54 protein-coding genes and 4 pseudogenes (1 of these 58 cut by a window edge) are annotated in these 55,819 nt (G+C 70.4%); 26 read left to right on the forward strand and 32 right to left on the reverse strand.

Translation table 11 applies throughout. The annotated features are described in order from the left end of the window. Positions 1–124: 124 nt before the first annotated feature. The 7 genes and pseudogenes from AB0M28_RS20110 to AB0M28_RS20140 form a co-directional block, all read right to left on the reverse strand. A complete protein-coding gene (locus AB0M28_RS20110; protein ID WP_365406349.1) occupies positions 125–457 on the reverse strand; it encodes a metalloregulator ArsR/SmtB family transcription factor in 333 nt (110 codons plus the stop codon). Continuing rightward, the gene (locus tag AB0M28_RS20115; protein ID WP_365406350.1) at positions 454–1,392 is read right to left on the reverse strand and encodes a hypothetical protein; all 939 of its coding nucleotides are present in this window, start codon (positions 1,390–1,392) and stop codon (positions 454–456) included. The genes AB0M28_RS20110 and AB0M28_RS20115 overlap by 4 nt, the downstream gene beginning before the upstream one ends. A 400-nt stretch (positions 1,393–1,792) precedes the next feature. Beyond that, the gene (locus AB0M28_RS20120) at positions 1,793–2,086 is read right to left on the reverse strand and encodes a hypothetical protein (RefSeq protein WP_365406352.1); all 294 of its coding nucleotides are present in this window, start codon (positions 2,084–2,086) and stop codon (positions 1,793–1,795) included. Between the two features lie 44 nt (positions 2,087–2,130). Beyond that, positions 2,131–3,564: an MFS transporter gene (locus AB0M28_RS20125; RefSeq protein ID WP_365406354.1), complete on the reverse strand. Its 1,434-nt coding sequence runs from the start codon at positions 3,562–3,564 to the stop codon at positions 2,131–2,133. A 171-nt stretch (positions 3,565–3,735) separates the two neighbouring features. Further along, positions 3,736–4,737, reverse strand: a pseudogene (locus AB0M28_RS20130) (sigma-70 family RNA polymerase sigma factor); the annotation flags it as partial. Between the two features lie 262 nt (positions 4,738–4,999). Beyond that, positions 5,000–5,959, reverse strand: coding sequence for an NAD-dependent epimerase/dehydratase family protein (locus tag AB0M28_RS20135; protein ID WP_365406356.1), 960 nt, complete (start codon positions 5,957–5,959; stop codon positions 5,000–5,002). A gap of 181 nt (positions 5,960–6,140) precedes the next feature. Next, positions 6,141–7,115, reverse strand: coding sequence for an NADP-dependent oxidoreductase (locus AB0M28_RS20140; RefSeq protein WP_365406357.1), 975 nt, complete (start codon positions 7,113–7,115; stop codon positions 6,141–6,143). Between the two features lie 136 nt (positions 7,116–7,251). Here AB0M28_RS20140 and AB0M28_RS20145 point away from each other — a divergent pair, with 136 nt between their 5' ends. Beyond that, positions 7,252–8,337, forward strand: coding sequence for a helix-turn-helix domain-containing protein (locus AB0M28_RS20145; protein WP_365406360.1), 1,086 nt, complete (start codon positions 7,252–7,254; stop codon positions 8,335–8,337). 162 nt (positions 8,338–8,499) lie between these two features. Here AB0M28_RS20145 and AB0M28_RS20150 read toward each other — a convergent pair whose 3' ends face one another. Both AB0M28_RS20150 and AB0M28_RS20155 read right to left on the reverse strand, forming a co-directional pair. After that, the gene (locus tag AB0M28_RS20150; RefSeq protein WP_365406363.1) at positions 8,500–9,189 is read right to left on the reverse strand and encodes a class I SAM-dependent methyltransferase; all 690 of its coding nucleotides are present in this window, start codon (positions 9,187–9,189) and stop codon (positions 8,500–8,502) included. A 265-nt stretch (positions 9,190–9,454) separates the two neighbouring features. Further along, a complete protein-coding gene (locus tag AB0M28_RS20155; protein ID WP_365406366.1) occupies positions 9,455–10,924 on the reverse strand; it encodes an MFS transporter in 1,470 nt (489 codons plus the stop codon). A gap of 148 nt (positions 10,925–11,072) precedes the next feature. On the opposite strand from AB0M28_RS20155, the gene AB0M28_RS20160 reads away from it, so the two are divergent. Together AB0M28_RS20160 and AB0M28_RS20165 are read left to right on the forward strand one after the other, a co-directional pair. Beyond that, positions 11,073–11,639 (forward strand): TetR/AcrR family transcriptional regulator, encoded by a 567-nt coding sequence (locus tag AB0M28_RS20160; protein WP_365406369.1) that lies wholly within the window; start codon positions 11,073–11,075, stop codon positions 11,637–11,639. Positions 11,640–12,082: 443 nt separating this feature from the next. Continuing rightward, complete coding sequence (locus AB0M28_RS20165; protein WP_365406372.1) at positions 12,083–12,373, forward strand: hypothetical protein; 291 nt, start codon at positions 12,083–12,085, stop codon at positions 12,371–12,373. Positions 12,374–12,926: 553 nt separating this feature from the next. Here AB0M28_RS20165 and AB0M28_RS20170 read toward each other — a convergent pair. Continuing rightward, positions 12,927–13,242, reverse strand: a pseudogene (locus AB0M28_RS20170) (FtsX-like permease family protein); the annotation flags it as partial. A gap of 152 nt (positions 13,243–13,394) precedes the next feature. Here AB0M28_RS20170 and AB0M28_RS20175 point away from each other — a divergent pair. The 7 genes from AB0M28_RS20175 to AB0M28_RS20205 all read left to right on the forward strand — a co-directional run bounded on the left by AB0M28_RS20175 (position 13,395) and on the right by AB0M28_RS20205 (position 21,018). Beyond that, complete coding sequence (locus AB0M28_RS20175; RefSeq protein ID WP_365406375.1) at positions 13,395–15,086, forward strand: ABC transporter ATP-binding protein; 1,692 nt, start codon at positions 13,395–13,397, stop codon at positions 15,084–15,086. Further along, complete coding sequence (locus AB0M28_RS20180; RefSeq protein ID WP_365406377.1) at positions 15,083–16,837, forward strand: ABC transporter ATP-binding protein; 1,755 nt, start codon at positions 15,083–15,085, stop codon at positions 16,835–16,837. The genes AB0M28_RS20175 and AB0M28_RS20180 overlap by 4 nt, the downstream gene beginning before the upstream one ends. A gap of 140 nt (positions 16,838–16,977) precedes the next feature. Further along, entirely contained in the window at positions 16,978–18,249 is a 1,272-nt protein-coding gene (locus tag AB0M28_RS20185) for an MFS transporter (RefSeq protein WP_365406380.1), read from the forward strand. A gap of 168 nt (positions 18,250–18,417) precedes the next feature. Then, positions 18,418–18,891, forward strand: a complete 474-nt coding sequence (locus AB0M28_RS20190) for a hypothetical protein (RefSeq protein WP_365406383.1) — start codon at positions 18,418–18,420, stop codon at positions 18,889–18,891. 122 nt (positions 18,892–19,013) lie between these two features. After that, entirely contained in the window at positions 19,014–19,382 is a 369-nt protein-coding gene (locus AB0M28_RS20195; protein WP_365406386.1) for an SH3 domain-containing protein, read from the forward strand. Positions 19,383–19,416: 34 nt separating this feature from the next. Further along, positions 19,417–19,857, forward strand: a complete 441-nt coding sequence (locus tag AB0M28_RS20200; RefSeq protein ID WP_365406388.1) for a peptidoglycan-binding domain-containing protein — start codon at positions 19,417–19,419, stop codon at positions 19,855–19,857. Between the two features lie 147 nt (positions 19,858–20,004). Next, positions 20,005–21,018 (forward strand): winged helix-turn-helix domain-containing protein, encoded by a 1,014-nt coding sequence (locus AB0M28_RS20205; RefSeq protein WP_365406391.1) that lies wholly within the window; start codon positions 20,005–20,007, stop codon positions 21,016–21,018. 253 nt (positions 21,019–21,271) lie between these two features. Here AB0M28_RS20205 and AB0M28_RS20210 read toward each other — a convergent pair whose 3' ends face one another. Next, positions 21,272–21,880: a DUF998 domain-containing protein gene (locus AB0M28_RS20210; RefSeq protein ID WP_365406394.1), complete on the reverse strand. Its 609-nt coding sequence runs from the start codon at positions 21,878–21,880 to the stop codon at positions 21,272–21,274. A 701-nt stretch (positions 21,881–22,581) separates the two neighbouring features. On the opposite strand from AB0M28_RS20210, the gene AB0M28_RS20215 reads away from it, so the two are divergent. After that, the gene (locus AB0M28_RS20215) at positions 22,582–23,178 is read left to right on the forward strand and encodes a hypothetical protein (protein WP_365406397.1); all 597 of its coding nucleotides are present in this window, start codon (positions 22,582–22,584) and stop codon (positions 23,176–23,178) included. Positions 23,179–23,271: 93 nt separating this feature from the next. Here the strand turns inward: AB0M28_RS20215 and AB0M28_RS20220 are convergent, their stop codons facing one another. From AB0M28_RS20220 to AB0M28_RS20230, 3 genes are all read right to left on the reverse strand, one after another. Further along, complete coding sequence (locus tag AB0M28_RS20220) at positions 23,272–23,787, reverse strand: hypothetical protein (RefSeq protein ID WP_365406400.1); 516 nt, start codon at positions 23,785–23,787, stop codon at positions 23,272–23,274. 316 nt (positions 23,788–24,103) lie between these two features. Then, positions 24,104–24,400, reverse strand: coding sequence for a hypothetical protein (locus AB0M28_RS20225; protein ID WP_365406403.1), 297 nt, complete (start codon positions 24,398–24,400; stop codon positions 24,104–24,106). Positions 24,401–24,517: 117 nt separating this feature from the next. Further along, on the reverse strand, positions 24,518–24,706 hold the full coding sequence (locus AB0M28_RS20230) for a hypothetical protein (RefSeq protein ID WP_365406406.1): 189 nt from the start codon (positions 24,704–24,706) through the stop codon (positions 24,518–24,520). Positions 24,707–24,794: 88 nt separating this feature from the next. On the opposite strand from AB0M28_RS20230, the gene AB0M28_RS20235 reads away from it, so the two are divergent. The 3 genes and pseudogenes from AB0M28_RS20235 to AB0M28_RS20245 all read left to right on the forward strand — a co-directional run. Next, positions 24,795–25,265: a hypothetical protein gene (locus AB0M28_RS20235; protein ID WP_365406409.1), complete on the forward strand. Its 471-nt coding sequence runs from the start codon at positions 24,795–24,797 to the stop codon at positions 25,263–25,265. Next, positions 25,187–25,906: an ABC transporter permease gene (locus tag AB0M28_RS20240; protein ID WP_365406412.1), complete on the forward strand. Its 720-nt coding sequence runs from the start codon at positions 25,187–25,189 to the stop codon at positions 25,904–25,906. Before AB0M28_RS20235 ends, AB0M28_RS20240 begins: the two co-directional genes overlap by 79 nt. Before the next feature lie 97 nt (positions 25,907–26,003). Then, positions 26,004–26,276 (forward strand): annotated as a pseudogene (locus AB0M28_RS20245) (ATP-binding cassette domain-containing protein); the annotation flags it as partial. 220 nt (positions 26,277–26,496) lie between these two features. Here the strand turns inward: AB0M28_RS20245 and AB0M28_RS20250 are convergent. Then, positions 26,497–27,219: a winged helix-turn-helix domain-containing protein gene (locus AB0M28_RS20250; protein ID WP_365406415.1), complete on the reverse strand. Its 723-nt coding sequence runs from the start codon at positions 27,217–27,219 to the stop codon at positions 26,497–26,499. A 133-nt stretch (positions 27,220–27,352) separates the two neighbouring features. On the opposite strand from AB0M28_RS20250, the gene AB0M28_RS20255 reads away from it, so the two are divergent. The 3 genes from AB0M28_RS20255 to AB0M28_RS20265 are packed head-to-tail and all read left to right on the forward strand — an operon-like array spanning position 27,353 to position 28,886. Continuing rightward, positions 27,353–27,853, forward strand: coding sequence for a GNAT family N-acetyltransferase (locus tag AB0M28_RS20255; RefSeq protein WP_365406418.1), 501 nt, complete (start codon positions 27,353–27,355; stop codon positions 27,851–27,853). Between the two features lie 7 nt (positions 27,854–27,860). Beyond that, complete coding sequence (locus AB0M28_RS20260; RefSeq protein ID WP_365406420.1) at positions 27,861–28,433, forward strand: transposase family protein; 573 nt, start codon at positions 27,861–27,863, stop codon at positions 28,431–28,433. A 57-nt stretch (positions 28,434–28,490) separates the two neighbouring features. After that, positions 28,491–28,886 (forward strand): Imm7 family immunity protein, encoded by a 396-nt coding sequence (locus tag AB0M28_RS20265; RefSeq protein ID WP_365406423.1) that lies wholly within the window; start codon positions 28,491–28,493, stop codon positions 28,884–28,886. Positions 28,887–28,950: 64 nt separating this feature from the next. Here AB0M28_RS20265 and AB0M28_RS20270 read toward each other — a convergent pair whose 3' ends face one another. From AB0M28_RS20270 to AB0M28_RS20280, 3 genes and pseudogenes are all read right to left on the reverse strand, one after another. After that, positions 28,951–30,162 (reverse strand): NADH:flavin oxidoreductase, encoded by a 1,212-nt coding sequence (locus AB0M28_RS20270; protein WP_365406426.1) that lies wholly within the window; start codon positions 30,160–30,162, stop codon positions 28,951–28,953. A 135-nt stretch (positions 30,163–30,297) separates the two neighbouring features. Next, positions 30,298–30,471, reverse strand: coding sequence for a hypothetical protein (locus tag AB0M28_RS20275; RefSeq protein ID WP_365406429.1), 174 nt, complete (start codon positions 30,469–30,471; stop codon positions 30,298–30,300). A gap of 64 nt (positions 30,472–30,535) precedes the next feature. Beyond that, positions 30,536–30,709 (reverse strand): annotated as a pseudogene (locus AB0M28_RS20280) (transcriptional regulator); the annotation flags it as partial. Between the two features lie 41 nt (positions 30,710–30,750). On the opposite strand from AB0M28_RS20280, the gene AB0M28_RS20285 reads away from it, so the two are divergent. Further along, the gene (locus AB0M28_RS20285) at positions 30,751–31,035 is read left to right on the forward strand and encodes a low temperature requirement protein A (protein ID WP_365406432.1); all 285 of its coding nucleotides are present in this window, start codon (positions 30,751–30,753) and stop codon (positions 31,033–31,035) included. A 183-nt stretch (positions 31,036–31,218) separates the two neighbouring features. Here AB0M28_RS20285 and AB0M28_RS20290 read toward each other — a convergent pair whose 3' ends face one another. Together AB0M28_RS20290 and AB0M28_RS20295 are read right to left on the reverse strand one after the other, a co-directional pair. Next, positions 31,219–32,049: a M55 family metallopeptidase gene (locus AB0M28_RS20290; RefSeq protein WP_365406435.1), complete on the reverse strand. Its 831-nt coding sequence runs from the start codon at positions 32,047–32,049 to the stop codon at positions 31,219–31,221. A gap of 125 nt (positions 32,050–32,174) precedes the next feature. Next, entirely contained in the window at positions 32,175–32,612 is a 438-nt protein-coding gene (locus tag AB0M28_RS20295) for a DoxX family membrane protein (protein WP_365406438.1), read from the reverse strand. A 62-nt stretch (positions 32,613–32,674) separates the two neighbouring features. Between AB0M28_RS20295 and AB0M28_RS20300 the strand changes: the two genes are divergently transcribed. From AB0M28_RS20300 to AB0M28_RS20315, 4 genes are all read left to right on the forward strand, one after another. Then, complete coding sequence (locus AB0M28_RS20300) at positions 32,675–33,391, forward strand: helix-turn-helix domain-containing protein (protein WP_365406441.1); 717 nt, start codon at positions 32,675–32,677, stop codon at positions 33,389–33,391. Between the two features lie 127 nt (positions 33,392–33,518). Next, the gene (locus tag AB0M28_RS20305) at positions 33,519–34,238 is read left to right on the forward strand and encodes a helix-turn-helix domain-containing protein (RefSeq protein ID WP_365406444.1); all 720 of its coding nucleotides are present in this window, start codon (positions 33,519–33,521) and stop codon (positions 34,236–34,238) included. Positions 34,239–34,317: 79 nt separating this feature from the next. After that, on the forward strand, positions 34,318–34,872 hold the full coding sequence (locus AB0M28_RS20310; RefSeq protein WP_365406447.1) for a dihydrofolate reductase family protein: 555 nt from the start codon (positions 34,318–34,320) through the stop codon (positions 34,870–34,872). Positions 34,873–35,361: 489 nt separating this feature from the next. Next, entirely contained in the window at positions 35,362–35,529 is a 168-nt protein-coding gene (locus tag AB0M28_RS20315; RefSeq protein ID WP_365406449.1) for a hypothetical protein, read from the forward strand. Positions 35,530–35,624: 95 nt separating this feature from the next. Here the strand turns inward: AB0M28_RS20315 and AB0M28_RS20320 are convergent, their stop codons facing one another. Continuing rightward, on the reverse strand, positions 35,625–36,629 hold the full coding sequence (locus tag AB0M28_RS20320) for a DUF5996 family protein (RefSeq protein ID WP_365406452.1): 1,005 nt from the start codon (positions 36,627–36,629) through the stop codon (positions 35,625–35,627). A gap of 295 nt (positions 36,630–36,924) precedes the next feature. Here AB0M28_RS20320 and AB0M28_RS20325 point away from each other — a divergent pair, with 295 nt between their 5' ends. Then, positions 36,925–38,343 carry a Na+/H+ antiporter NhaC family protein gene (locus AB0M28_RS20325; RefSeq protein WP_365406455.1) on the forward strand — a complete coding sequence of 473 codons (1,419 nt, stop codon included), beginning with the start codon at positions 36,925–36,927 and terminating at the stop codon, positions 38,341–38,343. Between the two features lie 269 nt (positions 38,344–38,612). On the opposite strand, the gene AB0M28_RS20330 is transcribed toward AB0M28_RS20325, so the two are convergent. The 7 genes from AB0M28_RS20330 to AB0M28_RS20360 all read right to left on the reverse strand — a co-directional run bounded on the left by AB0M28_RS20330 (position 38,613) and on the right by AB0M28_RS20360 (position 46,066). Next, positions 38,613–39,338: an MBL fold metallo-hydrolase gene (locus AB0M28_RS20330; protein ID WP_365406458.1), complete on the reverse strand. Its 726-nt coding sequence runs from the start codon at positions 39,336–39,338 to the stop codon at positions 38,613–38,615. Between the two features lie 434 nt (positions 39,339–39,772). Next, positions 39,773–40,150 (reverse strand): fic family toxin-antitoxin system, toxin component, encoded by a 378-nt coding sequence (locus AB0M28_RS20335; RefSeq protein ID WP_365406461.1) that lies wholly within the window; start codon positions 40,148–40,150, stop codon positions 39,773–39,775. Then, positions 40,150–40,389, reverse strand: coding sequence for a hypothetical protein (locus AB0M28_RS20340; protein WP_365406464.1), 240 nt, complete (start codon positions 40,387–40,389; stop codon positions 40,150–40,152). Before AB0M28_RS20340 ends, AB0M28_RS20335 begins: the two co-directional genes overlap by 1 nt. A gap of 42 nt (positions 40,390–40,431) precedes the next feature. Further along, on the reverse strand, positions 40,432–40,794 hold the full coding sequence (locus AB0M28_RS20345) for a hypothetical protein (protein ID WP_365406467.1): 363 nt from the start codon (positions 40,792–40,794) through the stop codon (positions 40,432–40,434). A gap of 123 nt (positions 40,795–40,917) precedes the next feature. Continuing rightward, positions 40,918–41,850 (reverse strand): hydroxymethylbilane synthase, encoded by a 933-nt coding sequence (hemC, locus tag AB0M28_RS20350; protein ID WP_365406470.1) that lies wholly within the window; start codon positions 41,848–41,850, stop codon positions 40,918–40,920. Between the two features lie 50 nt (positions 41,851–41,900). Beyond that, on the reverse strand, positions 41,901–43,121 hold the full coding sequence (locus AB0M28_RS20355) for a PP2C family protein-serine/threonine phosphatase (RefSeq protein WP_365406473.1): 1,221 nt from the start codon (positions 43,119–43,121) through the stop codon (positions 41,901–41,903). An 836-nt stretch (positions 43,122–43,957) separates the two neighbouring features. After that, on the reverse strand, positions 43,958–46,066 hold the full coding sequence (locus AB0M28_RS20360; RefSeq protein ID WP_365406476.1) for a LuxR C-terminal-related transcriptional regulator: 2,109 nt from the start codon (positions 46,064–46,066) through the stop codon (positions 43,958–43,960). Positions 46,067–46,786: 720 nt separating this feature from the next. Here AB0M28_RS20360 and AB0M28_RS20365 point away from each other — a divergent pair. Next, positions 46,787–48,685, forward strand: a complete 1,899-nt coding sequence (locus AB0M28_RS20365; RefSeq protein WP_365406478.1) for a hypothetical protein — start codon at positions 46,787–46,789, stop codon at positions 48,683–48,685. A 410-nt stretch (positions 48,686–49,095) separates the two neighbouring features. Here the strand turns inward: AB0M28_RS20365 and AB0M28_RS20370 are convergent, their stop codons facing one another. Next, positions 49,096–49,314, reverse strand: coding sequence for a hypothetical protein (locus tag AB0M28_RS20370; protein ID WP_365406481.1), 219 nt, complete (start codon positions 49,312–49,314; stop codon positions 49,096–49,098). A gap of 48 nt (positions 49,315–49,362) precedes the next feature. Between AB0M28_RS20370 and AB0M28_RS20375 the strand changes: the two genes are divergently transcribed. Next, a complete protein-coding gene (locus tag AB0M28_RS20375) occupies positions 49,363–49,554 on the forward strand; it encodes a hypothetical protein (protein ID WP_365406484.1) in 192 nt (63 codons plus the stop codon). Between the two features lie 112 nt (positions 49,555–49,666). On the opposite strand, the gene AB0M28_RS20380 is transcribed toward AB0M28_RS20375, so the two are convergent. Together AB0M28_RS20380 and AB0M28_RS20385 are read right to left on the reverse strand one after the other, a co-directional pair. Next, positions 49,667–51,151, reverse strand: coding sequence for an FGGY-family carbohydrate kinase (locus AB0M28_RS20380; RefSeq protein WP_365406486.1), 1,485 nt, complete (start codon positions 51,149–51,151; stop codon positions 49,667–49,669). A gap of 61 nt (positions 51,152–51,212) precedes the next feature. Further along, entirely contained in the window at positions 51,213–52,316 is a 1,104-nt protein-coding gene (locus AB0M28_RS20385) for a glycoside hydrolase family 172 protein (RefSeq protein WP_365406489.1), read from the reverse strand. A 304-nt stretch (positions 52,317–52,620) separates the two neighbouring features. Here AB0M28_RS20385 and AB0M28_RS20390 point away from each other — a divergent pair, with 304 nt between their 5' ends. Continuing rightward, positions 52,621–53,643, forward strand: coding sequence for a LacI family DNA-binding transcriptional regulator (locus AB0M28_RS20390; RefSeq protein WP_365406492.1), 1,023 nt, complete (start codon positions 52,621–52,623; stop codon positions 53,641–53,643). A 41-nt stretch (positions 53,644–53,684) separates the two neighbouring features. Here the strand turns inward: AB0M28_RS20390 and AB0M28_RS20395 are convergent, their stop codons facing one another. Then, positions 53,685–55,819 carry the 3' portion of a GH116 family glycosyl-hydrolase gene (locus tag AB0M28_RS20395; RefSeq protein WP_365406495.1) on the reverse strand. The gene runs 295 nt beyond the window's last position, so only the last 2,135 of its 2,430 coding nucleotides appear in the window; its start codon lies off the right edge, out of view; it ends in the stop codon at positions 53,685–53,687.

Here is a 55,819-nt window from a genome sequence, read left to right on the forward strand (position 1 = left end):
TCCCAGCCCAGCTGTCCGCGGTCGCGGGTCTGCCAGGACAGCGTGCCCTCGGGCCACATCGGCACGATCGCGCCGCCGCGGACGAAGACAGACCCACCGCCCGACGGTCCTCCGTGCGTCCCTGTCAGCCGTCCTGCGCGGTGCACTCGGTGATCAGCTCGACTAGTTCCTTCATCGGCGTCAGTACGTCCACGATCTTGGGGGCGTTGAACGCGTACAGCCGCAGCGTGCCGCTGCGTTCGACGCTGAGGAGCCCGGCGTCGCGCAGGATCTTCAGGTGATGGGACACCGCCGGCTGGGACAGCTTCAGCTCCCGTGCGATCTCTCCGACGTTGAGGGCTCCACCAGACCTCAGCAGCAGGACGACGATGGTCTGCCTGCGCTCGTCGCCCAGTGCGGTGAACAGCGGCTGGCTCTGGGCGAACAGGTCGAGTACGTCCTGCGCTGCGACCGTCATGTCGAGGCGGCCGCCGACAGGCTCTGCCGCAGTTCCCCCAGCCGGTCCACTTGCAGCCCGCGGGATTTGCCCTCGTTGATCCATCCGTCCAGCATCTGCCGTGTCTGTGCGCCGACCTTGGTGAAGTGCGCCTCAAGGTAGCGTGGCAGGTCGAACGGGGCAAGCCGGGGCAGTAGCCGCAGCAGGGCGCCGACCAGCCAGGGCGGAGCCACCGTCCGGGGCGGCTTACGGCCGTTGAGCGCGGCGACCACGGCGAGCGCCTCGCCGGCGGCCAGGCTCGGCAGCCGCAGTCCGGCGCGCAGGGCCGGCAGGGACCAGCCGACCGCTTCCAGGGCCGCCACATACGGCACTTGCAGGGCGGCCTGGAGTTCACCTGTACCGGCCCGGGTCTCCCGCTTGGCGCGGACACCACCCGCACGGAGCGCCTCGATCACGGGCCGCGCCCGGTCGTCGGTGCCGCCGACCATCGGCGCCGCACCGGGCGGCAGCCAGTACGCGATACCGGCCATCGGCACCTCGTCCGCCAGCGGCGCCTGGTAGGCCAGCACCGAGGGCACCACTTGGACGATCTGTTCGTCCGGCCAGGTCCGCGCGAGTATCGCCCGGTCGTGCAGGTCCTGGCCGACGGTGACGATCGTCGCCGTGCCGACGAGTGCGCGCAGACCGGCCACCCAGGGCTCACGGAGCGCGTCCGACGACACGCACAGCCAGACCGCGTCCCACTTGCCATCGGCCGGATCATCGAGCACCCGGTCGGGGCGCAGCCGTTCGACGACGGGCTTACGCCCCGACCGCAGGCGGAACACGGTCCGCCCCTCCTCGGGCCAGCCGCCCCGCCCCGGTTTCACCAGGTAGCTGACGGTTGCGCCGCCCTTGGCGAGCCACAGGCCGAAGACCTGTCCGAGTGCGCCAGCTCCGACCATCAGGATCTTCATCGCCACCGCTCCTATCCATCGAAATATTTAGATAGATGAATCTAGCAGTGGCGACGGGAGTTCTGCACGGTGTTTACCTGTCCGTAGCGGAACGGACCTGTGCGCCGCGACGGCGGTAACGACCTTGGCCGCCCACCAGCCGAGCAGCCCGCACCTGCTCAGGGGCGCGTCGACCAGAGCAGCGTGCCCGCGGGGCGCTGGGCCAGGGGGACGATGTGAGCGCGCCACCCGCAGCGCCCAGCAGCGAGGGCCGTATACGCACGCCTACCCGTGAACGCCCAGCCCGTCCCGGGAGCTTCGGCGTGCGACGGCCGCCGCGCGATGCTGGTGCCCTGGCGCCGCCAAGGGTGCCGCGCTTGCCCGCAGCACCCCTCGGCGGGCGTCACGCCCAGGAATCACCTCAGGTCAGGATGCGGTACGACCCGATCAGGCTTGCCTCCGCCACCTCCGGGGGCGCGACCAACCGGTCACCGATCCCCGTTTGGAACTCCGCGAAGGCCGCGGACTTCGCCAGCGGGTCGCTGCCGTCCTCGCTGATGACGACGTGCACGAAGCTCACGCCGTCCGCCAGCCGGAACGAGGCATAGCGCAGGCCGCCGGGGTCCTTGGTGTTGAGCTCCGCCAGCACCTGCTCCACGAGACGCTGGTTCTCGTCCGCGGCGTCCTCGCGAGTCCGGTATCGGACGATCTTCATGCTGCTCATATTCGTTCCTCTCCCACCTCACCAGGTGCGTCGGCTCAGCCGACCTTGACTTCCTCACGCCCGAGCCCGACCGGCGCCGGGGCGACCGCCTTGCCAGGCGCCAATACGGCTGGCAGCACGCCGACGGCCGCCACCGCGGCCAGCACCCACGCCGCCGCCGTGAATCCGTCCATGAACTCCACCGGTGAGGCGTAGCTGCCGCTGTTCGCGAACACCAGAGAGGCGATCGCGACGCCGAACACCGAGCCGACTTCGCGCATCGCACTGTTGACACCGGCCGCGACGCCCGCGTCGTCGAAGGGCACGGAGTTGGTAACCAGGTTGGCCACCGGCGGGAAGCACAGGGAGATACCCACACCGGCGACGAGCAGCGGCAGCACCAGGCTTGGGTAGCCGACGCCGAGGTCGGCGACCGCCGCGAGCCAGCCCAGCCCCACCGCCTGCAGCAGCATGCCCAGTGACATGAGCGGGCGGTCGCCGATGCGGTCGGCGAGCGCACCGGCCAGTGGGGCCACCACCATCAGGGTGCCGTTCCAGATCAGGATGCGCAGGCCCGCCCCCAGTGGGGAGTAGCCGAGGCCGGTCTGGAACATCTGCGAGATCATGAACAGCGCGCCGATCAGCGAGACGTTCTGCAGGAAGCCCACCGCGTTGGCGGTGGCGAATCCGCGGCGGCGGAAGTAGTCCATGGGGAGCATGGGATGGGGTGCCCGCAGTTCCCAGGCGACGAAGGCGGCCGTGAAGAGGGCGCCGACCGCCAGGGCGACGATCACCTCGGCGCTGCCCCAACCGGCGGACGGGGCCCGCACGGGGGCCCACACCAGCGCAAGCAGGCCAACCGCGGCCAGGGTCAGTCCGGCCGGGTCCAGCTGTGGGCGCGGGCCGCGGCTCTCCCGGAGCTTCAGGGCGGACAGGGCCGCGACGGCAGCGCCGACGGGAACGTTGACCCAGAAGATCCACTGCCAGGAGACGCCCTCGGTGATCGCGCCGCCGACGACCGGCCCTGCCGCCACTCCCAGGCCGGTCACACCGCCCCAAATCCCGAGGGCCGCGCCGCGCTTCCCCGTGGGAAACGCGTCGATGATCAGGGTCAGCGTCAGCGGCATGACGACGGCCGCACCGGCGCCCTGCACCACACGTGCCACGATCAGGGCCGGCGCGGCATCCGACAGTGCTGCCGCGGCGGAGGCCAAGGTGAACACCGCAATGCCCAGGACGAACATCTTCTTGCGGCCGAAGCGGTCGCCCAGGGCGGCGCCTGTCAGCAGCAGGCAGGCAAGTACGAGGTTGTACGCGTTGATGGTCCACTCGAGGTCACTGAGGCTCGCGTTGAGGTCCTGCTGGATCACCGGCAGCGCCGTCGACACGACCACCACGTCGAGGGCGGTCAGGAAGACGCCGATCGGCGCGAGGATCAGCGTCCACAGCACGTGAGTGGGGCGCGCGTGCGCCTCGGCATCCGCGGTCATCGGCACGCCCCGATCGCTGTCCAGGCGCCGGCTGTCGCGTTGTGCATATCGTTTCTCCCGCTCTGTTCGCCGCAGCCGGATACCGGCCGCCGCAGGAGGGTGGGCTCCCTCCTGCGGGATAAGACCCGGCGGGCCGCTGCGATTCGCCGCGGCGAGAAGAGGAAAACAGCGCTATCCGCCGATCGCGGCCGGCTCCGGCGCCAGCCGTGCGGGCATGCCGAAGGCGGGGAAGAGCCCGGGATCGAGAAAGGTGACGACCCGTGCGATCCTTGTCGGCGTCATCGCGAGCACCTGGACGGACTGCGCCTCGAACCAGCCGTCGGGGGCGCGCAGATACGCCACGACGGCCGACTGCCCGTTGGCGGACGTGGGGATCATCCGGATGCCGCCGGGACCGGTGAAGCACTGGGTGGCGATGAAGCGCAGGAAGGCATCGCGGCCGGAGAACCAGGCCTGCACGGGTGGCATCTCCACGATCACGTCGTGGCGCAGCAGCCGCGCCAGCGCGCCCAAATCGCCGTTCTCGAACGCGGCAATGTACCGATCGAGCAGCACACGCTCCTGACGCCCGCCCGGCTCGCTGAGGTCCTCTTCCTTCGTCGCCGCCGCGTCGAGCTGGGTTCTGGCGCGGCGCAGCATGCTGTGCACGGCGGTGGGCGAGGTGTCGAGCAGCTCCGCCACCTCAGACGCGCGCCAGTCCAGGACGTCGCGGAGAATCAGCACCGCGCGCTGCCTTGCAGACAGGTGCTGCATCGCGGCGATCAGGGCGAGGCGGACGCTGCTCCGGGAGGTGACGACCGCCGCCGGGTCCCCCGGGATGGTGTGGATCAGCGCGTCCGGCACGGGCTCCAGCCAAGCGACCCCCGGATCGGCCGGGGCAAGCGGCCGCTCCGGATCGGCACTGGGCACCCCAAGGCCGGACGGCAGCGCGCGGCGGCTTCTGTGCTCCAGCGCCGTCAGGCAGGCGTTGGTGGCGATCTGATACAGCCATCGGCGCAGCGAGGAGCGGCCTTCGAAGGTGTGGAAGGACCGCCAGGCACGCAGGATCGTCTCCTGCACCAGGTCCTCAGCGTCGTGAACCGAGCCGAGCATGCGATAGCAGTGCGCCAGCAGCGCGGGACGGAACGGGTCGGTCAGACGGATGAAATCGTCGCTGTCCGGCATGGCTGCCCTTCTCCAAGATGCGTCTTCGAGAAAAGACCCCGCGGACCGCGGAAACTCACCGGTGACCTACCTCACCCCCCCACGGGGCGCCGACCGCAGCTCAGCGGCAGCCAGTACCCGAGCGCGGGCCGTACAGCACATCGGTCAGGAGTACGGATACGAGGATGCAGGCCGCCAGACGGCCGCAAAAGCGCAGCCGCGTGCGCCACCCCCGGGTCGGCGCGCCCGAACCCCCCTCTGAACGGCGGGTCGACTGATCTACCTCACTCTGTTAGGCACTGGAAGACGGCGACTGGATGTAAGACCTCATGGTTTCGCGGAGCGAGTCGTCCAGCCCCGTGGGCTTCAGACCGAAGGTCTCGGTTGCGTCGGAAGAGTCCAGCACCCACGGGTGACGGCGCTGGTAGCCCACTTCGCCCAGTGCGCGCAGCATCTTCGCCTCATCGCCCCGAACGGACGCGAACGCCGCCGAAAGGGACAGGACCCGTTCCGAAACCGCGGTCAGGCGGGGCGACCGCACCCCCGCCAGAGTGGCCGCCCGGATCGCGATGTCCCTGACCGAAATGGCTGGCTCGCTGGGGACGTGCCACGCCCGGCCCCAGCCTCGCTCATCATCGGCAACCGCGATCAGGGTGCGTGCGACATCGCCGGTGTAGGTCCATGAATGCGGTGCGTCGAGGGCGGCTGGCACGATCGCGCGCTTCCCGGCGGCCAACGGTTTGAGCACGCTCTCCGTCAGATACGAAACAGCGCCTGCACCGAGGTAGTCGGATGCCCTGGCCTCGGTGACGCGGACGCGTCCGGCCTGGTGGCTGGCCAGCGCGTCAAGCCACATCTGCGCGCGTACGCGTCCCTTCTTCGTGGTCGCCGTGAGAGGAAGCTCCTCTACGAGGGGACCGTTGGGAGGTGCGTAGCCGTACAGGTTGCCCGCGATGGCGAGAACAGCGCCGGTGAATTCGGCGGCCGCGAGCACGGAAGCCGCCAGCGGCGGAAACTCAGCAGGCCAGTTCCAGTAGGGCGGCGCGGCGCAGTTGTAGATCACGGCGGCGCCCGAGGTCGCCTCACGCAATGCGGTCGCGTCCTTGGCATCCACCGCGACGTGTTCGATCCCCGCGGTATCCGGACCGGTGCCGCGGCGCGTGAGCACCCGGACCTGTTCCCCGCGCGCGGCGAGAAGACGGGCGGTCGCGGCACCGACCGGGCCGGATCCGATGACGATGTGCAATGACATGGATTCATTCCTCGAAAGTTGATGAATTCGGGCCGGGCCGGCCGCTCGAACTGCACACCGACGTGTGCCAGCGGTCTCCAGTAACGAAGCCCGGCGGCCTGGCGCTCGGCTTTGGGATTCCGGCTTCAGGCGCGGACGGGCGCGCCGTCGGTCTTGGGCCGTGCCCTCTGCTGACGATCAATCAATCACCAAGAGTGAGAACCATCTTGCCGACGGTGTGTCCCTGCTCACCGATGGCGTGCGCCTTCGGTGCTTCCCACAGGGGCAGCACCGTATCGACCCGCGGGCGGAGCCGGCCGGCCGCTACGAGATCGGCGATGGCGTTCATCGCGAAGTGATCCGGCTCAACGAGCATGAATCCCGCTCGCACACCGAGTTTCGCCGCCTGCGGGACCAACGCCTCTTCCGCGGGCGCGGCGAGGGAGACCAGCGTCCCACCCGAGGTCAGAACCTCCAAGGAGCGCTTCCCGCAGTCGCCGCCCACGAGGTCGAAGACGATGTCGATGTCCCGGACGACGGCGGCGAAGTCCAAGGTGGTGTAGTCGACCACCTCGTCCGCTCCCAGTCCGTACACGAAGGCGTGGTTCGCCTTGCGGGCCGTCCCGATCACGTACGCGCCCAAAGCCTTGGCCACTTGGACCGCGAGATGCCCCACACCACCGGCCGCGGCATGGATCAGCACCCGCTGGCCTGCTTCCACGTGTGCGGTGTCGACGAGCGCCTGCCAAGCGGTGAGCGAGGCCAGAGGCAGTGCCGCAGCTTCGATGTGGTCGATCTCGTGCGGCTTGCGCGCGAAGTGGCGGGCCGGCGCAGCGAGGTACTGCGCGTAGGCACCCGCCTGGTGCGGGAAGCGCGGCATGCCGAAGACCTCGTCGCCCGGCTCGAAGAGCCTCACGCCGATTCCGACGGCCTCGACCACTCCCGACACGTCGTGCCCGAGGATCGCCGGCTCGTCCCACAGCCCCAGGCCGCCGGTGGCCCGTGACTTCCAGTCCGTGGCATTGACCCCGGCCGCCTTCACGCGGACCAGGATCTCTCCGGGTCCCGGTTCCGGCCGGATGACCTCAATCTCACGCAGAAGCTCGGGGCCACCCCACGACGCCGGACTCACCGCCCTCATCACTGCTGTATCCATCGCTGTCTTCACTGCACGCATCCCCATACCGTCCTCGCCTCTCTATCCCCCACCGACGTCATCGCCTCAGCCCGCCGCATATGGCGCAAGGCAAGCCTGCGGTCGCAGGCATCCCCATACCATTGGCCCAAAGGCCAATCTGTGCCAGAATCCGGCCATGCACCAAGTGGCCGTCCTGGCGCTGGAAGGCGTCATCCCGTTCGAGCTCGGCATCCCGCACAGGATCTTCGGTAGCGCTGTGGATGGCGACGGAACGCCGCTTTACGAGGTGACCACCTGCACCCTCGACGGCCGCCCCGTGACAACTGACGCAGGCTTCACCATCGGCGTCGAACACGACGCACAGCTGCTGTCGAAAGCCGACACCGTAGTCATCCCGCCCTCCGCCGCACTGCCGGAACTGCACGAGCGCGGCGGACTACCGGCGCCCGCGGCCGAAGCCCTGGCCGGAATCCCCCAGGGCTGCCGCATCATGTCTATCTGCACCGCCTCCTGGGTACTGGCGGCCGCCGGTCTGCTGAACGGCCGTCGAGCCACGACCCATTGGCGAGAGGCAGACCACCTTCAGCGCGCATTCCCCGAAGTACTCGTCGAACCCGATGTCCTGTTCGTCGACAGCGGCGACGTCCTCACGTCCGCGGGCGCGTCAGCGGGCGTGGACCTGTGCCTGCACCTGGTCCGCAGCGACCACGGCAGCGAGGTGGCCAACCGGGCCGCTCGCTCCTGCGTCGTACCCCCCTGGCGGGACGGCGGCCAGGCACAGTACATCGAGCGGCCCGTGCCCGAAACCTCTCAAACCGGCACGGCCGCAACCCGGGCGTGGGCACTGGAACATCTCGACCAGCCACTGCCATTGCCCGATCTCGCCGCGCACGCGCGGATGAGCGTGCGGAACTTCACCCGCCGGTTTCGTGCCGAGGTCGGCATGAGCCCGGGCCAATGGCTGACCGGCCAACGAGTGGAACGGGCCCGCCACTTGCTGGAGACCAGCGACCTTCCCATCGACACGATCGTCAGCCGTTGCGGCTTCGGCATCCCCTCCTCCTTCCGCCAGCACTTCCGCACCATCGTCGGCGTGTCGCCTTCCGCATACCGCCGCGCATTCGCCCAGTCCGCCGGCAATGAACAGCGCGCTCACCCCGCCGCTGATGCCGCTCAGGCCGTGAACGGAGAACGGGCTCCTTCACTGCCACGGGCCGCCCTGGATGGACCCACCACCACACCTGGAAGCCGTGCAGAGTAACTCGGCGTCGGTCGACCTTGGCAATTCCGACTGAGGGCCAGTCTTGAATTGGCTCGAGAACGGTTCACGAGACCCCGTCCTTCTCCGAACTACCAGAGGTGGGCACTAAAGATCGTCTCTGCAGGTGGCGACCGGGCTCGTTGAAGCTGGCGGCCTGATGCGTCAGCGGCCCCGGAACGCCGAGATCAGCAGCGTCTCAGCAGCCCGCGGACCGCTGCCCGCCGCGAGCACGTCCGTGGTGATGTCCGTGAGCCCCACGGCGTCCAGGAGCCTGCCCCAGACGTGCGGCCGCAGCACCCAGCGGTGCATCGTCGTCGCGGTGCCGTCCGGCGCCTTCGCCGGCACGTGTACGGGCGTCACGTCCTCGCTGGCCGCCGCGCCGCTCAGGTAGTGGCCGAAGGTGGCGAACACCAGCCGTCCGCCCGGGCGCAGCGCCGCGGCCGCGGCCGGCAGGAGCCGCGCCGGGTCGCTGAAACAGGTCGCGCCGAAGACGCTGTACAGGACGTCGTAGCTCTGGTGCGCGGTGTGCAGGTGGGTGACGGCGTCGGCGTGGACCAGGTGCAGCCGCGGCGCCAGGGCGGCGTACAGGCCGGCGGCCATGGTGTGTTGGGCGGGTGAGGATTCGATGGCATCGACGCGGCCGGGACGGTGGTGGGTGGCCAGGTGGGCGGCCTGCCGTGCGGCCCCGGAGCCCAGATCGGCGACGATCTTGCCGGTAAGGATCCCGAGCATCTCCGGGCCGGGTCCGCGGTCCTGGCTCCAGGCCCAGTGGAAGGTGTCCGGGACGCTGTCGTCGGATGCGGCGCGGGCGCGGCCGTAGTGGTGCCATACCTCGGTTGTGGCGGTCGTCACCTGCCACATGATGGCGTCTGCGGCTGTGGTGCCGGTGTATTCGCTCGGATGCCACCCGGATGCGTCGAGGACCTCCGGGCGCGGCGGCCGGAGGCCCTCAGCAGGTGGGTGGGTCAGTGTGAGGGGTTGCCGGGGTGAGCGCCCGCACGGGCCGGGAACGCCGCCCGGCGGCTTCCGTACGGGCGGGCGGCGTCGCGCTGCTTCCGTACGGGTGGCGGCGCCGTCGGGCAGAGGGAACTCGGTCCGGGCTGGGCGGTTGGTGTCGTCAACGGCTGTTCACGGATGCCTCGTTCGGGGCGGCAACCGCATGTGGTGCGGTGGAAGGCCGCGGGGCCGGCGAGGCTTGTGCGGGCTTGGACCGTGCGAGCCACAGGCCGGTGAACACGGCGGTGGCCACGGTGACGGCGCCCGCTGCGAGAAACGCGTCGTTGAGGCCGGTGGCGAAGGAAGCGCCGCTGGATTGCCGGGTGCGGACGACGGCTCCGAGCACCGCCACGCCGAGCACCGCGCCGATCTGGCGGGCGGTGCTGCTGATGCCTGAGGCGAGGCCGCCCTCCTGCGGGCTGACCGCCTGGATCGCGGCGCCTGTCAGTGGGGACAGGGTCAGGGCGAAGCCGATGCCGGCAAGTCCCAGCCGCCACCACACGTTCCCGTAGCCGGTGTCGGCGTGCACCATGCCGAGCGCCAGGAGTCCCAGGCCGGCGAGGGCCAGGCCGGCGGTGACCACGAGGCGCAAGCCGTACCGGGCGGCGAGCCGGCCCGCGTACGGACTGACGATCACCATGGCGAGGGATACCGGCAGGGTCTGCAGGCCGGCGCGCAGGATCGAGCTGCCCTGGACGTACACGAAGAACTGGGAGAAGAAGAACGACGACCCCATGAGCGCAAAGCCCACCACGGTCATGGCGGTGTTGGACACGGTGAACAGCCGCTGCCGGAACAGCCGCAGCGGCAGCATGGGAGCACCACGGCGCGCTTCGACGGCGACGAAGGCGGCGAGGAGGATCACCGCGGCGGTGAAGCAGCCCGGGATCGCCGGTGAGGTCCAGCCGCGGGCACCGCCCTCGATCAGCCCGTACGTCAGCACCCCCACCCCCACGACGGACAGCGCCGTGCCGGGAATGTCGATCGCGGGGGCGCCCGGATTGCGGGACTCGCCCAGGTGGCGCAGGCCGATCAGCAGCAGGACCACGCCGATAGGCAGGTTGACCAGGAAGATGGCGGGCCAGCCGAAGGCTTCGGTCAGCACACCGCCGGCTACGGGGCCCGCGGCCAGACCCATGCCGCTGAGTCCGGCCCACAGCCCGATCGCCTTCATCCGTTCCTGCAGCACGGGATAGGCGGCGGCGAGCAGCGCGAGCGAGGCAGGGCTCAGCGCCGCGGCACCGATGCCCTGCAGGACCCGGCCGGCGATCAGCCAGCCGACCGAGGGTGCGACGCTGCACAGCACCGACGCGGCGGTGAAGACCGCGACGCCGCTCAGATACACCCGCTTGCGGCCGAACCGGTCGGCGAAGATCCCGCCGGACAGCAGCAGCATCGCGACCAGCAGAACGTACGCGTCGACGATCCATTGCAGACCGGTCAACTGGGTGTGCAGGCGGTGCTGCATATCGGGCAGCGCCGCGCCGACGATCGTGTTGTCGAGCAGGACCATGAACTGGCCCAGGCAGGTCGCCGTGAGCAGTACGGCCCGGTTCGATCGACTGCCTGCGGCCGAATGCGATGCACCCAAGGGATCTCCCTCAATCCGTAGTTGCGCCCGGATGCCGACCGGGGTGGCGAGACAGCCGAGCGCTCTAATGCAGCCACTGACTGCGTTAGGTGACTATAGAGAGGTTCGGCTCACAAACGCAAGCAGCGACTGCGTTAAGGTGGGAGGCATGAACGAGCAACAGCGAGCCCGGCGGCCCGGCGGGCGCAGCGCCCGTGTCGGCGCGCAGGTCCACCAAGCCGTCACCGGCCTGATCGGCGAGCGCGGGTACGGCAACTTCACCGTCGGTGACGTCGCAGCCCGCGCGGGCGTGGCCGACAGCAGCATCTACCGCCGATGGGGCAACCTGGAAACCCTGCTCACCGACGTGGCGCTCACCCGCCTCAACGCGCAGTCGCCGATGCCCGACACCGGCAGCCTGGCCGGCGACCTGCGCACGTACGCGGCCCAAGTGGCACGCGAGATCACCGGACCCGACGGGCCGGCGGTGCTGCACCTCGCCGTCGCCCTGTCGGGCACAGGGCAGCAGGGCATGCAGGCCGGCGACGACCTGCGCGCCGAACGGACGCGGCAACTGCAGTCCATGCTCGACCGCGCCCGCGCCCGCGGCGAGCACCCACCCGACGCGCTCGACGTGCTGGACCACATCCTCGCCCCGATGTACATCCGGACCCTCTTCGGCATGACCCCCCTCACCCCCGCCTACATCAACGGGCTGGTCGACCGGATCCTGTAGGCCACCCCACCCCCAGGTAGCGCTGCACGCCCACCCCCCGGCCGCGATGTCACGAACCCGGTCGAAGCCGCCGGCACAGGCGTCGGGTTGGCCGCGGACGGCGGCCACGGGGCGGAAGTCCCGACCGCCCCGGCGCGTCCGGCGTGCGGCTCCCCGTGTTCCGCGCCCCCGCGCGCCCACCGCGTGAGCAGGAAGTTCACACGTACGAACGACCTGGGGCATCCCTTTCGTCATGCCGGGTAACGAGGCCGGGACCGCTCCGCGGGCCCACCAGCGAGGGCCCGCCTGGACATCGGAGACCGACATGCCTGTTTTCCCGTTCGCCAGGCGCGTTGCCGCCGCCCTCGCCGTGATTGCCGCGGCGGCGGGAGGTGCAGCGGCCCCGGCCGCCGCGGGCAGTGCCGCTTCCCTGGGGCAGTGCCGCTTCCCTGGGGCAGTGCGCGGTGAGCGTCAGCAACCCCAACCACGCGGGCGACTACGTCTGGGGCGAGACCCATTGGAACTGCTCCACGCTGCCCGCGGACGGCGGCGCGAAGATCCATCTGCGGATCCTCCGCGACGGCGAGGTGGTGAAGACCTCGGAGTTCTGGCAGAGCGGGCCGTTCAGCAACTCCTTCGGGACGGGCGTCCGGTGCGTCGGCGACAGCCACACCTACCTGATCCACGCCTGGGGCTTCGACAATGACCTGATCCAGTACCACGCGTACAGCCAGGAGGTGACGCTCCCGTGCTGACGGGCCGATCCGCACCCCACCGCGCGGCGCAGCTCACGCGTGGGCGGTGCGGGAGACGGCCCCGGCCCGTGATGGGGCCCGGCACGGGCCGCCCGGCAGGCGAACAGCCCTCTGCCCAGGTGGCCCCCGGTCCCTTGCCGGGTGCCCACGCACCGTAGGCCCGGACACCCAGAAGACGACGCACGGGAGTTGGTGCCGATCGTCGTCCCCGGCGTGGTCTTGTCCTTCGCCCTGCCGGCGGCGCTCAACGCCGTCACCGGCGACTCCCGCCGACACAAACAGGGGGTCGCCGGCGGAGCACCCGCTGACCGCTTGATCCATGGGGGACTCCGGACGGGTATGTCGATCGAGCTGCTTCAGCTGGGCCGGTGAGCCTCATCATCGTTGCCTCGATGACGTGCGTTGGCAGCGAACAAACGCTGCAGGTTCATGTGGCGGAACTGGCAGACCGCCGCGACCTGGCGTGAGGGCATGGAGACTGGTAGGGACCGCGTCGCCCAGCTACCACCAGACCAGGTCGGTACCGCCGTTGCCCTCACCCCGCGCACTCGTCTCAGGGTGTCGCCAGCGCCTCGGTAGGGGAAAGGCGGGAGGCGCGACGGCGGGTAGAGGCCCGCCGGTGCACCGACGGCCAGGGTGGCGGTGATGCCGCCGGCCAGCGCCCAGGGCGGTACGACGGTGGGCCAGTGCTGGCAGAGAGCGAACGCGGTAGTCGCTCCGCTACCGAGGAGGGCGCCGCCGAATCCGCCGAGGGCGGACAGCAGGAGCGATTCGGCGAGGAACTTGGTGCGGATTTGGCCGCGGGTGGCGCCCACCTGGCAGGGCAGCCCGGCGGCGAGTTCCCGGTCGTGCGTGGTGATCACGACGGTGGTGCCGGTGGTGTGCAGGTCGCGCAGCAGCCGCAGCACCGCGGCTCCGGCGGCGATGTCCAGTGCGCCGGTGGGCTCGTCGGCCAGCTCAGCTCCGTTCCTGCCGGGAATCCCGTCGCCGACCGCCCGCGGCACCTCGTAGGGTCCTGTGCATGCCACCTGCACGCATATCATCCGGCGAGCCCCTGTCCCCGGCACCGCTCTCCCCCGCCCGCTACCTGATCTGGCTGGCCACCAGCCAGTGGCCCCGGATCGTGGCCGGGGCCGTGCTCGGTTCGGGATGGATGATCGCGCTGGCCGTGCCGCCGTACCTCATCGCGCGGTCGGTGGACAGCGGGCTGGATACCCGTTGGTGCCTGGCGCTGCTCGTCTCCGGTATCGCGATCGCCTCGCTCGGTGTGCTGCGGCACCGCACCATGACCAAGGTCCGGATGGACGCCAACTTCCGTACCGTACGGACGGTCTCCGCGCACGCCGTCCGGCTTGGCTCCGCGCTGCAGCGGCAGGCCTCCACCAGCGAGGTGGTGACCATCGGCGTCGGTGACGTGCAGACCATCGCGCAGACGCTCACGGTGTGCGGTCCCGGCATCGGCTCGGTCGTGGCGTACCTGGTGGTCGCCGCCGTGCTGTTCTCGATGTCCGTGCTGCTCGGTGCCGTTCTGGTGATCGGCATCCCGGTGATCGGCATGGTCCTCGGCCCGCTCGTACGCCGGCTGACCGGCACCCTGGCCGGCTACCGCGAACGCGAGGGCGCCCTGGTGGCCCGCCTCGTCGACCTGGTCGGCGGTCTGCGCGTGCTGAGCGGCCTGGGCGGCAAGGAGGTCTTCGCCGCCCGCTACCGCACCGATTCCGCCGAACTCCTCGCCGAGGGCTACCGGGTGGCGAAGGTGATGAGCTGGGTGCAGGCGCTCGCCATCGGCGTGCCGTCGCTCTTCGTCGCCGCCGTGACCTGGCTGGCCGCCCGCACCGCCGCCACCGGCGAGATCAGCGCGGGCGAACTGGTCGCCGTCTTCGGCTACGCGGCCGTCCTCGTCGTCCCCACCATCTTCCTGATCGAGGGCGGCTACGACATCAGCCGCGGCCTGGTCGCCGCCCGCAAGGTCACCGCCTTCCTCCGCCTGCGGCCCGACCCGCCGGGCACCCTCCCCTGCCCGCCGCCCGGCGCCGCTCTGCACGACCCCGAATCCGGTACGGAGATAGCCCCCGGCCTGCTCACCGCCGTCGTCTGCGCCCGCCCGGGCGACGCGGCCGCGCTCGCCGACCGGCTCGCCGGGATCGGCCCGACCGCCGCCACCTGGGGCTCGGTGCCGCTCGCCGACCTGGACAGGCCCGCGCTGCGCGCCCGCGTGCTGCTCTCCGACAACGACTCCGCGCTCTTCCCCGGCACCCTCCGCGAGGTCGTCACCGGCGGTCGCACCACCCCGCCGTCCGAGCAGGAACTGGCCGAGGCCCTGTCCGCCGCGATGGCCGTGGACCTCGCGGGCGGCCCGGACGCCCCCGTCCACGCGGACGGCGCCAACCTCTCCGGCGGCCAGCGACAGCGCGTTCGCCTCGCCCGCGCCCTCGCCGCCGACCCGGAGATCCTCTTCGCCGTCGAGCCGACCTCCGCCCTGGACGCCCACACCGAGGCCGCGGTCGCCGCCCGGCTCAAGGCGGCGAGGTCCGGTCGTACGACGGTCGTCACCACCACCTCCCGCCTCCTCCTCGAACAGGCCGACAGGGTCTGCTTCCTCGAGGACGGCAAGCTCGCCGCCACCGGCACCCACCACACCCTGATGCGCGAGGCGCCCGAGTACCGCGCCCTGGTGGGCCGCGCGGCCGACGAGGAGGAAGTCCCCGCATGAGCAGCACCGCCGCCACTTCCCAGAGCACCGCTCTCCCCGTCGCCGACCGCCCCGCCGTCCGCCGCGCACTGGTCCGCCATCTCCGCCGCGACCCGCGCACCTTCCTCGCCCTGCTCGCCGTCACCTCGCTCGCCGCCGCGTCCGGCCTGGTCGCACCCTGGCTCCTCGGCAGCATCGTGGACGAGGTCCAGGCCGGCACCACCGTCTCGGCCGTCGACGAACTCGCCCTCGCCATCGGTGTGTTCGCCGCCGTCGAGATCCTGCTCACCCGCTGGGCCCGGCTGATCGGTTTCCGCTTCGGCGAGCGCGCCCTCGCCCGGATCCGCGAGGAGTTCACCGACCGCGCCCTCGCCCTGCCCACCTCCACCGTGGAGCGGGCCGGCACCGGCGACCTCACCGCCCGCGGCACCACCGACGTCACCGCTGTCGGCAAGACACTGCGCGAAGCCGCCCCCGACCTGTTCATCGCGGGCGTCCAGACGACCTTCCTGATCGCCGCGACGCTCGCCCTGGACCCGCTCCTCGGACTGACCGGCCTGCTCGGCCTGGCCGGTATCGTGCCCGCCGTCCACTGGTACCTGAACCGCGCCCGCGCCGCCTACCTCACCGAGGGCGAGGCCAACTCCCAGGTCGCCGAGGCCCTCGCGGCCACCGCCGCCGGCGCCCGCACCATCGAGCTGTACGGTCTGGCCGGCCACCGCACCACCGCCACCGAGACCGAACTCACCGCCTCGCGCACGGCCCGCCTGCGCACCCTGGCGCTGCGCACCGTCCTGTTCCCCAGCGTCGAACTCTCCTACTGCCTGCCGGCCGTCATCGTCCTGTTCGCCGGCTCCTTCCTGTACGCGGCTGACGCCGTCACGCTCGGCACCGTGGTCGCTGCCACCACCTACTTCCGCCAGCTGATCACCCCGCTCGACACGATCCTCCAGCACCTCGAGCAACTCCAGTCCAGCGGCGCCTCGCTGGCCCGCGTCGAGGGCCTGGCCGCCGTACGCGAGGAGACCCCGGCCGACCACCCCGTCCCCGACGGCGACGTCATCGAACTGCGCACGGCCCGCTTCTCGTACGACACGACCTCACCCGAGGTCCTGCACGGCGTCGACCTCACCGTCCGCCCCGGCGAACGCCTCGCCGTCGTCGGCCCGTCCGGCGCCGGCAAGTCCACCCTGGCCCGCCTGCTGGCCGGCATCGAACCCCCGACCGGCGGCGAGGTCACCGTCGGCGGCGTCCCGGTCGCCCGCCTCGCCCCGGATACCCTCCGCCGCCACATCGCCCTGGTCACCCAGGAACACCACATCTTCCTCGGCACCGTCCGCGACAACCTCCGCATCGCCGCCCCCGACGCCGACGACGGCCGCCTGCGCTCCGCCCTGGCCGTCGTCGGCGCCGACGAGTGGTTCGACGAACTCCCCGACGGCCTGGACACCGACCTCGCCTCCACCCTGAACGGCACCCAGGCCCAGCAACTCGCCCTGGCCCGCGTCGTCCTCGCCGACCCCCACACCCTCATCCTCGACGAGGCCACCGCCCTCCTCGATCCCCGCACCGCCCGCCACACCGAACGCGCCCTCGCCGCCGTCCTCACCGACCGCACCGTCATCGCCATCGCCCACCGCCTCCACACCGCCCACGACGCCGACCGGGTCGCCGTCATGGAGGGCGGCCGGATCACCGAACTGGGCACCCACGACGAACTGGTGGCAGCGGACGGACCGTACGCGGCGCTGTGGCGGTCGTGGAGTTCCTGAGTGCCATCCGAATGCCGGGAACCGGTCGGTCGCTGTTCAGCCTCCCCTCGCCGACCCGCCGGGTGCATTCCCTGGCGGGTTCCGGTCGGCGGCGCAGGCCCCACACTAATGATCACCAGAGTCACCAGGGAGCCCGCAGCATGACCGCCACCACACAGGCCCTCGGCGGGCCGACCGCAGCCGACCACGCGTCGCGAAGTGTCACGCGCCCGTTCTACGTCTACGCCGTGCTCGCCAACACGCTCCTCCAGCGCGGCGTATTCGTCCTCTTCCTTCAGCAGCGAGGCTTCTCCGCCGGGCAAGTAGCCCTCCTGCAGACACTGATCTACCTGGTCAGCGGACTTGCCGAGGTGCCGACGGGAGTCATCGCCGACCGAATCGGCAGGCGTGCCAGCATCGTGATCGGCCAGCTGCTGATCGCTGGTTGCCTGCTCGGCCAGGTGTCGTTCTCCACCTACTGGGTGTTCCTGGCGCTGTTCATCGGGCAGGGCGTGGGCATGGCGTGTGTGTCCGGCTCGGACACCGCCCTGCTGTACGACCTGCTCGTGCGCCGTGGTGCCACGGCCGGCTACGTCAGGATCAAGTCCCGGTTCACCATGCTCGGGACGCTCACCTCGGGAGCCGCCATCGTCCTCGGCGGCCAACTGCAGCAGAAGTCCTGGACGGTCGTCTACGCCGGTTCGGCCGTGTGCCTCGCCCTGGCCGTGGTGGTGCTGGTGGCACGGGTGCCCGAGATCCGCGGCGCGGACGCCGTCGACGAGCAGGACACAGCCCAGGAGCACCACGGCGACGCCACCGCATGGCGGGCGATGCTCCGCCTCGCCACGCCGGCACTGGTGACGCTCGTCGTGGTGTCCGGACTGATGCATGCGACGTTGACGCCGTACATCATCTTCACGCAGAAGACCCTCGCCGATCAGGGAGCGAGCACCGCACTGGTCAGCGTGGTCATAGCGGCGGGATTCCTCGCCGGCGGGCTCACTCCGCTGCTGTCGCACCGCGCCGAGCGGCGCATCGGCTACCGGGTCATCGTCCCGGTGTCCCTCCTGACACTCGCCGCCGCACTCGCCCTCAGCGGCGTCGGCCATGTCTGGGTCACCATCGCCGCGTTCCTGGTCCTGGTCGGCATCCCCGAGATCACCGCCGTGCTCGTGGACAACGTGTTCAACGAGGCCGTACCGTCACGCCACCGGGCCGGCCTGCTGTCGATGATCACGTTCGTGGAGTCGGCGCTCATCGGCACCGGCTATCTCGTCCTCGGCACGCTCATGGACGGGCTGGGCTCCAGTGCGGGCATGGCCACGTACGCCGTCGTCCCTCTGCTGGCGTGCCTCCTGTGGCTCCCGGTGCTCTTCCGAGGGGCACGGGTGACCACCATGACCGACAAACCCGCCGAACAACAGACACCCTGACGTCTCGCACAGCGCCACACGGGATGGGAAATCCGCGCCACTGCGGCAGCTGCTCAGCAGGCCGCGGCGATGACCTGCGGATTCCAAGCCGGATTGGAACGTGTCGCACAGGTGTGCCCCCCAGGGTCAGAATCTGAACCGCGCGCGTCATCCGCAGAGGGGGAAGCCATGTACGCACGTACGTCCCGTAAATCCGTGGCCGGCACGGTGGCGCTGGGCCTGGCCGCCGCGCTCGCTGGTGCCGTCGCCGCGCCGGGCATCGCAGTCGCCGACACCGGCGACCGTACACAGACGACTGCGTGTGAGTCGTTGTGGGTCAACGACAAGTACGGGGTGACCCACGCCCGACTCCGCAACTGCACCGTCACCTGGGGGAAGAACATCTACGACGGTTCCTACTGGCAGACCGTCCGGTTCGAGCTGCTGGACGCCGCCACCGACAAGGTCTGCGCCAAGTCGAACACCATCGCCTCGCCCTCCGGGCGCAGCGCGTCGGCGAGCGAGTGCAACGGCGTATGGACGCCGAAGACCGCGAACTTCTACGGCCGGGCCACGAACTTCTTCATCTGCATCGGCTACGGCACCAACTTCCCGCCGTACGGCAACGAGTACACGAACGAGACTCCGCCGGCCGGCTTCTGAGCCCGGGACGGGCCGGCGCCGGCGTATGCCCGGTGCCCGGTGCTCCCCCGCTCGGTCCGTCTCTCGTGCTGTCTGTTCTCCTGCCCGCGGTCACTCGCCCGGGCCCGATCAAGGGATGTGTCATGCGAGGAAGTCGACAGGCGAAGCTGGCCGCGCTGGCGGCCGGGATGATCATTGCTCCGCTGGGGCTGACCGCGGGAGCCGCTGGCCCGGCATCGGCGAGCGCCTATTGCGGCCGCAGCGGACCCATCCTGGTCGGCGGCAGCGCCCGGATGACCCCGGGGGTCAGCGCCAACATGCGCAGCGGCTCCAGCACCAGCTGCAAGATCGTCGGCTGGGCCGACAACCAGGACTACCTCGTCTACTACTGCTGGACGTCCGGCGAGAACGGCACGTGGACCTTCCTCTACAACCAGCACGACGACCGGTTCGGATGGGTGAAGGACTCCCTGCTGCCCGGGAACGGCGCCGATCCCTGGTGCGGCTTCTGACCCGTCACGTCCCGTCCGACAAACGGAGGCATCCATGAAGCACAAGCTCGTCCCACTCCTCAGCGTCCTCGGGCTCGCCCTGGGCACCGTGCTTATCGCCGCCGGGCCCGCAGCCGCGAGCCCCGTGTGCTCCACGGTCCGCTATCTGACGGCCACGAACGGGCATCTCATCGCGGTGCCCGCCTACACATCCGGAAGCACCTACTGCCACCTGCAGCGCGGCGGGGGCGGCGAGGGAGTGCAGACCCTGCAGACGTCGATCTACCAGTGCTACTACCTGCGCGGACCTCGCCTGGCGGTGTTCAACATCGCCCGCGATGGCAGCTACGGCCTCAAGACCGAAGCCGCCGTCGCGGCCGTCCAGCGGTATCACAAGATCCCCGACGACGGCATCTACGGGCCGCAGACACGCAACTACATGCAGCACTTCGCCAACTGGGAGGGCGAACTCAACTGCAGCTACTTCAAGCCCTGAGCAGGTACGGACCCGGGCTCCGCGGCCGGAGGGGAACCGGGAGCGGGGAAGGAACCTCTCACCCGGGTAGGGGCCGGCCCGACGTGTCCCCGTGCGGGCGCCGCACGGGGACACGTCGGGCGGTCACGACCACCTGGGGGGACGCACGTGGGAGTACTGCGACTGCATTTCACTGCCGCCGACCTCGGCAGAGCCAAAGTGGCCGCCCGGCCCGACCCGCTGTGGGAACTCGTACTCAGCGCCAATCTGCTGGGCAACAGGGACGGCCGGGCGGTCTTCGACACCTGGCGTGCCGACGCCCGCACCCGGTTGCGGACGCTGCCGACGAAGCACCGGCACCTCATCCGGCTGCTGGCCCCTCCGTTCAGCGACTTCCCCGATCTGCTCACCCCGCCGGCCGGGCAGCAGGGTTTCGAGGAGGGTCTCGACGCGGTGCTGTCCACTCCGCGGCAGCGGATCACCCGTGAACTCGCCGCGCTCGGCACGCTGCCCGCCTGGACCACTCCCCTGCTGCGCGGCGAGTCCGGCGCCGTCCGCGCCCTGGGCCATGCGTTGCGCGGCTACTTCGGTCAGGTCCTCGAGCCGTACTGGCCGCGGATCGCAGCGCAGGTGGAGGCCGACCAGGCACGGCGGGCGCGGGCCTTCGTGGCGGGCGGCGTGGACGGTGTGCTGAACAGCTTCCGCCCGCTGCTGCGCTGGCAGTACCCGGTGCTGGAGGCGCCGTATCCGCACACCCGCGACATACACCTCGACGGGCGGGGGCTGCTGCTGATCCCGTCCGTCGTCTGCTGGCGCACCCCCGTCACCTGGATCGACCCGGAGCTGCCGCCCGTGCTGGTCTACCCGGTCGAGCGCACGGCGCAGTGGTGGTCGCGGCTACCGCCACCGAACGTCCGCGACACGCTCACCCCGCTGATCGGCGGCACTCGGTCGGCGATCCTGCGGGCAGCCGCCGAGGGCGGCTCATGCGGCGAACTGGCCCGCCGCGCCGCCCACTCCCCGACCATCACCAGCTACCACCTGAAGGTCCTACGCGACGCGGGCCTGGTGACCTCGCTGCGCGACGGCCCTTACGTGGTCTACGCCGCCACTCCCCTGGGCCACGATCTCCTGCTGGAGAACCAGAGGGGTGGGGGCGCGAACGCGCCTGCGGGCGGATGACGGGGCGGGCGATGGGGACTGAGGGGGGCGGGGCTCGCTGCGTTCGGGGCACTGGTCGCGCGACGGCCCGGCGCCGGACGGCCCGCGTGCGAAGCGGGCGCCTGCACTGGCGCTAACGCCGAGCCCCTCGCCCACGTGTTGTACACCTCCGGGTCCACCCTCCCCAAGGGGGTGATGATCCCCCCGGGGCGGCGGTGCAGCCGACGGTTTGCCATGTACTGCCTCACGGACGCGGGCCGGGTTCACCTCGTCATCACGGTGGCGGACCGTCCTGGGGTGATGGACCGACATGCCGGACGCAGGAAGCGACGACCACAAAGGGCCACAGAGCCTGAACGGATGTCAGCGCACGTTCCGCCACGCCAGGCACACCGTCACCGATCGACTCGATCAGAAACCAGACCGCGCCGACCGCCATCACAGCAGTCACCACGATCGAGGGCGCAGGCCGAAGTCCCCACGGAGCGGCTTTGCTGCGATCGACGGACAACACCGGCCACACCGCCAGCAGAGTGAATCCGACCACCGCTACCGAGCCATGACGCAGCGATCCCCCACTGCTCGGCGCCGGGAACAACGTCACCACCAACGCCGCCACCCCACCTCCGGCCAACGCCACACGTCCCGCGAACGCAGCCGCGCGCAACCCCCACGCCGTCAGCACATGGCAGACACCCAGGGCCAGCAGCGCCCCCGTCATCACCCAGAACCCCGACGCCCCGTAAGCCGCCAAGACACTGATCGTCTGGGTAGCAGGATCGTAAGCGGACCCCTCAAGCACCGCCGCAACCGCCCAACCCCCGATCAAGAAGACCGGCGCACACCCCGACGACACCAACGCCCACCTGGGAACAAGACTCACTAAATCACCGTAAAACGGCCGACCCCGTCCCCACCTCATACACGCAGACCAGAAGCGTCCAAATCAACCCCCCATACCCACCCCCACCGCCCCGGCGAGCTGCTCGGTGAAAACCGCATGTGACGCCACGCCGCGGACGCCGAGCCCCTGCTTCCTAGCCTCGACGACCCGCTTCCCTTCACGTATCGCCGCCACCCAACGTATCGACGACCGCTACCGGGCGGGCCGAGGACATTCGCGCCGCCCTCCACGCCCGCTCAGCTGCCGAGGATGGCGACGATCCGTGGGCGTGACCGCGCCGGCCGGCGGACGTGCGATCAGACGACCAGCGCGGGCACGGCGAGCGAGTAGGTGGCGCTCGTTCAGCTGGAGCCGAGGTCGGCGCGCCGGTTATGGGTTGCGGTCTTCGCGGGGTGAACGGAGCCTGCAGCGGGTGAAGGGGGCGGAGATGTTGATCGGGGCGGTCACCGGTCGCGGAGTCTGTGAGCAGCGGTGGCCCAGGTCACGCAGCGTGTGGCCTGCCGCAGATCTCCGGCTCAAGGTGGGAGGGGGCGGGTGCGGCAGTACCTGGCGCAGTCGGCAGGAGACGTGCACGATGAGCGTGGTGGCGTCGGGGCCGGGTCCCCAAGGTGGGGTGTACCGCCTCACGACAGCCCTACCCACCGCGGACACCAGTCCACGACATGGTCGACAATGACCGCGTGGATGTCACCGAACTACTCGAATCGGCTTCCCTCCTGATCCCGGAAGAGATCGCTACCGAAAACGACATCACGGTGCGAGATGTCTGGGACTACCTCGCCCACGACGAGTGGGAATCGGCGCTGGGACTGCTGGAGGAGCTCGGGGACGGACATCCGCTGTCGTTGACGTTCTGGAAGCAGCTTGCCGACGCAGCTGAGGAACTCCGCCTTGAACGAAGCGCAGCTTGGTGCCACTGGCGATGTTCAGAGATCCGAAACGGAATGATCCGGGCGAATCTGATGCTCCAGCCAGCCACAGAGGCGCGACGCAAGACACCAATCCCCGGTAACGGCGTTCTGCGGCCCATGTGGGACATCGGGAACTTCTCACCCACCGGAGGTGCCTCGGTGAGCATTGCCGGACTCTGGGTCGAGGACACGCCTTTCCTGGAGCCCGGCGGCCGGGCCACTGTCCGCCTCGTTCCCCTCACTCCCGCTCACTGGACGCACGTCAAAGCCGGCCAGCGGATCAACATGCACGAGGACAGGACCGTGGCCGGCACCGCAGTCGTACTGGAGGTTCACCTCCCTGCCACGGCCATTCCCACAAGGTGACATCGGCTGCCTCAGCGTCTCACCGGTGCAGATATCCGGGGACTACGGGGCTGACGTTTGGGAAACCCTGCTCTCCCGCTTCGCTCCAAGTGTTCACCGGGTGGGCAGCCGCCACAGGTCGGTCTTCGCCCGCGCCTGCGGTGGCGGCATCTGGCGCACCAGGTGGTAGAGGTTCTCGAAGTACTCCTGCCAGCGATCCGGATCCGGCAGTCCCATCTGCGACCTCTTGGCCCGCTCCACCCGCACTAGAGGCTCCATCTGCTCCCATACCGAGATGACCGATCCGCCCAGGTAACCGGAGACGGGTCTGATGCCGACCACACCGTGCGCGACCAGGGCGCCCAGATTGTCGTAGAACCAGGCCAAGTCACGTATCAGGTTCCGCTCGGCCTCGGGCAGCCCCTCCATCCCGGCGGAGATGTTCCAGGTGGGCAGGTGCCGGAACACGGTTTCGCGGGCCAAGGCAAGGTGCACACTGCGGTGTTCGCGGAAGAGGTCCACCAGGACTGGCAACGTGTTCGCGTGTTCCGTTAGGCGCAGCTGTCGCGCGGACACGATCCCGGTCGCGCCCAACGCCAACAGCGACACCACCAATGCGGCAATCTCCATCATCCCCCCTTGCAGGCTGCTTGCCGCCCCCGTTCCCCGCCGCGGGGATGAGCAATCTCGATCGTCCGGGCCGGGTTGTCGGCGGCCAGTGGTTACGACTGCCCGTAAGGAGCCCCCGATCACCGGTCCTCAAACAGCCGGTGGAACAGCGGCCACGGGGCACTCGGCATCCGCAGGCGAAAGCACGTCCCCGAAAGGGAGCACAGGCTCTTGCATCCGGGACCCAGGACGTCCCGGCCGCCAGTGCCGCCGGGAAGCGCTTGGAGGTAGGCGGGCACGTGTCGTCGCTACTTGTGTTCCAGGGCGGCTCGCTGGGTCATCTGGGTGGCCGGCCGGGAGTGATGCCGCCGAGCGATGCGACCGCGAGGTGGACCGTGCGTTCGGTCACCGTGGTGTAGTCGTCGCCCGCCTCCAGTGCTCTCGTCGCGGCGTGGACCAGTCCCTGCAGCAGGCGTGCCGTCGTGGTCGGTGCGTCGTCGCCGAGGTCGCGCAGGGCGTCGATGAGGGGGTCGAGCAGTGCGCGGTGGGCTGCGTCGGCGCCCTTGCGCAGGGCTGCGGCGTCCTGTGCTCCGGCGGCTGCCGATGCGATGCGGTGTTCGCCGTCGCGGACCATCTCCCAGTTGCGCGGTGACGTAGGCGGCGACCCGGTCGTGAGGTGCCTCGCCGGCGGCCTCGACGGCGGCGTGGATGCGTGCCGTCCACCGTGGCGCCGCCTGGCGGACCACCTCGGTCAGCAGTTCGTGGCGGTCGGCGAAGTACTTGTAGACGCTGTTTCGGGCCAGGCGGTGCGCCGGGCGACCTCCGCGAACGTCACCGCCGACGCGTCCCCCTCGATGAGCACGTCCCGTGCCGCCTCCAGCAGGGCGGCACGTTGCTGGGCTCGGTGGTCGGAGACCGAGGCGGCGCGGATCTTGGGCACGCGGTCAGTCTAGGACCCCCGCTTAGGGACGGCGCGTCCCCATCACATTTGTTGGCGACGCCATGTCCCCATCTTTGGAGGGAACACCGTGTACCTCGCCCTGCTCGAACTCAAAGCGGCCCGCGGCCGCTTCCTGCTGATGGGCAGCGTCGTCGTCCTCGTCGCCGCCCTCGTCGGGATCGTCTCCGGGTTCACCACCGGACTCGGCGACGACACCGTCTCCGCCCTGCGCAGACTGACCGCCACCCACATCGCCTTCACCACCGGATCCGACTCCGACCAGTTCGCCCGCAGCCTGATCGACGAACCCACCGCCGACGGCTGGCGCCGGGAGCAGGGCGTGCAGGCCACTCCGCTCGGCATCGCCATCACCGCGGCGTCGAGACCGACCTCGCCGCCTTCGGCGTGGGGCCCGGCGCCTTCACCGACCCCGGAGCCGACACCGGCCGGCCGCTGGACGCCGCCGAGCCGCTCGGCATCGTGGTCTCGCGCCAGCTCGTCAACGAAGGGGTCCGCATCGGCGACACCCTCACCGTGGACCGGCTCGGCATCCGCCTGAAGGTCCTCGGCACCACCGGACGCTCGCCCTACGGCCATGTACCCGCCGCCTACCTCACCACCGACGCCTGGCGTGAGATCCGCTTCACCGCACCCGGCTCCCCCACCCCCGCCGGCGCTCTCCCCCGGCAGTACACCGCCATGGCCCTCAAAGCGCCCGCACCAGCGGGGGCAGGCACGCTCGCCGCCGCCGACCGCCGCCACCACACGAGGACCGTCACCCTCCAATCCGCCCTCACCGCCGCCCCCGGCTACGAAGGTGAGCGCCTGACGATGACGTCCATCCAGACCTTCCTCTTCCTCATCGCCCCTCTGGTCGTCGGCGCCTTCTTCGCGGTCTGGACCGTCCAGCGCACCCCGGAACTCGCCCTGCAACGCGCCCTGGGAGCCTCCCGGCGCCGTCTGCTCGGCCACACCCTGGCCCAGGCCGCCCTCGTCGTCAGTGCCGGCACCGCTGCCGGAGCCGCCCTCGCCTCGGCCATCGGCCTGCTCGTCGGCGAACAGGTTCCCTTCAGCCTCCCCGCCCCCACCCTGATGGCCAACATGGTCGCCGTCGCCCTCGCCGGCCTCGCCGGCGCCGCACTCACCCTGCGCCGCGTTACGACCGTCGACCCGATGACCATGCTGGGAGCCGCACGATGACCCTCCACCACGACGACATCACCGTGACTTTCGGCCGCACGGCCTCCCGCACCGCCCGCCACACCGAACGCGCCCTCGCCGCCGTCCTCACCGACCGCACCGTCATCGCCATCGCCCCGACCAGCTCTCCGGCGGCGAACGCCAACGCGTCGCCCTCGCCCGCGCACTGCTCAACCAGCCCGAACTCCTCCTCATCGACGAACCCACCGCCGCCGTCGACAGCAGCCGCGCCCACGAGCTCACGCAACTCCTCATCCGGACCACGCACCCACACGACTGCATCACCGTCGTCGCCACCCACGACCCCGTCGTCACCGACGCGGCCGACACCACCCTCGAGATGCCCGGCCACCACGCCGCCATCCCGTAGACCACGACCACAGCACGGCGGGACGGGCGGACGTGCGGCATCACCGGTAGCGGCACGGCCCCGGCGAGAGTCCCGTTCGCCCGATTTGACCATGGGCATGGGGGCAGCCAGGACTCAGTACGAGCGTGACGCTTGTTGATCACGGGTGGTGGCAAGCACAGGCCGCTTTCGCGCTGCCCGGGCTCCGGCTGCATCTGCGTTGTCGACGACTGCCGCAGGATCAGAGGTCAGCCGGCGGCAGGCCGAGGTGGTCGTGCCATGCCCGACGGCCGGCGGGGGTCACGATGAGAGCGCGGGTGGTGCCGATGCGCGTCATCCATCCAGCGGAGAGCGCGTGGGCGCACAGGGCAGCACCCACTGCGCCTGCCAGGTGGGGACGGCGCTCGGTCCAGTCCAGGCATGCGCGCACCGGCGGTCGGCGTGAGCCGCCAGGCACGGCGATGCCGGTATCGGTCAGCCAGAGGGTGCCCTTGTCGGTCAGGACCGGCTCGGGCCCCCACTCCAGCAGTCCGCGCTCGACCATGGCGTCGGTGATCGCCAGCGCGACGGTTCCAGCCAGGTGGTCGTAGCACAGCCGCGCGCGGGCCAGTGCCTGCTGTCGGCCGGAGGCTGATAGCGAACGTGGTCGGGCGCTGCGCTGCGGTGCCAGCGCGGCAAGGCTCTCGATCAGTTCGACCACCCTGCGGTCGGCCACCCGTACGTAACGGTGGCGTCCGTGTCGCTCCTCGACGAGGAGTCCGCCACTGGCTAGCAGGTTCAGATGAGATGTCGCGGTGGACGGTGCGACTCCGGCGTAACGGGCGAGCTCATTCGCCGTCCACGCCCGGCCGTCGAGCAGTGCCAGGCAGAAGGCGGCCCGGGTCCCGTCGGCCAGCAGCCTGGCCACGCCCGCCAGGTCTACCCCTACGTCCTGACCTGCGCGCTGAATGTCCACGCTGCCCATTGTCGCCGACGTCCCTTCGACGTGCGTCGAAGCGTCCACGTCCTAGCGTCGGCACGTGCGCAGGGCTTACCTGCCCCGCACCCGAATCCGCGCGCGAGGGCCGTACCGCCTCCACTCACGTACCGGAGCAACCATGACCGCGTCCGACACGAATGTCACCGCGTCACCACATCCCGGACCCCGGACGGACCTCGTTGTCACCGATGCTCCCAGCCCGGCGGACATCGCGGTGATCTCCGACGCGCTGGACCGCTTCAACATCGAGCACACGGGAATCACCGACCGCACACCGCTCGCCGTCCTGGTCCGTGATCCCAAGACGCACCAGGCGGTCGGCGGACTCACCGGGCGTACCTCGCTCGGGCTGTTCTTCGTCGACCTCTTCTACCTGCCCCCTCAGCTGCGAGGCAGCGGGCTGGGAAGGGAGATCCTGCGGCGGGCCGAGGACGAGGCCCACGCCCGCGGCTGCCGCACAGCCGTGCTGTACACGATCACCTTCCAGGCCCCCGGCTTCTACCGGAAGCAAGGGTGGAAACTCCTGGGTAAGGTCCCCTGCGATCCGCCGGGCACCAGTCGCGTCTTCATGACCAAAGAACTCACTGCACCGACCGGCCAACCAGTTCGGCCCCGGTAAGGTCGCCGTGCTCGTTGCACCATCATCTGTCCCGTCCGCTCTCGTCCCGCCAGCACCCCTGTCATCGATCGAATCCGGGACGTCACAGTCCGGGGCAGTAGTACCGTCCGGGCTGCTCAACGCCCTGGCCGGGGTGCCCGACCCGCGCAATCCTCGCGGGGTGGGGTTCCGCCTGGCGACCTTGCTCGCGGTCGGCGTGTGCGCTGTGACCAGCGCCCGCCACAACTCCCTGACCGCCATCGCCGAGTGGGTACGACGCTGTGACCAGGATGTCCTGGCCCCAAGTGCCTGCGCGGAGCGGTCCGCGCACCGTGAAGAGGTCCGCGAGGTGAAGGTGGTGAGCGTGGGCGGCCTACTGTTCCCCCACGCCCGCCAGGTTGTTCGCATCCACCGCAGTGGCCGCGAGCCCAGGCAGCGCGGCCTGCGCGTCCGTGTCTGCGCCACCCTCCACCACTCCGGATGGGCCGACATCGCCAGCGGTCGACGAGCCCACACCCACCCCGCAGCCGGCCCTCACCCTCCACGCGATTCCGTGATCAAACTGGGTGAATGCGACTCTCCCCGGGGGCTCTGCCGGTAGCGGTGTCCTCGTAAAGCGGACAAGCCTCGAGGCCCGCTTGCCCTCATTAGAATCGCGGTGTTCGAGTACCACGGCTGGATCACCGTCCGGGAGACCGCAGTTGATGACGACGATGACAGCCGACTGTGGCAGGTCGTGGATGAGCTGCGGCTTCGCATCGCCCAGACGGCCAGTCCCTACCTCCTTGATCTCCGGTGGATGAACGGCGAGCCGTTCATCCACCTGGGAGGTCATTCCAATCACCGCTCGTCGCCTGATCCTGTCGGCCTGTTCGAGGATGTCGCGAAGGTTGCTCCCGGCTCCTACGGCCTTCTGCATATTCGCGATTACGAGGACCCGGTCCACGGGAACGAGGTACGGGTACTGAGACTCGCTCGGGGCACGGTCACACGGCACACGGAGTCGCTGCTGTCCCCGTGCATCCCGACGCTGGAAGACCCCTTTGCTGATTAGCGATCTGCCTGGCGGGTCACGGCCGGAGCCATGGACGGATCACCGCGGAGCAGTGGTGCGCTGGTCACCGCTCCTCTTCGGCGGCCGGGGGGGCAGTGGGTGCCGGTGTAGATGGTGGGCATGCAGCGGTTGCAGTGGATGCAGCGTGAGTGGGTGGCCGGGTTGTCGGCGATGCGCTGCACCAGGTCGGGTTCGCGCAGCAAGGCACGGGCCATGGCGACGAAGTCGAAGCCCTCGGCCATGGCACGGTCCATGCCCTCCTGGTCGGTGACGCCGCCGAGCAGGACCAGGGGCAGGTTGAGCGCCTGGCGAAACGTCCGGGCGCGCTCCAGCAGGTACAAGGGCTCGTACAGATAGGCACGCAGGAATGAGCGGCCGAGTGTGCGCAGGCCCAGGCGTTGCGGCCAGGGGAACTGTGCCGCGAACTCCTTGAGGGGGCGTCGCCGCGGAACAGGTACATGGGGTTGAGCAGGGAGCTGCCGGCGGTGAGGGTCAAGGCGTCCACCGACTGCTGCTCCTGCAGCCACCGCGCCACTTGCAGGCTGTCCTGGACGGTCAGGCCGCCGCGTACGCCGTCGGTCATGTTGAGCTTCGCGGTGATCGCGATCCGGTCGCCGACTTCGTCGCGCACCGCCCGGGCCAGGTCCAGCGCGAGACGCGCCCGGTTGGCCAGCGGACCGCCGTAGGTGTCGGTACGGCGATTGAGTCGAGGGCTGAGGAAGGCGCTGGCCAGGTAGTTGTGGCCAAGGTGCAGCTCGACGGCGTCCGCGCCCGCATCCACCGCGAGCCGGGCGGCCGAGGCGTGCGCGCGTACGACACCCTCGAGGTCTTCGGCAGTGGCGGCGCGGTCACGGCGCAGGCTCACGGGGTTGAAGCCGCCCATCGGGGACAGGGCCGGCAAGCCGTTGGAGCGGGCGTCCGCGACCGGTCCGGCGTGGCCGAGTTGCAGGGCGACGGCGGCTCCGGTGCCGTGGACGGCTTCGGTGAGCCGGCGCAGCCCGGGGAGCGCCTCGGGGCGCATCCACAACTGGGCCCGCTGGGTGCGGCCTTCGGGGGCCACGGCGCAGTAGGCCACCGTCGTCATGGCGACTCCGCCGCGGGCAGGGCGCAGGTGGTACTCGATCAGCTCGTCTGTGACGAGGGCGTCGGGGGTGACGCCCTCGAAGGTGGCCGCCTTCACAACCCTGTTGCGTAGCCGTACCGGGCCCAAGCGGCCAGGAGCGAACACGCCAGGCACCCCTCCGGTGGATCGAGACGGCGTGCGTTCGGTCGTCATGGGCGGAGGATCCCAGAGAACTGACGGCATGTCAGCTCCGGCGTGGGACGCGTCGACGGACACGCCTGGCGCCAGCCGGGCTAACGGGAGGAGCAAGCGGCAGCCCCACGGCCGCGCCGGCTTCCGATTCCCTCGTCACCGCATCTCGGACTGGTGTGCGACGGCGGCCGCCGCCAGGCGCTTCAGTGCCTGCTCCGATGTGCTGCCCGGCTGGGCGGTCCAGATCACGATGTGCTGGTCGGGGACGGTGGAGCTGGTCAGCGTGTCCCAGTCCAGGACCAGGGTGCCGGCGACGGGATGGTGGAACACCTTGTTCCCGGTGCCTTGGAGGGCGACCTCGCGCGCCTGCCACCACTGCTGGAACTCGGGGGTGGGGCGCCATCCGGGCCAGGAGGGCGTCCAGGCGGGGGTCGTCCTGGTGGGTGGCGGTGTGCATACGGAGGTAGGCCACGCGGTCGTGGGCTCCGGCCTGCCAGTCGTCGTGCAGGGCGCGTAGCGCGTGGCCGTTGAAGAGCAGCCAGACGTAGTTCCGGTCCTCCTCGGGGATCTGGCCGAAGTCGGTGAGCCGTACGGCTGGTCCGGCTCGGTGTGAACAGCGCCTACCTCGTCCTGGCCGCCCTGGTCGCCCTGGCCGTCGGCAGCGAACTCGCCATCGCCCACCCCACCGGCCACGGCTCCGCCACCCTCGCCCTCCTCCTCTTCGGCGGCCCCACCCTCTACCTCGCCACCACCGCCTGGTTCTTCCGCACCACAACCGGCGGAGCCTGGAGCGAACGCCTCCTCGCCTGCGCCGCCCTCGCCGCCGCCGGTGTGGCCGCCGTGTGGCTCCCCCACTCGCCTCCGTCGCCCTGCTCGACGCCATCCTCGTGGTGACCGCGACCGTACTCACACGCGCCCACCGGAATCTGACGCGCGCGCTGCGGAGCGCCTCCCGAACCTGAGGACCGCCGACCGAGGGCCGGGCCAGTCGGGTACTGAGGCTCCCTGCCCTACTGGCGGCATCTGGGGGGCGAACCTCCACGACAGCCAGGCTCCGATCCGGCCCGCCCATGGCGGTCAGCAGTAAGGGTGCTGGTTCGTAAGGGACGCCGCCACTCGCATCCACACGCCGAACAGCCGATAGAGGTCGGGCAGTGTGCCGTGCGCCTGGACGGTCCGGCTGTCCGGTGACGTGACGCCTGGAATTCCCAGGAGCGTCACGGCAATTGAAGCCGACTGCCAGCGGACCGTGAGGGTGGAGGGGGCCGCTGCGACGGCTGGAGCCTTTGGCGGTACGGCAAGACCGGCGGCCACCGCTTCCTCGATGGCCGCACGTGCTTCCTCCGACGGCCGCAGATCTGCGGCGAACCGGTCCCGCGCGTACTTCACTGCCACGGTTCTCACCGAGGCGTCCCATTCCGTCATCTCTGTGCAGGCACAGTCGTCACCGGTGAGGACCGTCACCGGCACACCGATGGCGGCCGCGGTGGCATGGGCCAGGCCGATCTCACCCACAGGCCGGCCGTCCAGCCACATGTCCTCGATCTCGTGCCCCATGAAGCTGTGGCTCAGTACGCCGAGGGCGCCGGCCCGTGAGTGGTAGCCGACGAAGACCGCGGCGTCATGCTCGGGAGTGAGTCCTTCGAGCATGAGCATCTGCTTGGGTTTGCCGCGGATGAGGCGCGCTGCCGGGTGCAGTGCCTCGGGCAGGAGGTTGCGCATCGGGCCGTGCGCGTCGTTGACGGTGATGTCGGTCGCGCCGGCCGCGACAGCACCGCGGATCGCAGCGTTGACGTCCTCTGCCATCATCAGCCGTCCACGCTCGTAGTCCCGGCCGCTTGGCTGGACATCGTCGGCATCCACCAGGCCGGTGATGCCCTCCATGTCCACACTGATGTAGATCCGCACTGCGTAGTCTCCTCAATCTTGATCATTTCAGGAGACGTTCGCCGATCTTGCTCTGGTTCCTTCACCAGCTCACGATCATCCGACTTCCGTCTGGGGCAGCGCGCTCGCCGGCTCAGCTGCGGGCGTCAGCTCGGCTGCCGCTTGACGTGGTAGTGCTGGGCCAGCCGGGCCAGGGCGACTGCGCCGAGCAGGAGTCCGAAGTCGCGCAGCGCGATGTCGTAGTAGTCGGGGATGGTCAGCAGGTTGACGATGATGCCGGCGAGCCATCCGGCGACCAGCCAGCCGCCGAAGCGCGGGGCGACCGCGACGACCAGACCGGCCACGATCTCGATGACGCCTACGGCGTACATGGCGGCCTGGGCGCTGCCCGGGACGATGTCGTTGATCCAGGGCGCGAGGTAGGTGGGCCAGTCGACGAGCAGGTTGGTGAATTTGTCCAGCCCGAACAGGATCGGCGCGACGGTGAACCCGATGCGCAGGATCAGGAACGCCTGGTAGCCCGGATCGGCGAGCACGGACTGCCTGGGAGCGGCGGGCGTGGTGGCTGTGGTTTGGGTCGACATGACGCCCTCCTTCTATCGACAACTCTCACTATCTATAGAAGCGCGCCAGTTTTCTTTAGTCAATGGCTATGGGTTTTACACTGGGGTTCGTGGAGCACTCGAAGCACGCACCTCACGCCGACCTCTCGGCCGTAGCCGCTCTCGGCGAGCCGACCCGCCGCCGGCTCTACGACCACGTCGTACGCCAGCCGGGCCCGGTCAGCCGCGACGAAGCGGCCGCCGCCCTCGGCCTGACACGGCAGACCGCGGCCTTCCACCTGGACCGCCTGGCCGAGGAATCGCTGCTCGACGTCGTCTACGAACGGCGCAGCGGACGCACCGGCCCGGGCGCGGGCAGGCCCGCCAAGCTCTACAAACGCTCCCCCAGGCAGATCGCCATCAGCCTGCCCGAGCGCAACTACGAGCTCGCCGGACGACTCCTCGCCCAAGCCCTGGAGGAGTCGGAAACCACCGGCGAGCCGGTGCGCACCGTGCTGCACCGTAAAGCCCACGAACTGGGCGCCCAGCTCGCCGGTGACGACGGCGCAGGAGTGCTCGACCTGCTGGAGCGGTACGGATTCGAGCCCCGCTACGACGGCCAGGCCATCGTCCTGGGCAACTGCCCCTTCCACGCACTGGCCCGCGCACACACGCAGACGGTGTGCGGCATGAACCTCCACCTGCTCGGCGGCCTCCTGAACGGGCTCGACGACGACGGCGGCTTCACAGCCCGCCTGGCGCCCAGCCCCGGCCAGTGCTGCGTCCGCCTGGAACCCGCGGCCCCGGCTGCGGCTCCTTAGAGCGTTCCCGGCCCGGCCGAGACCGTGCTCGTGCACCGGGCGGTCAGCGTCGTCTCGGCCATGGCGTGGTCCGGTAGGGGTGTCAGACTGGCCGTCCGAGGCGGCATTGGCCGGGGAGGGAACCGGGTTGGGATTGCTGATCGAGAGCCGGCCGTCCGAGCTGGCGTACATCGAGCGGGTGTGGCGCAGCCGCAGCGAGAACGTCAGCCAGATGATGTCGGTCGCGACGTCGAACTGGGAGCTGGTGTTCTGGGAGCACCAGGGTCAGGTGGAGGCGGCTGTGCTGGGTCCGGAGGCGAAGGCGACGCCCGCCCCGGTCCCCGAGGACGCGGTCTTCTTCGGGATCAGTTTCGCGCTGGGGACGTCGATGCCGCACATCCCGGTCAGCCGGCTCGTGGGCGGCAACGCGGCCATCCCGGAGGTGACGCGGCGTTCGTTGTGGCTGAAGGGGTCCGCCTGGCACGTTCCCGACTACGACAACGCCGAGATGTTCGTCCGGCGGATGGTGCGCGAGGGCATCGTGGACCTGGACCCGGTCGTGCCCGCGGTGCTCGGCGGCGCCTCCCCGGATGTCTCCGGCCGCACCCTGCAGCGGCACTTCGTCGCGGCGACCGGTCTGACCCAGGGTGCCATCCGGCAGATTCACCGCGCCCGCCAGGCGGCGGTGCTGATCCAGGAGGGGGTGCCGGCCCAGGAGGTCGTGCACCGTGTGGGGTACTTCGACCAGCCGCACCTGGCGCGTTCCCTGAAGCGGTATGTGGGGCGGACGGCCACCCAGCTGAGCGGACCAGGCGTACGAGAGCCTCTGTCGCTTCTGTACAAGCCCCGCCCCCTGGGGCCCGCCTAGTGTTCCTGACGTAGCCGACGGGGTCGGCCCGCCCCTACCGGGGCGGGACGGGAACCCCCGGATTCGTCGTGGAGGAATCATGCGCAAGGTTGTTTCGGGTCTGTTCGTCTCGCTCGACGGCGTCGCCCAGTCGCCGAACGAGTGGCAGTTCGCGTTCGACGAGGAGATGGGTGCGGCGCTGGCCGAGACCCTTGAGACCGCCGACACCATCCTGCTGGGCGGGGTGACGTTCACCGAGTGGGCCGGCTACTGGCCAAAGGTGACCAGCGGTGAGGACGCCGGTTTCGCCAAGTGGATCAACGAGTCGCCCAAGTACGTCGTCTCCTCGACGCTGGACACGGTCGAGGACTGGGCCAACAGCACGCTGATCAAGGGCAACCTGAAGGCCGCGATCGAGGAACTCAAGGCGGGCGAGGGGAAGGACATCACCGTCGCCGGCAGCCCGACACTCGTGCGCTCGCTGCTGGAGCTGGACCTGCTGGACGAGCTGGTGCTGCTGATCCACCCGGTGATCGCCGGTGAGGGACGCAAGAAGCTGTTCGCCGACGACGCCGCGCTGAAGAAGCTTCAGCTGGTCAGCGCCCAGCCGACCAGCAGCGGGGTGATCATCGCGACGTACCGCCCGGCGCGCTGAGCCCGCTCCGGGGCGGGGACTCGGCTGCACCGAGGCGGGGTTGTTCCGTGCGTCGTTGACCGGTCCGGGCAGCGGCCGCGGGAGGCGCCCCGCGGCCTCGCAGACGATGGCTTTGCTTACGGCCAGGTAGGCCGAAGGTCTGCGGCCGCTCCGGTTGCGGAGCCATGGACATCGGGTTTGAGTGTGAGGGACCTTCACGCGCACCTAGGAGCTGTCATGTCCAGCCTCCTGGGGCCGAGGTCTCATTCTTCCAGGCTGCGCGGCGTGGCCGGCCAAACCGCACGCGGCGGGTCCGCCGGGCCGAAGCAGCCCCGCGACCAACCGGGGTGAGTTCGACCGGCGCCACGCGCCGGAGGCAATGGCCGGGAACCCGGTCGCCGACCGGCCGAGGAGATCGAGCTGATCGTCGAGAGCCACCACCGCGCGTCCCCCGCAGAGGAGGACGGCGGTGCTGCGGCAACGGACACCGCTGAAGACAAGGAGCGAACGATGACCCGTCACCACCACAAGTCGAACGAGGAAGTCGAAGGCAACCCCGACACCGGACATGGCCGTGGAATGCCCCGCCGCCCAGATGAGGAGGAACTCGACGAGCGCCTGAAGGAAGACCGCGAAGAAGTCGACCTCCCGCCGGAACCGGAAGAGTCAGCTGACTAGTTGATCCGGCAGCGCGTCCAAGCAGCCCTCCCGCAGGGCGTGCCCCACGACCTTGTCGGAGGCGTTGGACCCAGCGGGCACACGAGGCGGCCGGATCAACGCTGCTGGGCCCGTACGTCCTCCGGCGGGGTCCGGCTCATGTGCCAGCCGTCGACGCGCGGGCCGACGAGGTCGGACGGCCATCCCGCGAGTTCGACGGCTGCGTCGTAGATGGCGTCACCGAACGTCACGATGGCCTGGTGCGGGTCGGCGGTCTCCCCGAGTTTGTCCCATGGCAGAAGCACCAGACCGGCGTCTGCATGCCAGGCCGCACCGTCGACACCCCAGGACCGGCCCTCGAGTCCACTCGGCTGTGGCCAGATGTAGGCGTACATCCCCGCGCTGGGTGCGCTGGCCTTCCCGAACGCGAATCCCACCGACACGTAGGCGTCGAGCTCGCCGTTCTGCTGGAACGGCGGACGATCGGGTGGCGGCTCGGTGGGCTTCGCGCTGTGCCGCGTCGCCGACAGGTCGAGATCCCCCCACATCACGCCGACCCGAGGGTGGTTCCCGAGGAAGGGCGCCTGCCACGCCTCGAGCCCTCTGGATGCGAGGTTCCACGCCTCCCACATCAGCCGCGCCGCCTGAGAGTCCCAGGCGTGTTCGGCGTGATCGTCCTGGAAGGTCGGCGCAGACCCCGGGATCTCGCAGATCAGCGTGGTGCGCGGCCGGTGGATGCCCAGTTCGCCCGCCGCGTCGCAGAACGCCTCGTAGAACGAGGCTACGGACCCCTTGGTCAGCGGAATGGTTCGCGAGCCCCTGTCCGCCTCGATGACCACGTCACCGTCGAGCAGCCGGTAGTGCACGGTGAAGGTCACGTCCGGCTTCCGAAGCGTCGGTGTCCTCAGCCCGCGGGGAGTGACGTCAAGGACGATGTTCCCCCAGCCGGCTTCGAACGGCGCATCGAGTGTGTACTTGCCCGCGACCTGTACGATCCGGTTCACGTAACCGATCATCGGCGCCAGATCGTCGTAGACCAGCGCAGGCCACGCATCGTGACGTTCACTCACAGTGAGCCTCCCAGATGCCACGCGGCGGACGAAACGCCCCGAATAGACCATTCTTGCCTGCATGGCGGCGCGAGGCGAGTCGGTTCAGTCGGAGGGGCAAGACCCGTTGCAGGCCGCCCACACCCTGCTTGCCGGGCCGATCGTGCTCGTGTGGGACAACGACGCACAGGACAGGCGAACACCACGTTCGCCGACCTCGATCACCACCCTTTGAGGGTCAGCAGCCGAGTAGGCCATTCGTGAGAAACGGTTTCCAAGGCGCGCGAGAGTACACATTCTGGAATAGCTTCCAATTCCGGAGAGCCGATGTGCCCATGTGGCTCTGTCGTTACGGAAGTGGGATGCCGTGAAGTCGTCGGACGAGTCGGCGGAGGGTGGGCGGGAGATTCGCGAACCGTCCTTGTGGGACGCGATCCTGCCGATGGTGGTGTTGGCGGTACTCGTCGCGGGGTCGCTGGCGTTGTTCGGGCTGGATGCACTGGACGGTCCGATCCAGGTTGCGCTGGTCTTGTGTGCCATGGCGGCGGCCCTTGTCGCGTTGAAGAACGGCCACAGCTGGGATGCCGTTCAGAAGGCGGGGCAGGGTGCCCTGTCGTCGATCACCAGCGCGATCTTCATTCTCCTCTCGGTGGGTGCGCTCATCGGTGTGTGGAATCTGTCCGGGACGATCCCGACGCTGGTCTACTACGGCATCCAGGTTCTGTCGCCGAGCTGGTACTACGCGGCGACCGCGGTGATCTGCGGTGTGATCGCGATGAGCATCGGCAGTTCCTGGACGACGGCGGGAACGATCGGGGTCGGGCTGGTGGGTGTCGCCGAGATGGTCGGTGTGTCCACCGCCATCACCGCGGGGGCGGTCATCTCGGGCGCGTACCTCGGCGACAAGACCTCACCGCTGTCGGAGACCACGGTGCTCACCGCGCAGATGGTGAAGGTGGACGTGTACCAGCACATCCGGCGGCAGGTGTGGACGTCCGTACCCGCGTTCGCGATCGCCCTCGTGGTCTTCCTGGTGATCGGGTTGGTGAAGGGACCGGACGTGGTCAATCCGGTCGGTGAGGACATCGAGCTCAACAGTCTCAACGGCATTTACAACATCACGCCGCTCAATCTCCTGCCGCTGGTGCTGCTCGCTTACCTGTCGATCCGGAAGGTTCCGCCCTCTCTCGCGCTGATCTCGTCCGCGCTGTTCGCCGGTATTCTGGGAGCCTTCCTGCAGCCGGATGTGATGCGGGCCTTCGTCGAGGGCTCCGGAAACATCGTCGCGGAGTCCGTCAAGGGCATCTGGAGCGCGATGGCGAACGGATTCTCCATCGACACAGGCATCGCCCAGATCGACCAGCTGCTGTCCCGGGGAGGCATGGACAGCATGCTCCTGACGCTCTGGCTCATCATCGGCGCGGTCACCTTCGGTGCGCTGCTGGAGGAGTTCGGACTGATCAGCAGGCTCGTCGACCCCATGGTCCGCTCGGCCAGGAGCACCGGTCGGCTCTTCGTCACGGTGTTCGCCTGCTGTTTCGGCCTGAACATCGTCGCCGGGGACCAGTACATCGCCCTGGTCCTCCCGTCCCGGGTCTTCCGGGTCGAGTTCGAGAAGCGGGGCCTGGCCCCCACGAACCTGTCCCGGCTCGCCGCCGACAGCGGAACCGTCACCTCGGCCCTGGTGCCGTGGAACTCCTGCGGCGCGTTCATGGGTGCCGTCCTCGGGGGGCAACCCTCTCCTACGCGCCGTACGCGATCTTCAACTATGCCAGCCCCGCGCTGAGCGTCCTGTACGGAATCACCGGGTTCAAGATCGAGAAGATCGGCCAGGCCGAGGCATCGTCCGGGTCGTCAGCCGCTCGGTAGCCCGTACCCCGGTGGACCGTGAGCGCGTGCGCGCTCATCGACTGGGCCGTCGCCGACATGCTCATGCTCGCGTACCTTCCAGACGCTCGCCGTGTGCCGGCGTGGACGTCGGTGTGTACGCGTACGCCAAGGCGGGCTTTCGCCGTGGCCGGCAAGCGGGGGCAGGGCGGGGTGGGCCCGTTCCCCTCACGTACCCGCCGTGCCCGGTGCCGACCGGACCGCGGTGCCCACCTCCGCCGGCGAGGTGGCCCATGGGGCGCCGTGGCCCGGGAGGACCCAGGACGCCCGCAGGCCGGCCAGCCGGTCGAGCGAGTCGATCGCCGCCGCCGGGTCGTCGGTGAAGGGGGCAGGCTGTGGGCCTGTACGGCCGGTGAGGACGTGGCGCGTGGTCAGCGCGTCTCCGACGAACACCGCGTCGGCCCCCGGTACATGTACCGCCACGCTCCCCGGTGAGTGTCCGGGCATGCCCACGATGACGGGGCTTCCAGGCAGGTCCAGTACGTCGCCGTCGGTGAACTCGGTGACCTCGCGGACGTACCGCGCACGCAGGCCGTTCTTGCGGATCGAGTACGCCAGGAAGCCCAGCGCCGGGCCGAGGCGCAGGGGGCCGGTCGCCACCTTCGGCTTCTGCCCCGTGCGGGCCCGGTCGGCGTCTGCGGCGTGTACGTACACTGGCACGCCGTGCGCGCTGCGCAGGCGTTCGGCGAAGCCGATGTGGTCCGAGTCGCCGTGGGTCAGGACGACGCCGCGGATGTCGTCGACGGTCTTGCCCAGCGCGACGAGTTCGCGCTGCAGGTCCCGCCAGTGGCCGGGGAGGCCGGCGTCGATGAGGGTGATGCCCGCGGGGGTGTCGATGAGGTAGCACGCCACGATGTCGTTGCCGAGGCGGTGCAGGCCGGGGGCGAGTCTCATGGGTTTCCTTCCCTGTCGGTGCCGGATGGGGTTGTCAGGCCAGCAGGCTGTGCGGGGTGGTGATCACCATGTGGCCGGTGGGCGTGGTGAAGGCGCGGACCATGGCCGTAGGGGTGCTCGCCACCGAAGCCATGGTGACGCCCGCCGCTGCGATCTGGCGAGTGCCGCCTGTTGCGTACGATGCGACATTCCGCCGCACGCGTGGACAGGGACGATCACGTCGTACCCGTCCCGGCCAGGCGTCGAGTGCCGGGTGGGGGGACCACTATCTCCGAGGTCCGCCCAGACGACGAGCGTCTTGCGCGATGTGGAACTCGCCGCCGGCTCGCCGAGCCCTGCCTTGGTGGGGTGACTTCGCCGGTCGTCTCGCCGGCTGGCACTGCGCGAGGGGGCCTGCCCCGTCGCCTGGCAGGAGGTGGCGGGCCTGGAGGGGGTCAGGTGGCGGTGGGCCAGGTGCGCAGCAAGGCGGCGATTCTCCCGGCGGTGCAGGTGGGGTCGAGGAGCAGGTCCTTGAGTGCGACGGCGTCCTCGCGGGCGGGTTTGACGGGAATGCCGGCGGCCTCGAGGTACATGACGCCGCACGCGGCGGCGACGGCCAGGTTGGAGCGTTCCAGCCAGCGGCACCGGCCCAGCGTGTGCACCAGCGCGGCGGCCTTGGCGTAGGGGCCGTCGTACACGGGATGCTCGAACAGCTCGGCCCGGTGGCGGGCCACCGCCGAGAGGGGCACGCCGTAGTCGTCGGGGGCCGGATCGTCCGCTCCGGCGGCCTCGGCGACCTGCAGGATCCAGGGAACGTCGATGTGCAGATCCATCAGGCCGCGCGCGCTCCCCCAGGCGCCTGGTCGGCTTGTTCTGCCTCGTCGAAGATCTCCTGGTGCTCGGCCAGGAAGCGGGCGGCCGCGTCCACGGCGCGGGCGCGCAGGCCGCTGGCGTCGTCCTTGACGAGCCTGGCGAGGTAGTCCCCGATGCTCAACCCCAGGTCCGCGGCGCGCTTCTTCGCGAGTTCCGCAACGTCTTCGTCCACGCGGGCGCCCAGCTGTGTCTTCGCCATAGCCGCATGGTAACAGCTGTTACCGTGCGGTGGGGGCGGTTGTCAGTGTTCTTCGGTCTTCTGGTCCTTGGTGGCCAGGAGGTGCTGGAGGCGTCGGATTTCGGCGATCAGTCGGGGGATGTCGTCGCGGGCGTGGGCGATGAACAGGGCGTTCTCGTCCCAGCGGTCGTCGGCCACATCGACGTAGCGCGGTTGTTGGACGAGGGTGGCTGCCACGATCTGCTGGTGGTCGAAGTCCGGCCATCGTTCGCCGCGCCCGGTGTCCGGGGTGGTGCTGATGGCCACCAGGCTCATGGCGTAGTCGTCGTCGAGCTGGCGCACGTGCCAGGGGCCGGGCGTCGCGGCCTGCGTGCGCTCCTCGATGTCGGCGAGGTCCTCGTGGGTGAGAGGGGTGGGGGTGTCCATCAGGCGGTGAGCTCCTCACGCTCGGGAAGGGCATCATGTACGAAACGGGCTCCGATCTGTGGGTTCGCCGTGCATCCGCTGGGATTCTCGAGGGCTTGGACGACGGCCCCGCCGAGGGGGCCGTCAGTGCGGGATGGAGTCGATGACTTGCCGGGCGCCCTGGCGCAGCAACGCCAACGCCACCGACGTGCCCAGCACCTCGGGCTGGGTGGCATCGCCCCACTCGTGGGCGTCGATGACCTGCTTGCCGTCCGGGGAGAACACCCGGGCACGCAGCGAGAGACGGCCGTCGGGTTCGGTGTAGGCGTAGCCGGCGATCGGGCTGTTGCAGTGTCCCTGCAGGACGTGCAACAGGGTGCGTTCCGCGGTGGTCTGCCGCCAGGCGTCGACGTTCCCGAGGCGCAGGACCAGGTCCAGGGTGGCGGTGTCGTCCTCGCGGATCTGCAGCCCGAGGACGCCGGCGCCGATCGGCGGGCACATCGCTTCCAGGTCGAGGACCTGGGTGATGGCGTCGGTTCGGCCGATGCGCTCCAGGCCGGAGACGGCCAGCAGCAGCGCGTCGCACTCGCCGCGGTCGAGTTTCGCCAGGCGGGTGTTGGCGTTGCCGCGGATCGGCAGGCAGTCCAGTTGCGGGTGGGTGCGGGCGAGCTGGGCGATGCGGCGTACGGAGGAGGTACCGATCCGGGTGCCGGCGGGCAGCTCGTCAATCAGCAGACCGTCGGGGTGGACGAGGGTGTCGTGGATGTCGTCGCGGGCCATGTAGGCGGCGAACTTCGTCCCGGCCGGGGTCGGCCGGTCCCCCGGAACGTCCTTCATGCAGTGCACGGCGAGATCGGCGCGGCCGTCCAGGAGGGCGGCGTCGACTTCCTTGGTGAAGGCGCCCTTGCCACCGAGCTGGGACAGGGGACCTGGGTGCCGGTCGCCGCTGGTGGTGATGGGCACCACCACGGTGTCCAGGTCGGGGAAGTGCGCGGCCAACTCGCCGCGGACCCGCTCCACCTGGGCTAAGGCCATCGGTGAGGAGCGGGTCCCAATCTTCAGCGTACGCGGATTCATGGCGCGAGTTTACGGCGCGGCGGTGCGCGTACCGACCACCACACGGGCAGTCACCCTTCGTCGGTGGGCAGGAATTGACCAGTGGTCCGGCACAGCACGGAACCCCCGGAATCACGCCAGTTGGTGCGTCCGTATCGGGTGCTGTGAATCCCCGGTGTCCTGGGCCAGGCGAGCACCAGGAGTGCCGAGTCGTCGTGGGCATCACGGCCCGCGTAGGCGTGTGCGTCCGCTTCCAGCCAGTCCAGAAGGTCGGCGGGGTCCGCGGCCGGGGAGTGACGACGCGGGTAGTCGGCGAGCCGGCGGGCGATGGGGTAGAACTCGCCGGACGCGTCGCGCGCCTCTGCCAGTCCATCGGTGTACAACAGCACGGTGTCCCCCGGACGCAAGTACGTCCAGGCATCGGGGTTCGTGGCTGTGGATTCGTGGCCAGTTGTGTCCTGGGCCAGCGGGCGCAGGCCCAGGGGCAGCCCTGCAGGGGTGGGCAGGTCGAGTACGGCGTCGCCGCGCAGCAGCAGAGGTGCCGGATGGCCGCACGACAGTGCTTGGGTGCGCCCGTCGGGGGCGATCTCCATCAGGAAGACCGTCACGAATTCCTCGGCGTCGTCCAGGAAGCGCCGCAGGCTCGTATCGAGTGCACCGGCCAGGCGTTCGAGGTTTGGGCGATCGTACGCGGCCTCGTGGAACGAGCCGAGCACCGCCGAGACGGTGGCCACGGCGTCCATGCCCTTCCCGCGCACATCGCCGATGAGGGTGCGGACGCCGAACTCGGTATCGGCGACGGCGTAGAGGTCGCCGCCGATATGTGCGTGCTCGGCGGCCGCCTGGTAGCGGGCGGCTGTGTGGAACTGCCCGACGATGGGGGGCGGTGGGCGCAACACCGCCCGCTGTGCCGCCTCGGCGACGGAGCTGATCTGGAACAGGCGGGACATGGCCTCTTCCCGGCGGTGGACGGTGAAGCAGCCCAGGGCCGCGATGGCGCAGATCATCAGTGTGGTTCCGATCGCGGCACCGATACGGTGGTCGACCTCTACGAACGTCCAGCGGGTGGCGACGGCCAGCCCGGCGGCACCGGTGATCATCCCCGGGCCGAAGGCCAGCGCCAGTACCGCGGGAAGGGCGACCAGGATGGAAGGCATGGAGTAGATCGGGATGCCGAATTGCAGGCCGATCACGACTCCGTACAGCACGATCGCTGTCCCCAGTGCGGCGGCGCGGGTGACTGCTGCCGCGTCTCGCGCTTGGATGCCCCATCCGCCCTGGATCCTTGCCATCCACAATCTCCTGGACCTTGCCTCGCCTGCTCGGGCATGGTCCCTGTCCGGGCCGTGCCCCTGGTGTCCGCCGGTGTCGCCTCCGAGACGGCCGGCCCCCTGCGCGGCGGCAGTGGGGGCTCGTGCGCTCGTGTCAGTTGAGGGGCGAGCAGTAGGCGAACCAGCCGCGGCCTGGAGTGGTACGGATCCAGCGGCCCTCGGCACCTTCGGGTTGCTCGGGGCCGAACCACAGGTCAACGCTGTCGGCATGGTCGGATGTGAGGTCGCCGAAGAGGCAGCACAGCGCTGCCTGGGCCTGCGGCGTGTCCACCTCGGAGCGGGAGCGTGCGTCGTAGCAGGCGAGGACCAGAACAGGGCCGGGCGGGGACGGTGAGGCGGTAGGTGCGGCCGCCGTCGAGGTAGGCGCCGTCGGCGTCGCGGTGGCCCAGCCAGTACAGGGAACGCCGAGCGGTTGTCCACGCCGCCCACCTCGCGCGTACGCACGTGCTCCAACCCCACGACTGCCCTCCAACGGCCGGGACACACTCGACCGTCCCAGGCTCGCGGAGCGCTACCCCTTCCGCACGCGACCAGGGCCGAACCGGTGACGGCGCGCTGCGCCCAGACGGCCCCCCGGGCCACTGGCCCGATGCCGGTGTCAGGGGCGCAGCCGCCCGGTCGGCGGTGGGGTCGGGTCACCGGAGCGGATACGCAGGGCGCAACGTCGGCGGCGTCGCGCTCTGCCCGATCCGCTGGACACGCGTCGCGACGCTGGGCGTGCGGCTGGGTGGGCTCTGCCTCGCCCAGGGCGCGCCGAGATCTGCCAGCCCGAAATCGATGACCGCCTGAGATCGCGGTCAACCCTTCCCCAGGTCGGGAACGCCGTCTGCGGCGGCTGGCTCGATCCCCGCCGTCGGGGACGCGATCTGAGTCCGTGACGTGCATCCCAGCTTGGCCAAGATGCGCTCCACGTGCACGTCCACCGTCCGCTTGGAGATGACCAGTTGCGTGGCGATCTCCCGGTTCGTGAGACCGCCGGCGACCAGCGCGGCGATCTGACGCTCGCGTTGGGTGAGGTTGTCCGTGCTGAGCGGGGTGGGCGGTACGACGAGGCCGGGAACCGTATCGTCGTCCGACAGGGCGAAGGCCACCAGGCGCTCCCGTGACAGGCCCGCACCGTGGCGTCGCCATTGGTCGAGCGCCTCGGCCCCGAGGGCCTCGCTCGCCGTGGTGACGGCCTGCGAGTGGAGCGTGGTCAACAGCGGGTTGCCCAGCGCGCGACGCCGGTCGAGCAGGTGGAACTGGGCGTCCACGGCGCCGAGGATGAGGGCGGCCCGGTGGGGGCGCCCCTGTGCCACGGCCGTCCATGCGATCACGTCCAGCGTGACGCCCAGGCTGGAGACCCCGTCACGGAGGTCGTGCAGTGCGACGGACCGGCGGCCGGCTTCCTGGGCGGCGTCGACGTCGCCCGCGGCCAGCTGGGCTACCGCCATGTAGCCGTAGGCGCAGCCTTGGAGGTAGCTCTCCTGGCTGTCCTCGCCGGCCAGCCGTTTCACCTCCTCGAGGATCGGGATGGCTGCCCCTGGTTGGCCGCCCAAAGGGTGGGCCATGCCCAGGCGCAGGGTCGCCATCGCGATGTCCAGCGCGGTGCCGGTGGTCCGGAGCTCGGCCAGGGTGGGAGTGAGGTCTGCCACCGCCGCCTCGCGCTCCCCGAGGAACGCGGCTGCTTGGCCGGCGCACAGTCGGGCGAGAGCGGCCAGGCGCGGGTCGCCGAGCTGCTCGGCGTGCTGTCGCATCTCGCCGGCCAGTTGCGTCGCCGTGGTGTGGTCGCCCTGCAGGGCGGCGAACGTGGACGCCCACTGCAGCGCCTGCGCGGACTCGCGAGTCGTGGCTGCCTGCTGGGTGAACGCCAGGCCCAGCCAGTGGCTGGCTTCGGCGGGCTGTCCCGAGCACAGCCAGTACGGCCACATGGCAGCGGCTGCCGGCAGTAGGGCGCCGTCGGCGTGGGCGTACTCCAGCACGGCGCGCAGGTTCTCGCGCTCCGGGAGGAGCGCCCGATGGTGCGTGGCCTGTTCGGAGGTGAAGAACTGCTCCGCGAATGCGCCGAGGCGGCTTTGGTAGTAGACGGTCATGCGGGTGGCCACCGTGGCGGTCTCGTCGCTCTTGCCGAGCATCTCGATGCCGAATTCGCGGATGGTGTCCAGGAGTTGATAGCGGTCACCGGTGCGGTACACGACCGACTTGTCGACCAGTCCGAGTACGGCCTTGCGGCCGCTGTCCAGGAGGGCGAAGCTCTCCTGGAGCCGCGCGGCGAGCTGCGCCAGGGGCAGCGCCCTGAGCCGCACAGCGGTCAGCTCGATGGCCAGCGGGATGCCATCCAGGCGGCGGCACAACGCCGCCGCGATCTCGCGTTCACTGTCGGTGAACTGAAGGCCGGGAACGGCCACGGCCGCACGTTGTTCGAACAGCTCGAGTGCATCACCGCTGTCAGCCCCACCTGACAACCCCAGGGGAACGACTGGCAGTACGTACTCGCCAGGTACGTCGAGGGCCTGCCGACTGGTTACCAGGATTCGCAGCCGCAGCGCCTGCGACAGCAGGAGCTCGGCAAACGGTGCACAGGCGCCAACGAGGTGTTCGCACGTGTCGAGAACGATCAGGAGCTCACGCTCGGCCACGTAGGCCATGACCTTGTCGATCGGGGACTGGCCGTCCTGGACGGGCACATCCAACGCGTCAGCCACCACCGTCGGCAGCAGGTCCGGGCTCTTGAGACCGGACAGCTCGGCGAGCCGTACACCATCGGCGATGTCGGGGCTGGCTTCAGCCGCAGCCCGGAGCCCGAGTCGACTCTTGCCGACCCCTCCTGGGCCGACGAGGGTCAGCAGCCGTGCGTGCGCCAGCAGTCGACGTACTTCCGCCAGGTCGTCGACCCGGCCGACGAAGCTCGTCAGTTCGGTGGGCAAGTGTCCTGGGCGCCGCCATGTTGTTCCCGACTGCACCACGCGCCTCCAGTGTCGACTGTGCGTGCACAGTACCCAACCGGGCGTTACGGTACGTCAATTCACTGCGTCTGAGGTACGGAGCGGTGGACGAGGCCCTGGACGACTGCCGAGCGTGCCGTGTGCGACCTGGCCGACCAGGGACCTGGCGGCTGGGCCGATGCGGCGTTCCACTCCGTCCGCGCGCTCGCACACGTCCACAACCGCCCCCCGGTGCGGTCGCCGGCCCCACGGCGCTGCCCGTCGAACGCGACCACGGAAACGGCGACGGAGCCGTCTACGCCTCGAGCTGATGGTGTGGATCCCCTCGACGTGCACGTGGAGCGCGTCTTGGCCAGGCTCGGGTCGTCCCGCACGGCAACCTGGTACCCACGCTGCTGCGCACGGTAAGTGGTCATGACGCTGACGGAGCGACATGTCTGGTGCGGCGACCGCGCAGACTCCGACCCGCATCGTCCGCCGTATGTATTCGCCGACGTGTTCGTACGCATCGCGAACTGGAGTGGACCTGCTCGCGCTGCGCCACCAGTTGCGACGGCCCGCGTTGAGATTGCCGTAAGAACACAGCGTTCGTGTGCGTCGAGGCCCAAGGGTGGGGTCGACTCGCATGCGTCACACCGGGAGCGAAGCACTGTGATCAGCAACGCCTTTGGGGCGGACGATGCCGCCCGGCACCCGGAGCCGGTGGATGACGCGCTCATCGGGCGGACCGAGGAGGCGGCCGAACTGGGTGCGCTGCTTGGCGCGCACCGGCTGGTGGCGGTTGTCGGCCCGGCCGGGGTGGGTAAGAGCGTGCTGGCCGCGCGGGCCGTCGCAGGCGGCCAGTTCGGGAAGCGGCCCTTGTGGGTGCAGTGGCCCGGTACACCCACCGCAGCCGATCCGGCGGCCGCCTTGCGGGCCGCCCTGCTCGACCCGCGGCCGGGGCGGATCGACGATGCCGTGGCGCGGCTCGGCGAGTGGGCCGGGCGTCGCGAGGTCGGTGTGTACCTCGACGACATCGACCCCGTGCACCGTGGTGTGGTGCAGCTGGTCCATCGGGTGCTGGATCGGCTTCCCGGGCTCCGGCTGCTGGTGACCTGCCGGCGCCCGCTCGGGTACGGCGATGAGGGCGTGCTGCGGCTCGGGCCGCTCCGCCACGAGCCGGTCGGCGGCCAGAACGCAACGCCTGCCGCGCAGCTGTTCATCCGCAGCGCACGCCGCGCCCGGCCCACCTTCACCGTCGACGCCGCGACGCAGCGGGCCGTGGACGACATCTGCCGGCGCCTGGGCGGTCTGCCGCTCGCGGTCGAGCTGGCCGCCCGCCAACTCACCGCACTGGAGGTCACGGAGCTGGCCGGACGACTACGCCACGGCCAGAGCTGGCTCGCCGATCCGGCCGCGCCGCTGGCTCGTCACGGCTCCCTGCGCCAGGCGATGGCAGCGGTGTACGAGCAGTGCGACGAGCCGCTTCGCAAGGTCTGGAGCAGGGCCAGCGTCTTCGCGAGCAGCTTCAGCGAGGCGGGCGCCTCGTTCCTGTGCTCCGATGAGGAACTCACGGCGTCGGTGGTGCCAGGTTGTCTCACCCAGCTGGTGGCGCATGGCGTCCTGGTGCCCACCGCCGACCCGAGGAGCTGCGCCGCGGTGCGCTACCGGATGACGCCTGCGGCACGCGACTACGGACGCGAGAGCCTGACGGGGGCCGGCGAGGCCGAGATTGCGAAGGAACGATTCTTCGTCCACGCCCGGCAGACCGCCAGCGTGGCGAACCACCTGTGGAGTTGCGGAAGCCAGCCCCAAGCCGTCCAGCTCGTACGGGACGAGCTGGACAATCTGCGCGCCGTGCTCGACGCCCGGCCCGAGCAGGCCGACCACCGCGTCACGGCCCTGGAGATCGTGGTCAACGTGTGGTTCTGGTGGGTGGTCTACGACACCGACCAGGCGGGGCACCGCTACCTGCGCCGCCTCCTGCCCCCAGACGCGCCATCCTGCTCCGCTGACGTCAACGCCCACTGGCTCGCCGCCTGGCTCACCGGCCCCACCCACGCACAGGACGCCGATGCCCTGCTCAGCCGCGCCTGGCCGGTGGCGGTCCTGGCCGGCGACAGCGCCGCCAGCGGCCGCACCGCCCACGTCCAGGGCCTCATCGCCTGGCAGCGAGGGGACGCGGAGGCGGCCGCGCAGCTGTTCGGCGACGCCGCGCAAGCCGTCCCGCTCCACGCCCCGGGCGGACCCTCGGCCGCGGTCAGCCGCACGCTCCTCGCCCTGGTCCTGGCCGCAACCCGCCCGGCTCGCGCGCGCCAGACCGCCCGCCGGGTGCTGACCGAGCCCGGCGTACGAGGCGATACCTGGGCGTGCTTCCTGGCGCGCTACGCGCTCGCGCACCTCGACCATCAAGCGGGCCGCTCCGCCCGCGCCTGGCGGCGCACCCACCGGATGCTCGCCGATCTGGACGAGCAGACACCCACCTCGCAGGGCGCGCTGGTGCTGCACCGACTCCTCGACGACATCGCAGCCGGACGTCCAGCCACCGCGCAGCCCGTACTGCCCGCGGTGCACGGCCTCCTCGCGTCGTCCTCGCCTGCGCCAAGCGCGGCGCTGGCGTAGGCGGATCCGGTGCCGCGGTTGCTGCGCGCCCAGCGACGGCACAGCGCCGCACGGCGGACCCAGAGGAGAAATACGTATACCTATGGTCGGCCCATTCGTCACCTGGCAGGACAAACGCTGTAACCCTGGGGCTAGCGCAGCAAAGCCCCCCACGACGCCTTGCTGCGTGGCCGCTCGTCTCCATCAGCCCGGGACGGCCCGGCCGTCCGGCTGCCCTGTCGGCGGGGCAGCCGCATCTCCAATGGCGCGGCGTACTGGCGTACGGCTGATGTGCTGGTGTGTCGTGCGGTCGTGTCGCGCCTTATCGAGCGGCTCGACCTGATGACCAGGCCCTCATCCGAACCCTGCCTCCGTGGGAGCGGCGCGTCCCACGCCCTCGGCCGAAGGCCGCCCTCGGGAGCTTGACCGAACTACAGATACCCGGGCCCGCCCGTGCCGATGAACCGCTTCACGGACCGGCCGAGAAGGTCCAGGAACTGCCGTAGGTCGACTGCCACTTTGTCGAACTCGGCTTCGTCCAGCGATGCCGACCGCGTCCGAAACACAGCGCCGCGGGAATCGCTGACGAAAAGCAGACCGCCGCCGTCAGAGGCGAGCACCAAACCGGACGGCTCGCGCCCGTCGTCCAAGCCGACAGCTCCGTTCTCCTCGAGGTAGTCAAGGACGTCCGTTGCTGAATGAACGAAGTAGGCGTTGCCGACGTCGGCCAGTTCGACTTCGCCGATGCCGGCATAGAAGGTCAGCAGGTCGACGTGGGCAAGCCCCGTTCACCTCAAGGCGCTCACCACCTCTTCATCGCCGTCGCTGGCCAGCCGGATCTCATTGGTGCCGGGCGTGAAGCCGTGGGTGGCCTCGAAGCACGCCCGTGACTGTCGCACGGTCGAGTGCTGGCGCTCACGGCCCCTGAAGGTCCGCAGGGCCCGGTCTGACTGGCCAAGACCGGCAGCACGGCACCGGCCCTCGGGGGTCGGCACTCTCCCCCTACGCGCCCGCGCGCTGCCGTGCCGCCAGTGCGTGTGCGGCGTCCCGGGTCGCCGGGTACAGGTCGCGGTACAGGGTGAACAGTTCGTCGTACAGCGTTGTCGTCCGGGGGTCGGGCTCCACCGTGGACACCACCGGGTTCCAGTTCGCGATGTCCGGCGGCTTCGCGCGTCCTGTGCCCGACGCTGCGAGGAACGCGTCGCCGTAGGCGGCGCCGATGAGGTGGCGGGGGATGTCCTGGGGGCGGCCTGTGACGTCCGAGACGATGCGGGTCCACAGCTCCCGTGCGCCGCCACCCACCGCGATCAGACGGCGGGGGTGGCCGCCTGCCTGCGTGATCGCCTCCAGGTTGTGCCGTACGCCGTAGGCGGTGGATTCCAGCGCCGCCCGGTAGAGGTGGCCTCGGCCGTGGCGCAGGGTGAGGCCGTGGATCAGGCCGCGTGCGTCGGGGTCGAAGAGCGGGGTGCGTTCGCCGGCGAAGTACGGGAGCATCAGAAGGCCGTCGGCCCCCGCGGGTACCTTCGCCGCCTCGGCGGTGAGGGTGGCGTAGTCCGCGCCGGTGAGGTCGCGCAGCCAGCCCGTCACCGCGCCCGAGGTGGCCATGCCCGCCGCCAGGCAGTATGTGCCGGGGAAGACGCCCGCCGTGCCCCAGAGGTTCGGGCTGCCGACCGGCTCCTCGACGACGTTCACGAGGAACATCGTGGTGCCGTACATCAGCATCAGGTCGTGCGGCGCGGTGGCGCCGACCGCGGTGGACTCCGCCCACGCGTCGATCGTGCCGGCGACGACGGGGATGCCCGCGGGCAGCCCTGTCGCGGCCGCCGCCTGCGGTGTGACGTGTCCGGCGATGTCGGCGGGCCACAGCAGGTCGGGCCACTCCAGTCCGGGTGCGATCTCCTCGCAGCGGTCGGCGATCCAGTGCTGTCCGCGCAGGTCGGATAGGGGGGTGCACTGGCTCGCCGAATGGTGGTCGAGGACGTAGGCGCCGGTGATGCGGTGGACGAGCCAGGAACTCGCCATGAACCAGCGCCGGGTCCGCCCATAGACCTCGGGCTCGTGACGCCTGAGCCATTCCAGCTTGGGTCCCACGGCCTGTGTGGTCAGCGGGGAGCCGCAGCGTTCGATCACGTCCGCGCCGTACCGTGCGGTCTGTGCCGCGATCTCCTCACCCGCGCGGGTGTCCACGCCGTACAGGATGGCCGGGCGCAGCGGTTCGCCCGCCGCGTCGGTGGGCAGCAGGCAGGGGCCGATGCCGCTGATGCCGATCGCGTCGACGGGTTCGGTGTCCGCCGCGCGCAGGAGTTGCGCGGTCAGGGCGCGAAAGCCGTCCCACCATACGGCCGCCGCGTCGTGCTCGACCCAGCCCGGGCAGGGGCTGGAGGTGCGGTGCTCGCGCACGGCCTGCGCCACGAGCGTGCCGTCGGCGCGTACGAGGACGCCCTTGGCTGACGACGTACCGATGTCGATGCCCAGGAGGAGTCCCATGGTGATCCAGCTCCTTGTCGGTGGCGCGGCGGTGGCGGTGGCCAGGCGGGGTGGACAGCTGTCAGGACGGCGAGTCGACCTCCAGGTCCAGCAGGCCCGGTGTCGCAGGTCGCGAGGTGCTCGACGGCGCGTCCAGGTAGAACAACGCGGTGGAGGCGATGTCGTCGTGGTTGGCACGGTAGCGGTGCGGCAGGCCGTTGCCGTGGCCGTGCGCGATGCCCAGACATTGCACGGTCACCCGCAGGTCCTGCTGGAAGCGCACCGGGTCCAGGACGTGCCAGCGGTACATCCCGAAGCGCTGCTGGCTGGCGTACAGCCCGTCGGGGCGCAGGATCTGGTTCAGGCCGAGGTAGGGGGTGCTGTACGCGGTGTATCCCTGCCCCTTGACGTCGAAGTTCCAGGCGCCGCCGAAGTAGTCCTCGGTGCCCGTACCGCAGATCGTCGGCCACTCGCGGTCGCCGTCGAGGTAGAACTTGACCTCGCCCTCCCCCCACCAGCCGGGGCTGTTGACGCCCCAGGCGAGGTACGTCCCGACGTACGAGCCCTGTCCGGTGACGCCGTCGAGCAGCGTGTGGTCGGCGCCGGTCCGCACCGGGTTGCTGCGGCGCCACTGCGCGTGGAAGTAGGCGGCATCGCCGGCCACCTCGCCGAGTTCGTAGTCGATCTGGTAGTACAGCGTCATCTGCTCGGCCGCCAGGTTCTCCAGCGTGACGCGCGCCTTGCGGCGGAAGGGCATCGGCCAGTACGCGTTGAAGCCGCCGTTGGGGTTCGCGGCCACCGGGACGGAGGAGACCTGGCTGAAGACGTTCCAGCCGTTGCAGAAGAAGTCGCCGAGGGGGACCTCGACGGCGGGTGCCTCCTCGCCCTCCCAGTGGATCCGCAGCAGGCTGGCGCGCCAGGCCGCGTGCGGCGCGGTGGTGCACCACAGGTGCCGCAGGGTGCCCGGTCCGTCGATGTCGGCGAGGACCGCGGTCTCGCCGGGCGCGATGTCGATGCTCGGGGAGACCTTCCAGCCCTGGCCGAGGCGGCTGGCCGCGCGGGCTCCGGTGCCTTCGGTCGCCATACCGCCGGCGCCCTTGGTGCCGGTGAAGTTCTCGGGGCTGATGGACCGGCTCACGGCGGAGCTGGTGCGGGCGAGGTCGTCCAGGCCGAACAGGGCGCTCATCAAGCCTCCGCTACGAAATCGTTTTCTTGCACTTGTTGGGCCTAGGACCCGGTCAAGTGATCAGGACTTCTTGAAATCCATTTCATCGGAACGTAGAGTTCGGGTCCGGACGCTGTCAAGACTCCGGCAAGCGCCTGCCGACCCGGGCTGGTTGCGACAGATCGGCGGCGGGCGCGACAGATCCGCGCCGGATGCGACAGATCTGCGGCGGACGCCGCGCATCGGGCAGGGACCGGCGAGAATCGACAGCAGGGGCGGACACGCGGCAACGCGCGTGCCGGACGAGAGGCTTCGCGTGGGAGACGTGACGACGATCAGCGATGTGGCCCGCGCCGCGGGGGTTTCCCCGGCGACGGTCTCGCGTGTGTTCAACGGCGGCCGGGTCACGCCCGAGCGCGCGGAACGGGTCCGCAAGGTCGCCGCGGAGCTGGGCTTCGCGCCGAACCGGGTGGCCCGTTCGCTGCGTACCCAGCGGGCCAGCGTGATCGGGCTGATCATCCCGGACATCGAGAACCCGTTCTTCACCTCCCTCGCCCGCGGGGTGGAGGACGCGGCCCAGCAGACGAACCTGTCGGTCGTGCTCTGCAACTCCGACGAGGACGTCGCCAAGGAGCAGCGCTATCTGGCGATCGCCGCCGCGGAGCAGATGGCGGGCGTCATCGTGGCCGCCGCCTCCCGCAACCGCACCGACCTCTCCGCCCTGTCCGGTCGCGGCATGCCCGTGGTCGCCGTCGACCGGCGTCCGCGGGGCGCCTCCGTCGACGCGGTCATGGTCGACAACCAGCACGGCGGCGAGGAGGCGACAGCGCATCTGCTGAGCCGGGGCTATCGCCGGATCGCCTGCATCGCCGGCCCGGAGGGTGCCTCGACCTCGGAGGAGCGTCTCGCCGGCTACCGGGCGGTGATGCGCGACCATCTGCGCGAGACGGGCGGCAAGCTGCCTGGCGAGTGGGTGCGGCACGGCGACTTCCGGGTCGAGGGCGGGCGCGCGGCGATGGCGGAGCTGCTGGCGCTGCCCGAACCGCCGGACGCGGTCTTCGTGGTCAACAACCTGATGACGGTGGGCGCGCTGGAGGCCCTGCGCGAGGCGGACCGGGAACCGCCGGGCGTCGGCGTCGTGTCCTTCGGTGACGTGCCCTGGGCCTCTCTCGTGCGGCCGTCGCTGTCGACGGTCCAGCTGCCGGCGTACGACCTGGGCTGGACGGCGGCCGGTCTGCTGCAGGACCGGATCGCGGGGGTGGTCAAGCCGCTGCAGACGGTGGTTCTGCGTACGTCGCTGCAGATCCGCGACTCCACCGCGGGCCCGCTCGCGGGGGCGGCGGGCTGAGGCGCGCACCGCCTCAGCCGAGGACCACGTCCCCGCGTCCCTCACCGCAGCACGACCCTGAACCCCTCCCCCGCCGCCGACCCCGCGTACCGCGCCTGGCCGTCCGCCACCTCGACCACGCCCACGACGTCTCCCGCGAAGACCGGCCACCGGCCCGGCAGGGCGTCCAGTTCGATGGTGCGCTCCACCGCGTTCACCACCGTCCGCGGCCAGGCGTGGGCCAGGCCGAAGGACGCCATCGAGCGGACGTAGTGGCTGCCGCATTCGACCTCGTCGAACGGGTTGCGGCGGCGTCCGGTGTGGCGGGCCCGGGCGTCGGCGACCAGTCCTTCGGCGAGGTCGTGGTCGCCCTGGACGGCCAGGGCGATGGCGGCGGTGTACTCCAGGCCCGTCCACACCTCGTTGCAGTACGGGAACGGCCGCGGCGGCCGGTCGCGGTGCGGGTAGCTGCAGTTGAGCAGCCCGCGTTCGTCGCCGAGGGCGTAGCTGCGCAGGTGGTTGACGTGGGTGTGGAAGTCGGTGCGGTGGTTGTGGCGTACCACGCTGCGCATGGCGGTCGCGGTGTGTGCGGGGTCCAGGTGCGTGTCGAGGCCGGACAGGACGGCCAGGGCGTGGCCGGCCAGCTGGTCGCTCATGCAGCCGGTGCCGATCTGGAAGTCGGGGTCTTCCAGATCGTCGGAGCCCATGTCGGGGCTGTCGCCGTCGTAGCGGATGCGCAGTCCCTCGGCGATGCGGTCCGCGGAGCCCGGCGGCAGCACCTGGTGCTCGTAGTACTCGCCGTTGAAGAGCTCGCCGTCGGTCCGGGCGGCGCCCGAGGCCAGCAGCTGCGTACAGGTCTCGGCGAAGTCCTTGTCGCCCACGGCGCTGGCCATGGCGGCGCAGGCTGCCAGTGCCGCCAGGTACCAGGACTGGTTGATGCCGCTGGGGCCGTAGTACTCGACGTCGCTGGTGCTGTGCTGGCAGCCCTCCATCACCCCGTCGCGGTCGGCGTCCCAGCCGCCCGGGATCCAGGCGAACTCCATGGCGCGGCGCGCGCGGGACCACAGTGCGGCGAGCAGGTCGTCGCGGCCGGTGAGGCGCCAGGTGCGCAGCAGCCGTACCAGGGCGCCCATCTGGCCGTCGGCGGCGGCGGTGCGCCAGCCGGTGCCCTGGGTGTCCAGCGGCAGGCCGGCGCGGAAGCTCATCAGCCCGCGCTCGTCGAGGGAGTGGACGAACTCGACCTGGCGCATGGACCAGGCAAGGTCGGGAAAGAGCTGCTCCAGCGCGTACTGGTAGTTCCACACGTGGGTGCAGCTGCCGTGGCAGCTGCCGTGGTCGGTGTTGCAGCCCTCCCAGCCGAGGAAGGTGCCGTCGGCGATACGGAAGCAGGTGGGCGACTTCAGCACGGCGACGTTGGACAGGACGGCGTCCTGCACGCTCGCGGGCAGGCTGGAGGACGTGACGGTGTGCACGTAGCGGTGCGTGGCTTGTTCGTACTCCGCCAGTCGCGGCAGCACCTGGCGCACCACGTCGACGGCGTCGGTGAAGCGTGCGGTGTAGTGGTTGCCGACGAGGTCGGCGCTGTGGCCGAAGACCGGCGGCGGCTGGAAGTCGTGCCGCCAGCCGCGGCGGTTGGGGAAGTGCCAGGCCAGCAGGAAGGTGAACTCGGCCGCCGCGCCGGGCGGGAGCTGTTCGGTGACGACCAGGGAGCCGGTCGGTACGCGTGCGCCCGCGTCCGGTTCCTCGAGCGCGCCGTCGGTGGTGAAGTCGTCCCAGAAGTCGAGCAGTGAGTCGCCCCAGGACCGTTTCGCCCAGTTCAGCCGCCGGCTGCTGACGCGGTCCGCGACCACGGCCAGGGCCAGGGTGCCCCAGGTCTCGTCGTCGGCGGGGACCTGGGTGGAGGTGCCGGCCAGGGCGGTGGCGCCGTCCAGGGCGATCTCCGCGAAGGCGTTGCCGACCGGCTCCCCGCGGCCGATGACGTTGTGCATGCTGCCGCAGAGGCTCGCGGTCACCGGCCGGCTGGAGGTGTTGGTCAGGCGTACGCGGTAGAACAGGATCGGCAGTCCGCTGGCGTCGGCGTCGCCCGGCACCAGGGGGTTGTACGCCTGCACGGTGGCCTGGACGGGCAGCTGGGGGTCGGTGAGGTGGACCTGCCCGAAGGGGTACGCGGCGGCGAACTCGCCGGTGCGGAAGCGCG

The organism is Streptomyces sp. NPDC051940, assembly GCF_040680895.1.
Taxonomy (GTDB): domain Bacteria; phylum Actinomycetota; class Actinomycetes; order Streptomycetales; family Streptomycetaceae; genus Streptomyces.

Excerpts from the sequence above, each read along its gene's own strand:
- AB0M28_RS20110 (WP_365406349.1), bottom strand. The coding sequence starts at position 457 with ATGACGGTCGCAGCGCAGGACGTACTCGACCTGTTCGCCCAGAGCCAG.
- AB0M28_RS20115 (WP_365406350.1), bottom strand. The coding sequence starts at position 1,392 with ATGAAGATCCTGATGGTCGGAGCTGGCGCACTCGGACAGGTCTTCGGC.
- AB0M28_RS20120 (WP_365406352.1), bottom strand. The coding sequence starts at position 2,086 with ATGAAGATCGTCCGATACCGGACTCGCGAGGACGCCGCGGACGAGAAC.
- AB0M28_RS20125 (WP_365406354.1), bottom strand. The coding sequence starts at position 3,564 with ATGACCGCGGATGCCGAGGCGCACGCGCGCCCCACTCACGTGCTGTGG.
- AB0M28_RS20135 (WP_365406356.1), bottom strand. The coding sequence starts at position 5,959 with ATGTCATTGCACATCGTCATCGGATCCGGCCCGGTCGGTGCCGCGACC.
- AB0M28_RS20140 (WP_365406357.1), bottom strand. The coding sequence starts at position 7,115 with ATGCGTGCAGTGAAGACAGCGATGGATACAGCAGTGATGAGGGCGGTG.
- AB0M28_RS20145 (WP_365406360.1), top strand. The coding sequence starts at position 7,252 with ATGCACCAAGTGGCCGTCCTGGCGCTGGAAGGCGTCATCCCGTTCGAG.
- AB0M28_RS20160 (WP_365406369.1), top strand. The coding sequence starts at position 11,073 with ATGAACGAGCAACAGCGAGCCCGGCGGCCCGGCGGGCGCAGCGCCCGT.
- AB0M28_RS20175 (WP_365406375.1), top strand. The coding sequence starts at position 13,395 with ATGCCACCTGCACGCATATCATCCGGCGAGCCCCTGTCCCCGGCACCG.
- AB0M28_RS20180 (WP_365406377.1), top strand. The coding sequence starts at position 15,083 with ATGAGCAGCACCGCCGCCACTTCCCAGAGCACCGCTCTCCCCGTCGCC.
- AB0M28_RS20185 (WP_365406380.1), top strand. The coding sequence starts at position 16,978 with ATGACCGCCACCACACAGGCCCTCGGCGGGCCGACCGCAGCCGACCAC.
- AB0M28_RS20190 (WP_365406383.1), top strand. The coding sequence starts at position 18,418 with ATGTACGCACGTACGTCCCGTAAATCCGTGGCCGGCACGGTGGCGCTG.
- AB0M28_RS20195 (WP_365406386.1), top strand. The coding sequence starts at position 19,014 with ATGCGAGGAAGTCGACAGGCGAAGCTGGCCGCGCTGGCGGCCGGGATG.
- AB0M28_RS20200 (WP_365406388.1), top strand. The coding sequence starts at position 19,417 with ATGAAGCACAAGCTCGTCCCACTCCTCAGCGTCCTCGGGCTCGCCCTG.
- AB0M28_RS20220 (WP_365406400.1), bottom strand. The coding sequence starts at position 23,787 with ATGGAGATTGCCGCATTGGTGGTGTCGCTGTTGGCGTTGGGCGCGACC.
- AB0M28_RS20225 (WP_365406403.1), bottom strand. The coding sequence starts at position 24,400 with ATGGTCCGCGACGGCGAACACCGCATCGCATCGGCAGCCGCCGGAGCA.
- AB0M28_RS20250 (WP_365406415.1), bottom strand. The coding sequence starts at position 27,219 with ATGGGCAGCGTGGACATTCAGCGCGCAGGTCAGGACGTAGGGGTAGAC.
- AB0M28_RS20255 (WP_365406418.1), top strand. The coding sequence starts at position 27,353 with ATGACCGCGTCCGACACGAATGTCACCGCGTCACCACATCCCGGACCC.
- AB0M28_RS20270 (WP_365406426.1), bottom strand. The coding sequence starts at position 30,162 with ATGACGACCGAACGCACGCCGTCTCGATCCACCGGAGGGGTGCCTGGC.
- AB0M28_RS20295 (WP_365406438.1), bottom strand. The coding sequence starts at position 32,612 with ATGTCGACCCAAACCACAGCCACCACGCCCGCCGCTCCCAGGCAGTCC.
- AB0M28_RS20300 (WP_365406441.1), top strand. The coding sequence starts at position 32,675 with ATGGCTATGGGTTTTACACTGGGGTTCGTGGAGCACTCGAAGCACGCA.
- AB0M28_RS20310 (WP_365406447.1), top strand. The coding sequence starts at position 34,318 with ATGCGCAAGGTTGTTTCGGGTCTGTTCGTCTCGCTCGACGGCGTCGCC.
- AB0M28_RS20315 (WP_365406449.1), top strand. The coding sequence starts at position 35,362 with ATGACCCGTCACCACCACAAGTCGAACGAGGAAGTCGAAGGCAACCCC.
- AB0M28_RS20320 (WP_365406452.1), bottom strand. The coding sequence starts at position 36,629 with ATGGTCTATTCGGGGCGTTTCGTCCGCCGCGTGGCATCTGGGAGGCTC.
- AB0M28_RS20330 (WP_365406458.1), bottom strand. The coding sequence starts at position 39,338 with ATGAGACTCGCCCCCGGCCTGCACCGCCTCGGCAACGACATCGTGGCG.
- AB0M28_RS20335 (WP_365406461.1), bottom strand. The coding sequence starts at position 40,150 with ATGGATCTGCACATCGACGTTCCCTGGATCCTGCAGGTCGCCGAGGCC.
- AB0M28_RS20340 (WP_365406464.1), bottom strand. The coding sequence starts at position 40,389 with ATGGCGAAGACACAGCTGGGCGCCCGCGTGGACGAAGACGTTGCGGAA.
- AB0M28_RS20345 (WP_365406467.1), bottom strand. The coding sequence starts at position 40,794 with ATGGACACCCCCACCCCTCTCACCCACGAGGACCTCGCCGACATCGAG.
- hemC (WP_365406470.1), bottom strand. The coding sequence starts at position 41,850 with ATGAATCCGCGTACGCTGAAGATTGGGACCCGCTCCTCACCGATGGCC.
- AB0M28_RS20355 (WP_365406473.1), bottom strand. The coding sequence starts at position 43,121 with ATGGCAAGGATCCAGGGCGGATGGGGCATCCAAGCGCGAGACGCGGCA.
- AB0M28_RS20375 (WP_365406484.1), top strand. The coding sequence starts at position 49,363 with ATGAACGAAGTAGGCGTTGCCGACGTCGGCCAGTTCGACTTCGCCGAT.
- AB0M28_RS20380 (WP_365406486.1), bottom strand. The coding sequence starts at position 51,151 with ATGGGACTCCTCCTGGGCATCGACATCGGTACGTCGTCAGCCAAGGGC.
- AB0M28_RS20385 (WP_365406489.1), bottom strand. The coding sequence starts at position 52,316 with ATGAGCGCCCTGTTCGGCCTGGACGACCTCGCCCGCACCAGCTCCGCC.